Genomic DNA, 57,671 nt, shown 5'->3' with positions numbered 1-57,671 from the left:
ATGAAAAAAAAATAAGCTTTACTAGATCGATTTATACTTTTAATTCTGAAAGCGAGAATGATTCTATATTTTTTGAAATAAAGTGAAGTGCCAAGAATGGAACAGGAATATTTATTTCATAAATCGTTCTATCGTTAAAGAAACCGCTATCACCGTTAAAACAATTGTTAATAAAAATTACTTCTTGCAAATGTGGGAGTCAATCTCATAAGTCAAGAATTGACTATTACGAGATCGAACACTTATGAGTAGGTTAGTTGTTTTAAGCTTGGGTCAGGGAAACTTGCGTGATGGCTGTGCTACCGTCACCGCACAAGTTGGTGAAGCTAGCAACCCCTACCACATGAAAATAAGTGCTAGTTTACCAGCCGCACCAAAAATTTTAGAACTCTATCAAAATTGGCAAGCTCTTTATTATGCCTTCTATCAACGCCTGAGTTGTTGGCGAAATAGTGTCGAAACAGATGATTATCTTGAAATCTCAGAAGTAGGGCTCACTCATGTTTCTGAGGCTGATATTCTGAAGTTATCTCAAAAGCTGTCAAAAAGATTAAATACATGGTTGGACTCTAAAGAATTTCGTAAAATCGATAGGCAATTACGTACACAATTAAAACCATCTGATGAAATTCGCTTCATTATAGAGACTAACGATCCTTTATTGAGACGTCTACCCTGGCATTTGTGGGAGTTTTTTGAAGATTATCCCTATGGGGAAGTCGCTTTAAGTGCAACAGAGTATCAAAATACTAATAAATTACCTATTAATCATCGAAAGTATCAACTGAAAATTCTGGCAATTTTTGGAAATGCACAAGGGATTGATATCAGTCACGATAGAATGTTTTTGGAAAAATTATCCCATCGAGCAGAAATTAAATTTTTAGTTGAGCCAAATTTACGCGATTTGAATGACCATCTTTGGCAAGAAGGTTGGGATATTCTTTTTTTTGCAGGTCATAGTTCCAGTGAAGAAAAAGGGATTCTGCAAATCAATCCCACAGATACAATTTCCCTTGAGAAACTTAAGTATGCACTCAAGGAAGCAATGGGTCGTGGGTTAAAACTCGCAATTTTTAACTCCTGTGATGGTTTGGGATTGGCGCAACAACTCGAAGATGTGAACATACCTCAATCGATCGTAATGCGGGAGGCTGTTCCGGATGTGGTGGCTCAAGAATTTTTAAGATATTTCATAACTGAATTTTCTTCTGGCAAATCCTTATATGCGGCGCTACGTTCTGCACGGGAAAGATTGCAAGCATTGGAGAAAGAATATCCTTGTGCAACTTGGCTACCAGTTATTTTCCAAAACCCAGCCGAATCATCTATGGTTTGGTTGCAAGATGGTGTTCGGATTGAGTGGGAAGACGTGATAAGTTCGCCAAACTCAACTCCGAGTTTCAATCTTAGGGGAATGCAAACAGAAACGCGATCGCCCTTTACAACCCCAATGCTCTCCCCATCTATTAACATTCATCAAGACCTATTACCTCCGTATCCTAGTGGTTCTGTTCCCCTAGACTCTCCTTACTATATTGAAAACACTGCCGTTAGCGCACAAATTTACAGAGAAATTACTAAGCCGGGAGCTTTAATTCGGATTAAAGGTCCAATGGAAATTGGAAAAACTTCTCTGTTGTCAAGAATTTTGGAATATGCTAGCTGCATTGGCTACCGTACCATCGGGTTGAACTTTGAAGAGCAAATCGATCGCGACATTCTGAGCGATTTAAATCGATTCTTGCGTTGGCTGTGTGCTAATATTTCGCGTCAGCTTCAGATAGAACCAAGAATGGATGAATATTGGGATGAAGATATTGGGAGTAAAGTCAGTTGTTCGCTATACTTGCAAAACTACGTACTCGAATATATTGATTCTCCTGTGGTTTTGGCTTTAGATGAAGTGAACCAAATTTTTGAGTATCCACAGGTGGCGAAAGAATTTTTACCGTTATTGCGATCGTGGTATGAAGAAGCAAAAAGACGACCAATTTGGCAAAAGCTGCGTTTGATTGTGGTTCATTCCACAGAAGTCTACGTTCCCTTGCAACTTCATCAGTCACCATTCAATGTCGGGCTTCCAATTCAGTTACAAAGCTTTAGTTTTGAACAAGTACAGCAGTTAGCTTTACGTTATGGATTGGCTTGGAAAAATGGTTTAGAAGCAACCCTTTTGATGGATATGGTTGGAGGACATCCAGCACTGGTACATTTAGCGCTCTATCACCTCAGTCAGCAAGAGATAACTTTGACACAACTGCTACAAAATTCTGCCACTCCTACAGGCATATACTACCATCATTTACAGCGGCATTGGGTCACTTTGGAAGCACAGCCGGAATTAGCATCTGCTCTTCATAAAGTGATAAATACTACAGAAGCTGTGCAGTTAGAACCTGTTATTGCTTATAAACTTAGCAGTATGGGTTTTATTAAGCTAGATAACAATAAAGCAACTCCGAGTTGTCAATTATATCGTAAGTATTTTCAATCTAAGTTGTAACTGAACTTATTGCCTGCGAGGCTCCCACCAATTTTTCTTTCAAGCATCTTTAAAGCATAAAAATGCGAAAACACGTAGGTTGGGGAGCCACTCGCGTGCCCAGAGCAGCGCCGTGCGGTCTTGGGGAGACAGTGCGTTGCCCAGAGAAGTTGCGGCTTGGGGGTTTCCACCTCAGATGCTTCACTTGGGCAAAGCCCAAGACCGCACTGACTCCCCAAGCCGCAAACTTCGGGAGGTTTCCTCTGTTGTTCGCGCAGCGTCTCCGCAGGAGATAGCACCTGTCGTCTTTGCCCAAGAGGAGCAACTGGAGAGGGTTTCCCCCCAACCCCACTTCGTGGGGACCCCAAAGCCCCCCGTTGAGCGATGTGGCGTTTGAGGAACGAAACCCAACATTTACTGCCACGCTTTGCTGGACTCACCGCAAGGCAACGACTTAATTATCAAGGGGGTACAAGAGGCGGATTCAGTATCAAATACAAATATTTTATGTTTTTTAGATTAAATTTCTTATTAGAATTGCAGACAAAGTTTATCTCATAAAAACAAGTATTGTAAATAAACAAAATAACTATTATATATAAATTTTGCAATATTAAACTCATATAAAACTCATATTTAATAAAAATATAAAAAAATGTAAATTTTACAGAATACTATGTTCTTTAATATGCAATTTAAGGATATTCTGTAATTGGGTGTTAAATCATGGGTAAAAATAAGAGAAATCAAATACTTGAATCATCAAGTCTGCGATTTTAGTTCGACTAAAATGTCAGTCAAAATTTGCAAAAAATTAACCCATTTCTACAGAAAAATAGCTATTAATACACGAGCTTCCTTTGTAAAGATGTCCTTCAAAGTAGTTGCAGAAAAACTCAGTCTCTTCTAGAGACAAGCTATAGCGTGGCATAAATTACAATCAGTTGCAACACAATCGATATGAGAAATATTCAACGTCTCATTTTCATTTCAATTATTTCTATTTCAGTTGTGGTCTTAGGTTGTGTTTCTACAGGTCTAGCAGACACTCAAATTGACAAAGAACTTCAAAGCCAAAGCCGATTTCAACTTAAACCAGAAATCACTTCTGAAATTCCACACAATCCCAATTTAGCCAAACAACAGGCGCTATACCCTAATACGCCAAGAGTCGCTTTTATCGACAATTTTGCTTGGCAGGTTTTTCTGGCTTTAAATTGGCCTGCTGATTGTCAGCAAGGAGAACCCTTACGGAATGAGAAAATTGGTGAGGTTCCAAATGCTCCCCGTCTCTGGGAGTTCTATCGTACTCCAGAGACAATATTCCTTTCAGCAGGAAAAGAACCATCCATACAACCAACTAAACCTTTTACTTGTTTGAATGTCACCTCTACAAGAGGTTTACAGACAGAAAACTCTAGATTACAACTGACAGAGTCAGAGAAACTAGATAGCAACGGTACAAATGCAAACAAACCCCTTGTTGACCAGCAAGGCAACTACATTATTATGGAGGCATACATTAACCCACAAGAATTCAACCAAATTGTTGAAAACAAGTGGTATGACGCGGTCAACTTACAACAATTCAATAACGACGACAAGAAATTTGCGCTTGTATGTAGCGAAGATGCAAACGCCAACCCCCTCAATGTTCCTTGCAGCACATACGAGAAAGAAGGGGCGATTGAGATTAAAGCAGCTTGGCGAGTTTTCGATCCACAGACATCTCAGGAGGAGAAAGCTCGTTACTACACAACTAAGCGACAGAGGACGATTCCAGCACAGTCAACTGAATGTACGGAAGGTAAAGCACTTTGTAGCGATACCGATGAAGAATTTAGTCAGATAGTTGAGGTAGGTTTAATAGGCTTTCATATTAAGCATAAAACAAGCGAGCAGGGGTGGATTTGGTCTACTTTTGAGCAAGTAGATAATGTTCCAGATAGCACTTCAAACCGGGCTCGTTACACGTTGTACAACCCGGATTGTAGGGAAAACTGTCAAGAAAACAAGCCATATGTAGAGAAACCATACCTTTGGCGTCAAGAGGTTCCCCATGCTGTCAAAAAGGTAGGAGACAAAATTGAGAATCAAATTCCGTCACAGATAATTCGTCCACCAAACTCAGCGCTCAATGCTCAAAGATTGGAACAGAATAAGCAGTGGCAAGACGCACTGAAAGAAATCTCTCAATCATCGGTCTGGCAATACTACCAATTAATTGGTACTCAGTGGCTAACAAACCCCAGTCTGCCTTACAACACAAGTCTCAGGGACGTTACGCCAAAGTCCCCGTTAGCCAATGTTGCTATAGAACCATACATCCCACGTAGTAGTTGCATAGAATGCCATACCGGAGCAACACTGCAAGCTAATAGGCAACTTTTTACAGACTTTAGTTTCCCAATGGGTAGAGCTAATTCCAGCGCTCCTAGCGCGACAAACTAACTTAAGGAGTTTTAAAAATGGCAGAGCAGTCTAATACAACATACATGACATCATTACCTGAAGAGTTACAAACTCCTGAAAATATCGCAAAGATTCGGATTATTATTAAGCAATGGACTCAAATTATAGCTTGGACGTGGACTACTTTTTTAGCATTTGATGGAGATGAAGATAAGAAAAGGCAAGAGCAACAACTCAAGAATTATTTCAGTTCCATTCTTAAAAAACAAGCCCTAGCTCGTCTAGCAGCAATTGAGTATGGCGATCCCCCATCCGCTCAATTAGCAGAAGAAACAAGCAAAATTATCAAAGAAGTCATAATTGCCAATCAAACTGCACCAGATATTCAACTGACCTTATCTGATGTTTACCGAAAACTGACTGCAAACGACTACATTTTTACCGATCCTCTCATACAAGACTTTCGCTTTGAGGTAGTAGTAGATTCATTTACTGGGAGAATTCGCCAAGATGACAAAAATCAAGCAAAATATCTTGCTACTATTGCCTATCCACCACGTCCTGCATTGAGCGAATTTACCGTCACGGAGGAACAGTTGAATCAGTGGGTACAAGACAACAATAGCGGTGAATACCTCCCTCCATCTGTTTATATTCCTGTTTCTGGCTCCTAAAGTTTCAAAAATTTAATGGTTGCCCGGTAGCTCAACAAAAAAATATAACCTATTTGTAGTTGCGCTTAGTACAAAGACAACGCAACTACGCTCTTAAAAGTATGTTACATTTCCTTTGTTTGAGCTACTTACAACGGGGGTATCCCAATTTAGAACAAACATTGAGTAATTGAAATTGTGGATATACAAGCTAAGTCCACGGAGGTGGACTTTGTTTGTGTAGCTCCAAAATTCTATTCTGAAGGTATATTTGCTAAAACGGGATGCTACCCTTACAACGAGGTAAAAATTATCAGGCAAAATGTTTAGAAAACCGAAGTTTAAGACTTGCTTTCGTATCGAAATAGTTGAGACAGAAGGAGTCTTCCTCATATCTGAAAGAGACACAATTGTGCTTCAAGATAGCCTCTATCAATTGTTATGTCCCTTGCTTGATGGAAGTCGAACTGTTGATGAAATTGTTCAACAACTCCAAGATAAGCTCCCGGTGCCCTACATCTATTACGCACTGATGGAATTGGAGCAGAAGGGTTATCTCATGGAACATCAAGAGGTTTTACCTTCAAATATAGCCGTATTTTGCGAGCATTTAAAAGTCAAAACTGAAGATGTCAGCCGCAGATTACAAGCAACTACAGTGACTGTCAAAGCATTGGGAAATCTGTCCGTATCGGAATTAATTGCTACTCTCGAGTCACTGCAAATTCAAGTTGTCAAAGAAGGAGATTTTGAAGTTGTCTTAACCGACGACTACTTGCGACCGGAATTGGTCGAAATTAACCAAAAAAACTTGGCGCGATCGCGTCCTTGGATGTCGATTAAACCAATCGGAACTGTTATCTGGATTGGACCGATATTTCATCCTGAAAAAACAGGTTGTTGGGAATGCCTGTCCCAACGTTTGCAAGGTAACCGCCCAGTTGAAGGATTTATCCAAAGACGCGATCGTGTTTCATCACCTTTAACGCCACCACTGGCTGACTTACCCACAACACTAAAAACTGCCATAACAATGGCAGCAACTCAAATCCTTCAGTGGATCGTAAAAGCAGAAAACAAGCGCCTTGAAGGGATATTAGTGACCCACGATACTCTTACACTAGAAACACAGAGCCATTTTCTCATCAAACGTCCTCAGTGTCATAGCTGTGGCATTCTCAAACAGCAATATTTGAGCCCCTTACCTTTGATACTTGGAAACAGGAAAAAAACCTTTACGGCTGATGGCGGACATCGTTGCGTTTCGCCAGAAGCAACCTTGGAACGGTATCGATACCATATAAGCCCCATTACAGGAGTAGTGCGAGACCTGGGCAAACTCTCTTTCGATGCTAGGGGTTTAACTCATACCTATTTTGCCAAGCATCATTTTGCCTCAGTGTTTGATGACTTAAGTGTTTTAGAGAAGAATATTGGAGGTAGAAGTGCAGGAAAAGGGAGAACAGACGCTCAAGCAAGAGCAAGTGGTTTTTGCGAAGCTATTGAAAGGTACTCTGGCGTTTTTCAGGGGGAGGAAATCAGAGTTAAGAGCAGTTACCGAAAAATGAACAACAAGGCTATCCATCCCAATACTTGCATGAACTTCAGCCAAGCTCAATATGATGAACGCTCGGTGTGGAACGCTCATTGTGGCAGTTTTTTTCAGAGGGTTCCCGAACCGTTTGATGAAGAAAGAGAAATTGAATGGACACCTGTTTGGTCATTAACTTACCGAGACTTTAAGTATCTGCCAACCGCTTATTGTTATTTTGGCTATCCCATGTCTTCTCAGCCAGACTGTTGGGCAGACACTAATGGGTGTGCAGCAGGCAATACTTTAGAAGAAGCGATCGTACAAGGTTTCATGGAATTGGTAGAGCGAGATAGTGTTGCTTTGTGGTGGTACAATCGTACTCAAAGAGCGGCAGTAGATTTAGAGAGTTTTGAGGAGCCGTATTTTCAAGCCTTAAGAAGTTATTACCAATCCCTCGATCGCGAATTTTGGGTTCTTGATATAACCAGCGACTTAAATATTCCAGCCTTTGCCGCAATCAGTTATAAAAGTAAGTGCCAGGTTAAAGACATCATATTGGGTTTTGGTGCTCACTTCGATCCAAAACTCGCCGTTCAAAGAGCACTGACGGAAATGAACCAAATTCTTCCTGCTGTCTTAACTGCTGATGCCAATGGCATAACTCAATATGCTACCTCTGCTGAGCCACCCGTTCTCGATTGGTGGAAAACAGCGACGCTGGAAAATCAGCCTTATTTAATTCCAGATAAAAATGCTGCTGTCAAAAAGTCTTTTGACTACTCTTACATAGAAAACGATAACTTTCTTGATGATATTAAACTCTGTCAGCAAATTATAGAACAACGTGGCATGGAAATGCTAGTTCTCGACCAAACCCGTCCTGATATCGGGCTGAAAGTTGTTAAAGTTATAATTCCAGGAATGCGCCACTTCTGGAAGCGCTTGGCTCCGGGACGACTTTATGATGTTCCAGTAGAATTGGGTTGGTTGAAAGAACCGACACCAGAAGAGTGCCTGAATCCAATACCCATGTGGATGTAACTTTACTTATTAGTCAGCCCCGCCATGCTTGAAGGATATCGAATTATTGATGCAGATTCCCACGTCTATGAGCCGCACCACATGTGGCAAGATTACCTCGAACCCGCGTTTAAGAGCTTTGCGCTGTCTCCAGAACTAACGCTTGCAGGCGAAAAGATTGTCAACAAATACTCGAATCGGCTCCATCAAGAAGGTGCCAAACAAGTGACTCAAGCGTATCCCCTATCTTGGCTGAACAACTTTGATGCTGAGTCTCACGTGCGAGCTATGCAGCAGATGGGGGTTGATATATCGTTTATTTATCCGACTTACTTCTCATGGATCGTTGCTGTGGACACGATCGCACCACAACTAGCTGGTGCATTTGTCCGTGCTTACAATAATTGGCTTCGTGATTTCTGTAGCTACAATCCACGAATTCTTCGAGGTGTAGGTGTTGTCAATTTACACGCACCAGAAGAAATGGTGCTGGAATTGCAGAGAATAGCAGAGTTTGGCTGGAAATCAGTTTTTTTACGCCCCAATCCTGTCAAACGGAGAGTTCTGAGCGACTGCGCTTACGAACCGTTTTGGACAAAGTGCGAGGAATTAGGGATTGCTGTGAGCCTTCATGAGTCCACTCACAGTCGCTTACCTAGCGCAGGAGCAGATCGCTTCAACACTCGCTTTGCGCTACATGCTTGCTCTCATCCGATGGAACAAATGATGGCGTTGCTATCGCTGATTGAAGGGGGGGTATTAGAACGTCATCCCAAGCTTAGAGTTGGATTTCTTGAGTCTGGATGTGGCTGGCTTCCTTACTGGTTGTGGCGGCTCGATCGCGAGTACGAAGATCTTCGTTGGGAAGTTGCAGACAACGTAAAAATGAAGCCCTCGGAGTACTTTCGCCGTCAATGCTTTATCTCTATGGAGCCTTCAGAACCTTATCTGAGTCAGATTCTCGAATATCTTGGTTCAGATAACTTAATCTTTGGGTCAGACTACCCCCACATGGATCATCATCCAAAAGTGGTTGCAGAAGTCGTAGCACTTCAAAATCAACTTTCTAAAAAAGTTGTACAAAAGATTCTTTGGGATAATCCAGTTCGATTCTACAATTTAGACTAATACTCGACCCTATTGATTAACATACAGAGTCTTAATGTTTATTTTATGAATTAGCTCTTAGAAACCCATGCCTTCTTAAAACGGATGGGTATTTATCTTAATTATGATACGACTTAATTAGAAAGAGATCTTCACACTTCGCAGGAATTTAGCAGGTAGGGCAAATACATCTGAAGATGACTTGCTTCATGTAGTGTATGAGACTACAATTTGATATAATATATTATTAATTACTTCTTGAGAAATTAGGAAGATAAAATACGACAGACCCGTTACTTGAGTCGAGCATCAAAAGTGCATCCTTTGAAAAAATAATAAAAATGAGTGCTATTGCCGACTACCAAATTATCTCCAAAATTTACGAAAGTGCTAATTCATTAGTCTATCGATCTGTTTGTAACTCCATCACTCAACCCGTTATTCTCAAAATTCTCAAGGAAGATTATCCGACTCCCTCAGAACTCACTCGGTACAAGCAGGAGTACGAAATTACCCGTTCTCTAAAAATTGATGGGGTGATTAAAGCCTACAATTTACTGCCTTATAAAAACACGCTGGCAATGATTTTAGAGGATTTTGGGGGCAAATCGTTAGACCTTGTGATGCAATCCAAAAAGTTTACACTTCCAGGCTTTCTCGTCATTGCCATTCAGATTGCGGAGACACTCAGCCAAATTCATGCTGCTAATATCATTCACAAAGATATCAATCCTTCTAATATCATTCTTAACCTAGAAACCGGACAACTGAAGATTATAGACTTCGGGATATCCACAGTATTTACCCGTGAAAATCCAACAATAAAAAATCCGAACGTCTTGGAAGGAACATTAGCTTATCTGTCGCCCGAACAAACGGGTAGAATGAATCGGGTGCTCGATTACAGTACTGATTTTTACTCACTGGGTGCAACTTTTTACAAGATACTCACTCAAAGGCTGCCTTTTGAAACTAACGATCCTCTAGAGTTGATTCATTGTCATATCGCCAAGCAAGCTGCTCCTCCCCATGAAGTCGATTCAAAAATTCCCCGAACTCTTTCCAATATTGTCATGAAGTTACTAGCCAAAACTTCTGAGGAGAGGTATCAGAGTGCGTTGGGGCTTAAAGCAGATTTAGAAGAGTGTCTGATACAGTTACAGCAAACTGGGCAAATTTCAGAGTTCCCAATTGCTCGTTACGACATTTCAGACAGATTCAAAATTTCCCAAAAACTTTATGGTCGAGACACTGAAATAGCAACCTTACTCTCAAGATACAAGCATGTTGCCGAATCCAATTCACTTGAGGAACAGGCATTCCAAAGAACAGGTAGAAAGCAAAGTGAAATGGTGTTAGTTGGGGGTTATTCTGGAATTGGGAAATCAGTACTAGTCCAAGAACTCTACAAACCGATTACCGAGCAACGCGGCTACTTTATATCTGGGAAGTTCGACCAGTTTCAGCGCAATATCCCTTATTCCGCAGTTGTTTCAGCCTTCAAGTCTCTAGTGCGACAGTTATTAACTGAAAGTGAAGCTCAACTGGCTAGGTGGCGGGAAAAACTCCTCGCTGCTTTTGGCGTTAACGGTCAAGTGATTGTTGAAGTCATTTCTGAGGTAGAACAAATAGTTGGACCACAGCCTCCCGTACAACCATTGGAACCAACTGAGGCTCAAAACCGCTTCAATGCAGTCTTTCAGAATTTTATCCGGGTTTTTTGTCAGCGATCGCATCCATTAGTGATTTTCCTAGACGACTTACAATGGGCAGACTCTGCGAGTCTCAAGCTTATCGAGCTGATGATGACCGATAACTGTTTGGGATATTTGCTATTGCTTGGTGCTTATCGTGATAACGAAGTCAGTGCCAATCATCCGACAATGTTAGTTATTGAGCGATTGAAACAGCAAGGGGCAATTGTGAACACTATTATTCTGAACCCCTTAAAGCTAGAGGAAATCACTCAAATGATTGCCGACACGCTCCATAGCGATCGAGAAATAGTAAAACCGCTAGCAGAACTAGTCTATCGCAAGACTTCAGGAAATCCCTTCTTTATTAATGAGTTCCTCAAAACAATATATCAGGAAAGCCTTCTGACTTTCGAGCGACAGCAAAAGTGCTGGTATTGGAATATTTCTCAAATTGAATCTTTAGGCATTACAGAAAATGTGGTAGATTTAATGCTCGGCAAGCTGAGGAAACTCTCAAAATTAACCCAGAAAGCATTACGTTTAGCAGCTTGTGTTGGAAACAGTTTCGACCTCACAACACTCTCAATTATTTACGAAAAATCACCTGCCGAAACTTACAAATCTCTTCTGTCAGCAATCCAATTAGGTTTAATTCAGCCTATCTCAGAGCTAGAAACGACCTCAGACATACCAATTGAAGCGGAACTCGTTATTCAACATTATAAGTTTCTGCACGACAGGGTGCAGCAGGCGGCTTATGCGCTGATTGATGGCGATCTGAAGAAGGCAGTTCACCTTCAAATCGGTAAACTTTTGCTAGCTAACATGAGTGAAGCAGAGCGAGAAGGAAAAGTTTTTACTTTGGTCGATCATCTGAATAAAGGACGAGAATTGATAGAAAACTTGGCTGAAAAGGAATCTCTAGCAGAATTCAATTTACATGCAGGGAAAAAAGCTAAAGAGGCAACTGCTTATACTGCTTCTAGAGAATACTTACTTTTAGCGGCAAATGAATTTCCGGGCAATATTTGGAACGATCGCTATGAAATGGCACTAGATCTGTACAAGGAACTTGCAGAAGTTGAGTATCTCAATGGGAACTTTGAGAAATCTCAATCTTTGCTTGACACAGCTATTCAGCAAGCGAAAACACCTCTCGATCGCACGGAATATTACTTTCTTCGCATTATTCAGTGTACCCTATTAGGGGAATACAGTAAGGCAATAGAGACAGGACGAATTGCCTTAAAATCTTTGGGAATTGACCTACCAACACAGAATTTGCAAGCAGCTTTTGAGACGGAGCTTGTAGAATATCGAAAAAATTTAGGCGAGCGTGATATCTCTGTATTATTTAACAATCCGGAAATGGAGATCCCGGAAAAAAGATCTGCTTTAAAAATACTGACTCGCATCTTTCCTGCTGCTTGGATTTTAGATCCAATGCTGATGTATCTTGTTGCAGCGAAACTGGTTAATCTCAATATTAAATACGGACACATGGAAAAATCTTCCATGGGTTATAGCTTCTTTGGAGTAGTTAATACCCATGTTTTACACGATTATCACTCGGGTTATGAATACAGCTCTCTTGGGATGAAACTCTCTGATAAGTATAGGGATTGGTCTTGCAAGAGCGCAGTTACACAAGTTCATGGCAGTTTCACTATGCACTGGCTCAAGCACATCAAATTTTCTGAGAGAGTTAATAATGAAGGAGCTGAAGCAGGGTTGCAAGTTGGTGAGTTCCAATTGGTTGGATACACCATGACATACAACTTATACAATCTTATCTGTCAAGGTAAAAGTTTAAACTCCCTTCAGAAGGAAGCTTCGCGCAGTTTACAGTTTAGTCAAGAAACTCAGAATCAGTGGGCAATTAATTGTATATTGGGTGCCACAATATTTATGGAAAATTTGATGGGGCTTACCCAAGACAAATTTTGTTTTGATATAAAAGATACCAGTGAAAAATGTTTTTTAGAAGATGCTCAAAGAGAAACTCTTGCAGCCATCTGCTTTTATTATATTTTGAAGACTCAAATCCTTTATCTATATGGTAGACCAATTGATTTGACATATCTAGAACAAGCAGGAAAATTGGTTGATTATATTCCCGGAACTATCGCAATAGCCGAGCATAATTTTTACTACTCCTTAAACCTAGCTTTTCTGTATCCTCAGGCTTCTATAGGTGAACGGAATAAATACTGGCATCAACTGGAAATAAACCAGCAATATATGAAACAATGGGCTGATAATTGTCCGGAGAATTTCTTACATAAATATATTTTAGTGGCTGCGGAAATGTCTCGGCTCTCGGGTCAGTGGCACCAAGCAATGGATTTATACGACCAAGCGATTGAATCTGCAAGAAAAAACGAATTTACTCAAAATGAAGCTTTGTCGAATGAATTAGCTGCTAAGTTTTGGTTGGAACGAGGAAAAGCGGAATTTGCCCAACTCTATATGAGAAAAGCCTACCAAGGCTATCAGCTTTGGGGCGCAAAGCGTAAAGTAGAAGATTTAGAAGAAAAATACCCTCAATTGCTTGTTTCAACATCACTTGGCAGCAAAACCTCTCGGATAAATACTACTACAACTAGTACTTCAGCTTCTAGTGAGGTGCTAGATTTAGCCACTGTTTTGAAAGCATCGCAAACTATTTCGGGCGAAATCGTTCTGAGTAAATTGCTACAAAACTTGATGAAAACCGTTCTTGAAAATGCGGGTGCGGAAAAAGGGTTCTTAATTCTAGATAAAGAGGGTAATTGGTTGATTGAAGCTGAGGGGGTAGTTAATGATGATGAGGTGACTGTACTTAGATCTATTCCTGTAGACTCTGTAGACTCTAACAGCCAGATTCCCTTGTTATCATCTGCGATTATTAACTACGTTGCTCGCACTCAAGAAAACGTAATTTTAAATGATGCGTCAAACGGAGGACAATTTATTCGCGATCGCTACATGATTGCCACTCAACCCAAGTCTATTCTTTGTACTCCCCTACTTTATCAAGGCAAACTTAATGGTATTCTCTATCTGGAAAATAACCTGACAACAGGAGCCTTTACAAGCGATCGTGTCGAAATTCTCAAAATTCTTTCTGCCCAAGCAGCTATCTCGATTGAAAATTCTCGTTTGTACGAACAGTTAGAAGATTACAGTCGAACCTTGGAACAAAAAGTAGAAGTGAGGACTCATGAATTACAAGAAAAAAATCAGGAATTGGCAAGCATACTGGAAAAATTAAAAGCTACACAAGCGCAAATTATTGCTCAAGAGAAATTAGCATCTTTGGGAACTCTAACAGCAGGAATTGCTCATGAAATCAAAAATCCTTTAAACTTTGTTAATAACTTTGCCGAACTTTCTATAGAGTTAACACAAGAATTGCTAGCAGAAATTGAAAGGCAAAAAGACCAATTAGAGCCAGACAGTAAAGAATATATTGAAGAGATTTTAAGTGACCTCAGCCAAAATGCTCAAAAAATTAACGAGCATGGCAAAAGAGCGGATAATATCGTGCGTGGAATGTTGATGCACTCTCGCAGTCAAACTGGAGACGAGCGACAGATGGCTCATGCGAACACTTTGCTAGGAGAAGCAATTAACTTGGCGTATCACGGAATGCGTGCCAAAGATTCATCTTTTTACATGACTGTTGAGACTGATTATGATAATAATATCGATCGTTTAAACATAGTACCGCAGAACATCAGCCGTGCTTTGATAAATATAATTAATAACGCTGGTTACGCAGTGCATAAAAAAGCAATACGCTTTCAAACACGATCGAGGAGCGATCGAGAAACATTTTCCCCTACCCTTTCCGTCAAAACCCAAGACTTGGAAGACGTGATTGAAATCACTATTAAGGATAATGGAGATGGGATTCCCCGAGAAATGCAAGATCGAATCTTTCATCCCTTTTTCACCACCAAGCCACCTGGAGAAGGAACTGGACTCGGTTTATCTATCGCTCACGATATTATCGTTCAGCAGCATCAAGGGGTCATTAAAGTAGAATCCGAAGTTAATAATTTTACTAAATTTATTATTGTATTACCTAAAAGTTATTCTAAGAACCGATAAATTAAGTACGATGGATAAAGCCCTCCAAAAACCTTGTAGGATGACCGATACCCACACTACTTAAAATTTTTTACAAATAATTTAGCATTTTTATACATTTTCTATGAAGAGATTGGCACTAGCCCGATCTTTGCAGACCAGAATCTTTGTTTCCCCATAAAATAATGTAAGAGAGTTTAGGAAACTTAGTTTTTAATCTCTACATATTTTGCTCATTTAGTCAATGATTTAAGTCATAGATGAAAATAATGATTGTAGACGACGAACAAGATGTAAAACTGCTATTTCAGCAAAAATTTAGGAGGGAAAGCAGACAAAACCAAATTACCTTCTATTTTGCTTTCTCAGGAGAAGAAGCACTAGAGCAATTACAAAATAATCGTACTAAATGTCTATCTCTAGTTCTAGCAGATATTAATATGCCTGGAATGAATGGGTTAGAACTACTCAAAATTATAAAAGAAAGATTTCCCGATCTAAAAGTATTTATAATTACTGCTTATGATGATGACAAGAATTATCGAGCAGCAAAAAAATTGGGCGCAGATGATTACATTACAAAACCAATTGAATTTAACAAACTTAAGGAAAAAATCTTGAGTTTATAAAACATCCCAATTGGGAAAAAATTATGACAGCAAAAATATTAGTTGTGGATGACGAACCCGATTTAGAACTCCTACTTCGTCAGGTATTTAGAAAAAAAATTCGAGAAAAAAATTTTCAATTATTTTTTGCCCAAAATGGTTTGCAAGCACTAGAAAAACTGGAAGCAGAACAAGATATAGATATTGTCTTAACCGATATCTATATGCCAGAAATGGACGGTCTTGCTTTGCTGACTAAACTAAGCGAGTTGTACCCACTCGTCAAAGCAGTTATTATCTCCGCCTATGGGGATCTTGAAAAAATCAGAACCGCGATGAACCGAGGGGCTTTTGACTTCCTGACAAAGCCAATTAATTTTCAAGATTTAGAAATTACTACCAACAAAACTCTACAACACGTACAGAGGATGAAAGCAGCGCGAGAACAAGAAATGTTCGCACAAAAAGCCCAAGCAGAACTATTAACTCGCCTGCAAGCCGAAGTTGTAGAACGTCAGCGAGTAGAAGTTGCCTTGCGTGAAAGTGAGGGGAGGCTAGCTCAATTTTTAGAAGCTGTCGCGGTCGGTATATTTGTGATTGATGCCACCGGACAGCCTTACTACGCCAATCAAACTGCCCAAAGAATTTTGGGGAAAGGAGTTGAAGTTACAACCAAAACACCTCAACTACCTCAAATATACAACGCTTACCTTGCTGGAACCGAACAACTATACCCCACAGAACAACAGCCCATTATTCGAGCGCTCAACGGTGAAACCACAACTGTTGACGATCTTGAAATTCGTCAATTAGATAACATTATTCCTCTAGAAGTAGCCGCAACTCCAATTTATAACGAAAAAGGTGAAGTTGTTTATGCTATTGCTGCCTTCACTGACATCACCCAACGCCAACAAGCAGAAGCAGAACGATCTCGATTTACTCAAGAACTTGCGCTGAATAATATCGCTTTGCAAAAGGCTAAAGATGCCTTAGCAGAGTCTAATCGGACTTTAGAACAAAAAGTGGAAGAGCGCACAAGAGAACTTTCTCAAACATTGGAAATTTTGAAAGCTACTCAAGCTGAACTTGAATTTGAAAATGCTTTATTAAGAAGTACGGAGGATACCTCAGGTTTTGATTATCAAGTTGGCGGTAGTTTGCCAATGGATGCTCCCACTTATGTGGTACGTTCTTCAGATCGCTATCTTTATAAAGCGTTAAAACGTGGAGAGTTTTGTTACATACTGAACACCCGGCAAATGGGTAAGTCAAGCCTTATGGTACGCATGCTGAACCGCTTGCAAACTGAAGGTTTTGCTTGTGCGGCAATTGACATTACTCGACTTGGCGTAGAAGAAGTCACTCCAGTTCAATGGTACAAGGGATTGGCGGTGGAGTTGTGGCAAAATTTTGATTTGATGGGAAAAGTAAATTTAAAAGCTTGGTGGAAAGAGCAACAGGATTTGTCACCCTTTCAGTGCTTGAGTCGGTTTATAGAGGAGATCGTATTATCTCAAGTTCAAAGCAAGCATATTTTTATTTTTATAGATGAAATTGATACTGTTTTGGGTTTAAATTTTCCAGTCAATGACTTTTTTGCTCTAATTCGCTTTTGCTACAACCAACGCAGCATTAATGCCAAGTATAAAAGATTAACCTTTGCTTTATTTGGAGTTGCAACTCCCTCTGATTTGCTGAGCGATCCCCAACGAACCCCCTTTAATATTGGTCAAGCAATTCAACTCAATGGTTTTCAGGAGCATGAAGCCCAACCTTTATTACAAGGACTTGCGGAGAAAGTTAGCAATCCGCAAGTTCTTTTAAAAGAATTGCTAGCATGGACAAACGGTCAACCTTTCCTCACGCAAAAGATTTGTCATCTGATCCGTTCTTCTTGCTCTTGCGTTCCCACCAATCAAGAAGCGCAATGGATAGAAACTTTGGTGCGAACTCAGGTGATAGAGAATTGGGAATCTCAGGATGAACCAGAACATTTAAGAACAATTCGCGATCGCATTCTTAACAGCAAGCAAAACACTCTGCGCCTTCTAGCACTTTATCGACAAATTCTACACTCTGGAACGGTTGCTTCAGTGGACAGCCCGGAGGAAAAGGAATTAATCTTGTCAGGGCTAGCGATCAAGCAACGGGGTTGCTTAAAAGTTCACAATCGTATTTATGAATTAATTTTTAATGAAAGTTGGATTACCTTACACGGTGGGTGAGCTATCGGATCTTTTCCTTGCACTGCAAGTAGCTCTATTTTCTGACTTCCAGACTAAACTAAATAAGTTCGTGAAAAATTGTCGATCGGCTTGTGACCACTCAAACCTCAAATCAAATTGCCAAAGCCCCAAAATTTCGTCGTCCTTGGTTGGACTTCCTACAACCATTGATACTGCTTGCACCATCTGGACTTTGGTTGTTGCTTTTGTTAGTACTGCCAACACTTATTATTTTTGAGTTAAGTTTAGTACCAAATATCAGACCTGGAGAAATAGTCAACCCTCGAAATCTCTACAACTACATCCGAATACTCGATCCCCTGTACCTGCAAGTTATGGTGCGATCGCTTGATTTGGCTATAAAGTCCACAATTATTTGTTTGATCTTTGGTTTTCCTGTTGCGTATTGGATTGCTCAGATCGCACCGTCTCGCTGGCGCAACTTGCTGCTCATTGGTTTTGTTTTACCTTTATGGACTTCTTCCCTGCTTCGCTCTTATGCTTGGATTACAATTCTCCGTCCCACTGGATTACTCAACAGCATACTGAGTACTATAGGTTTACCCACTATAGATATACTTAACCGCAATCCTGCAGTGCTAATTGGTATGAGCTATAGCTTATTACCCTACATGGTTTTAATTTTATATGCAGCCCTAGAAAAATTAGATAAACGTTTATTAGAAGCAGCCGCCGATTTAGGAGCAAATCCCATACAAACCTTTTTGAAAATCACAGTTCCTCAAACTTTAACTGGAATTGCTGCGAGTTCTTTTCTCGTATTTATCACTGCATTCGGTGATTTCATCAATCCAGAATTACTGGGCGGAGCTTCTAGCATGACAGCAGCACGGCTAGTCTACAATCAGTTCCTCGGTCCCACTCAAAATTGGGGATTTGGTTCTGCTTTAAGTACGACAATTATTTTGGTTGTGAGTCTTGTTATTGCTCTTTTGATTAAATTTGGTGATGCTACACCAAGAAGATAAGGGTTAGTCGTTAGTCGTTAGTGAAACAACTAACGACTAACCACCAACCACTAACCACTAACCTTTTCCCGTTCGCAACCATCTCGAATGGTACACAGCTCGGTTTTCGATATACCTAAAATTCTAGAGAGCGGTGCTAATAAACTATCATCTACTGGTTCTCCAGCGTAAATACTATTCAGTTCTACAGGCGATAACTTAAAAGTATCGCAGAATTTAACAAACTCTTGATTGTTCAAATCAAGTTCTAGTTGTCTCTCGCCAAGTAAAGTTGCGATCGCTCTCGTTCCATGTTTGGGACGTTCGCTCATTTTTATGTATTTTTTCATTAAGTCTTTTACTTGGCTGAGTTCACCACCCGACTGTTTGATTAATTCAGCACAAGCTATTTTTAGAGCTTTTTTTAAAATTTCATCTTCATTTAAAACCTTTAACACTTCGTCAGCAAATTCTTGTTTTAAGAGTCCTGCAAGGGAGCCTTTATAGTGAAATGGTAGGTAAGTTTCGCTAGCATCTAATTGCCAATCCAATGGTTCTTTACGTAATGACATAGGTGCACCTTATACACAGATTTTGTTCTATCTTGAATCCACCAAGATGATGAGAACCATATGCTATTTAGCCCCAACACTCAAAAAATGAGAAAGGGGATAGCTACAGTCATCTTTTGATGACAGAAAAATAGTTTCATTCTGTTTTAACCCAAGTTTTGCTTTTATGTCATCAAAAGTGACAGCACTATTCGTTGAAAGTATTTATTACTTCTTACCCCGCTTTTGTCAATCCTGCAGAGGTTTAAATTGCTCAACTAGCCTTAGGTCAATCGCTTAAAGCCTCAGCCGCCGCAGCCAATCGCGCCGCCCCAGCTTGCACGATCTGAGCGACTTGGGTCAGAGGCATGTGATTAATTTGTCTGAGAATTAAGTTGACATCAGAAGTTTCTGTGACTGATTTCCCTTCCAAACAGCAAAGAAGTTCTTCTAGCGTATATCCTGCTCTCGCTGCAATTTGAGCTAAATTTTCTGTGTCTGGTACCTTAACGCCTTTTTCCCACATTTGAACAGCAGTAGCAGAAACACCCAAAAGCTTGCCAAACGCCCGTTGGCTCATTGAACCACGAGCCAGCTTGATAATTTCTACCAGTTTCTGTCTGCTTTCTGTGTTCACTGCTGCTTGGCTAACCAACTGTAACTACAAGTCTATTTGCATAATAACCAGTTTATTTGTCTGTTGACATCCTCATTATTTAGCAGTACACTTCTACCTGAGTTTTAAATATACAACTTAAGTTGTCAATCAAAGACTGGGTGCGATAAAACGACTTGGTCTACAGGTTTGTTTGTCTGTAGGATGAAAATACGTCATGCATCAGCGATCGCACAAGACTCACAAGAAATATCGCCGCAAAGGTCAAAGCTTAATCGCTTCTAATAAAATTAAACCAGAAGAATGGGAAATTTCCAATGCCGAAGCCAAACACGCTTTGAAGGCACAAGGCTGCAAAGTTAAAGAAATTAAAAAAATTCGTTGTTTAAAGCATCAAGTGTGTATATCTTATTGGGATGAAAAAGGTGGCGTTTGTAGTGGATTCTTCAGCTACCGGATTTTTACAAAGTGGCAAGTGGAAGTGGAAAAGTTAGTTAATGCTTGTCAAAGCTTAAAGGAATGGGTTTTGCTCGATCGCATCATGAAGTACGAATTCGCTTGCTATCCATATCTCAAGGATATGGAAGATGTACTTAGAAACGCATTAAAAAACTGCTTGTATATTTTGGAAACATCCGTGCTACTACAAGCAGTTTGATGAAGGGGCAAGGAGGCCCCTCAGATAATATCTCGTTTCCAGGCTGCCCCCACCGAATCGAGGTGATACCAAGTCTCTACTGCCTCTCAAAATCAACAGGCAGACCACTAATTAGTAGCAGAGGCTAATTCCGCTAAACGCTCTTGCTGATCTTGAGAGATACAAGCTTGAATAACGTATTCAATTTCCCCTTCTAGGAAGGTATTGAGCGAGTAGTTTTCACCCAATCTATGATCGGTAACACGGTTATCTTTATAGTTGTACGTGCGGATCTTTTCAGAACGCGAACCAGTTCCTACTTGGCTTCGCCGCATGGAAGTGACAGCTTCTTGCTGTTCGCGTAACTTCATTTCATACAGCTTTGCTCTGAGGATCTGCATGGCGCGTTCTTTGTTTTGTAACTGGCTGCGTTCTTCCGTACAGAAAATACGAATACCAGTAGGCTTGTGGAACAAATCAACAGCTGTTTCCACCTTGTTGACGTTTTGTCCGCCTGCACCGCCAGATCGAGCCGTTGTTAATTCAATCTCCTTGGGATCGATGTGGATTTCTACATCATCCACCTCTGGCATAACTGCCACAGTAGCGGTAGAAGTGTGAACTCGTCCTCCAGCCTCCGTGACTGGTACGCGCTGTACGCGATGTACCCCAGCTTCAAATTTAAGCTTGCTGTAGACGTTATCACCCTGAATCTCTAGAATAGCTTCTTTGAAACCGCCCATTTCAGCCAAGGACTCACTGACCATTTTTACGCGCCAACCTTGGCTGTCAGCATAGCGCGAGTACAATCGTACTAAATCTCCCGCCCAAATACTGGCTTCATCACCACCAGTACCGGCACGAATTTCCAGCATAATGTTTTTGTCATCATTTGGATCGCGGGGCAGTAGCAATATTTTTAGACGATTTTCTAATTCTTCTACTTTCTGCTCGAGTTCATCGACTTCCAAAGCTGCCATTTGTTGCATCTCTGGATCGCCTTGAGCTTCTTTTAACACCTGACGCGCCCCTATTAAGTCTTCCTGCGCTTTTTTCCAGATGTCATACGTTTCTACAACTTCTTCTAACGATGAGCGTGCCTTAGCGATCTTTTGATACTCATCAGGATTTTTAGCAGTATCGGGATCGGCAAGACGACGAGTCAATTCATTAAACGTTTGTTCAACTGACTTGAGTTTCTCCAGAAGATATATTTCAGCCATGACGGGTTCAGTCACTCCTTCAAAAATAGCAAATTGGCTTGAGCATTAGATACGACAAATCGACCCAGCCAGCGCAGGGTCGTCGTTAAAAGCTAAAGCCAGCCCGCTACTTTTTGCGTTTGCTGCTGGTAGTTTGACCTTCCATCATGCCGTACTTTCTCATGAAGCGCTCTACGCGACCTTCAGTGTCGATAATCTTCTGAGTTCCAGTGTAGAAAGGATGGTTTCCCGACCAAACATCTACGTGCAACTCTGGCTTAGCAGCGCCTACAGTCATAACAAGTTGACCGTTGCAGTAAACTTTGGCTTCAGGATACCACTGAGGATGAATTCCTTGTTTAGCCATTTTCTCTTCCGTGGTTGATATATATACATTATATTGCCAAAAAGCTAATTGCTATTTGCTAATTGCCAGCTACAACCCGAACCATTAGCTATTAGCCATTAGCCATTAGCCAATCTTCCATTATCGCTTCGAGTACTGAGGTGCTTTGCGAGCTTTGTGCAAACCGTACTTTTTGCGCTCTTTGGCTCTGGGGTCGCGAGTCAGATACCCTTCGCTTTTCAAAGGTGAACGGTTATCGGGATCGAGTTGGCACAAAGCACGAGCAACTCCCAAGCGAACAGCATCCGACTGTCCGGTTAAGCCACCGCCCTCAGCTTTCACGAGGATGTCGTATTCGTTTTCCAAACCTAGAGTTTCTAAGGGCGCTTTAGCAACTGCGAGGTAATTGGCGTTGAACTGGAAGTAAAGATCTCCAGGTTTGCCATTTACAATCAATTGTCCGGTACCGGGAACCAAACGAACTCTTGCGATTGCGGATTTCCGACGACCTGTACCCCAGTACATGGCACGCCCGCTGTTAGTGTCTGTTGCTTGCATGAATATTATTCTCCTGGAATTGTCTGAATCTTTAACTCTTTGGGTTGCTGTGCTGCATGGGGATGAGTGGGTCCAGCATACACTTTTAGCTTGGTAAACAGCTGGCGACCCAAACTATTCTTAGGTAACATACCTTTAATAGCATGCTCTACAATCCGTTCTGGCAAACGCTGTTGCAGCTTATCAAAGCTTTCTGTCTTCATACCACCCGGACGTCCGGAGTGACGTTTGTAAACTTTTTGAGTGCGTTTTTTACCTGTGACGGCTATTTTCTCAGCATTGATAACAATGACAAAGTCACCTGTATCCATATGAGGAGTATATTCGGGTTTATTTTTTCCTCTAAGAATCATGGCAACTTCGGTAGCAAGGCGACCAAGGCGTTGGTCAGCCGCATCTACTACATACCAATTGTGCTGAAGTGTTTTCTGGGGAGGAAGGAAAGTTTTGTTAGTCATTGGTGGTTAGTTGTTAGTTGTTAGTTGTTAGTTGTTAGTTGTTAGTTGTTAGTTGTTAGACTAACTACTATCTAATAACCACTAACTAAATACAAATTTTGGTTGAGTATCAAACCAAATTTCTGGAGGAAAGGGAAAATGTGGATAGCCCACTCGCAACAAACATAAACCTTGGGAAGGCGCAGCGTGTTTCACTTCTTCACGCCGTTCGTATTTCCATAGGTCAGTAAAGTTTTCTGGTGTTCGCTGTCCTGAACCTACTTGTACTAGCATCCCTACTAACAGCCGCACCATGCCATATAAAAATCCATTTGCTTGAATTTCTACGTGCAGAAACGGTCCATTGCGATAGCACTCCGCAGCTTGTATATCTACCCAGGAGTGCTTTCGTGCTGAATTTGCTCGATGAAAAGCAGCTAGGTGATGATGCCCAATGAGCGGTTTTAATGCCGCTTGCATCAATGATTCATCCAAGGGCTCAATATAATAATGCCAACTTACAGCGCTGGCAAACAAGTTCGGCAATCCTTCAGTATATAACGTATAACGATATCTTCGGTAGATGGCACTAAAGCGAGCGTGCCAACCATCATTAACCTCTGCTGAAGCCCGAATCAATATATCTTTGGGCAAATAACTGTTGAGGATAACTGCCCACTTACAAGCTGGAATTGGACTGGTGACATTGAAGTGGGCGACTTGAGCCGCAGCATGAACTCCAGCATCAGTTCGCCCAGCGCCATGAAGTGTTACCGGAGAACCCAGTACAGTCGCGATCGCTTTTTCTATCTCTTCTTGAACGGTTCTTTGTTGTGGTTGCCTTTGCCACCCATGAAAATGAGTACCCAGGTATTGAATGACCAGGGCGACTCGATAAGTTCTTGTTTTAAGCTGGTGGCTGTTTGGCATAACGATCGACTCAGGTAAGAAGGATGAAGTATAAAATTAATTTTTTATCTTTCATCCTTTATCCTTTATTAAACCAATTCAATGATTGCCATTTGAGCATTATCACCCCGACGAGGAACGGTGTGTAAAACTCTTGTGTAACCACCTTGACGATTTGCATACCGAGTGGGGGCTTGTTCAAACAGAGCGCGAACCAATTCTTTGTCATATATATAACCAAGGGCTTGGCGGCGTGCTGCTAGGGAACCATCTTTAGCTAGGGTAATCATTTTGTCCACCTCGGAACGCAATACCTTAGCTCGGATTAAGGTAGTAGTGATTCGTCCGTGACGGATCAGTTCGGTAGTGAGCGATCGCAACAAAGCGCGACGCTGGTCGGCTGGTTTGCTAAGTTGTTTTACTCGACAACGGTGGCGCATAATCTTTGTTAGTTGTTAGTTGGTTGGTGACTAATAGCTAATGGCTAGCGACTAATAGAGTAATTAGCTATTAGCTATTAGCCATTAGCAATTTTAAGGATGTTTGGAAGCTCTTTCAGTTGGTAAGGTAATTCCCAAGCGTCGCTGTAAGGCTTCAACTACCTCTTCAGCAGACTTTTGACCAAAGTTTTTGATTTCTAATAGGTCTTCTTGAGTGTAATCTAATAAGTCGGCAACAGAGTTAACCTGTGCTCGCTTGAGACAGTTATAAGCTCTGACTGAAAGTTGTAATTCTTCAATAGGAATTTGAGCGGTGGGATCGTCTGGAATGTCAGTAGCTGTGTCTGTTGGTTCCAGCGAAATATCTTTTAATGGATTGAATAGGTCTACCAAAATACCAGCAGCGCCTGAAAGGGCTTCTTGTGGAGTCAGGCTTCCGTTTGTACATACTTCTATCAACAAACGGTCTTTTGGTATCCCATTATCTCCACGAGTTTCTTCTACACTGTAATTAACCTTCCGCACTGGCATAAATACCGAATCAATTTGAAGAAAGTCCAAAGACGTAGCTTCTTCACGACCTCTTTCGACAGTGCGATATCCCTTACCTCTTTCAATCCGAAATTCCATTTCCAACTTCCCACCTTCAGCAACAGTAGCCACATATTGGGTGGGATCGATTGCTTCTACTTCACTGGGTAAATCGAAGTGTGATACTGTGACTGTTGCCGGACCTGTAACTAGCACTCGACCAATTTGGGGTTGAGAGGAGTAGCTTTTGAGGACAACTTCCTTCATTTTCATGAGGATTTCCAAAACATCTTCCCTAACGCCCGGAACGGTAGCAAACTCGTGTGAAACGCCTGCAATTCTGACTGCTGTTACTGCTGTCCCTTCTAAGTTAGAAAGTAAAACCCTTCTTAAGGCATTGCCGACTGTAGTTCCTTGACCCCGTTCTAGGGGTTCTAAGACAAATCTACTGGCTTGACCTCTATTTTCTTCAGTATTAGATTCTACACACTCTATTTGAAATTGTGCCACGGAGTAGCCTCCCTTATTGTCGAGTCCTGTAAGAGGGGCAATCAAATTGCCTCCACAAACACTTGGTTGTAGCGGAAATTTTCTTCACCAGTGTTTAAGGTTAGGCAGCCCCTTCTAAAGGTCTGCCTTCCCAAATTTATTTTTTGCCTTGAGCTACGGTGAAATTTTGAGGCTTCCAAATAGCTAACAGGCGCTAGTCATATGTCGTTTACTATATTGCTGGTTTGAATTTGCACTTCTTGAGTGCTAGCTCAAAGTTCACGACTCTCTTCACGATCGCAAGCGCAATCCCGAGTGGAAGTGGATAGTCCTCTTCAAAGGCTATCGCTCTTACACGCGGCGACGCTTGGGTGGACGGCAACCATTGTGAGGAATTGGCGTAATATCTCTAATGAGAGTAATCTCCAGCCCTGCTCCTTGAAGTGCTCGGATAGCTGTTTCTCTACCTGCTCCCGGACCACTAACCATCACCTCTATCTGGCGCATTCCCTGATCGATGGCTCGGCGTGCTGCACTTTCTGCCGCTGTTTGTGCGGCAAAGGGAGTTCCCTTTTTGGCTCCTTTGAAGCCACTAGATCCAGCACTTGCCCATGACACAACATCTCCGTTTGAGTCGGTAATGGTGACAATGCTATTGTTAAAGGTAGACTGGATGTAAGCAACCCCATTCGGGACATTACGTTTTTGCTTCTTACTACCTGATTTTTTGTTACTTTGTTGTCGCGCCATATCGCTGTGATTTTTTGTGAATTGCTGTAGATAAGCGTAAGTAAAGAATTACTTAGCAGGAGCCTTTTTCTTACCCGCAACTGTCTGCCTTCTCCCCCGCCGAGTTCTGGCATTAGTACGAGTTCTTTGCCCTCTGACTGGTAAACCCATGCGGTGGCGACGCCCCCGATAAGTCCCGATGTCAACCAGGCGCTTGATATTCATTGCTTCCCAGCGCCTTAAGTCACCCTCTACTTGATAGTTACTTTCTATCTCGCCCCTTAAGGCTGCTATATCAGCATCACTCAGTTCCTTAACACGGGTGTCGGGGTTAACACCTGTTGTTGCTAAAATCTCTTTGGAACGAGATAGTCCAATTCCGTAGATGTAGGTTAGACCTATCTCAACACGCTTGTCTCGTGGAAGGTCTACTCCGGCAATACGTGCCACAATTGTCTCCCTCTTTGTCAGTTATCTATTACTCAGTCATTTACTTAACAGCTAGCCAGTGTCAGTCTGTTATCTATCGTCACTGGTGAGTCTGGGGAAAGCAGGCGGGTCTCCTGCTGCGAAGATCGGAATAACCCTGAGGGTTACCGATCGCTGTTACCCTTGACGTTGCTTGTGCTTGGGGTTGGAACAAATCACCATGACACGACCACGACGTCTGATCACGGTACATTTTTCACAAATTTTCTTGACGGATGCTCTTACTTTCATGGTGTTAATTTTGACTCCAAATAGAAAATTATAACATATAATGGGAATTTATGCAGTGAGATACATCTAAAACCCAATTTTTCTGTTTGTGGTAATATTTTCTACAAGTGTTAGGTTATTCACTCAAGAGGAGATTTTCCTTTGGTAACTTGTGTCCCCACTCCACTTTGACACGAGCGATCGCTTTTAAAATTTTCAGAAAACTCAGGTAGCCTCTAACTAGGATATAGCCTAAAATATGGGAAGCATTTTTAGATTATCCCAAAAACTGTCACCTCAGTAGGGTAACCGTCGCAGTTGTGTAACAAAAATTGCATCTTAAGCGATAAAGTAACTGAAATTATCCAAGAGCAAAAATTGTTTGTTCGGTCTACTTCTTCCGAAGTCGATAAGTGATTCTACCCTTTGTCAAGTCGTAGGGTGTCAGTTCCACTTTGACGCGATCTCCAGGTAGAATTTTGATATAGTTACGACGGATCTTGCCAGAAATGTGGGCAAGAACGTTAAATCCATTATCAAGGTCTACACGGAACATGGCGTTGGGAAGGGACTCGGTAACCGTACCTTCCATTTCAATTAGATCTTGTTTAGACAAGTTTTTTCCTCAACTCAACAGTCTCCTCTTCAGTCTTTCAGACGCAACTAGGATGCCTCTAGTGTGCAGAAGAACATATTTTGGAGAATATATCAACAGTTCATTAATATATCTTATCCAAGATTTACACTCATTTGCTTGCGAGAAGATTGGGAATTGGGTATGGGGAATCGGGCATTGCTAAAAGTTATTCGGTATGCAATTGCCCATAGCCCATAGCCCCTAACTCCTAGCCGATTTACGAAACAACGATTTTTTTCAACTCAGCGGTGACTTCTTCTGGAGACTGATTGCCATTGACTGAAAGCAGGATATTGCGATCGCTGTAAAAATCAATTAGAGGAGACGTTTCGGAACGGTAAACATCCAAACGATGACGTATCACTTCTGCGGTGTCATCTTTTCTGCCCCGTTCTAGCAATCGAGAAATCACAATTTCATCTGGGACTTCGAGATTGATTGCTCTTTCTCCTCCTTGCTGGTGTTTTTGCAGCAATTGCTCCAAGAAAACAGCTTGATTAACAGTACGGGGAAAGCCATCAAGAATCCAACCTGACTGAGTATCAGGCTGAGCGAGACGTTCCTCAATCAAATCCTCAATAAGTTTATCGGGAACTAAATCCCCCTTATCGAGATAACTTTGAGCTTTTACACCCAAAGGAGTTTGGTCTTGAACTGCTTGACGTAATATATCACCCGTAGAAATATGGGGAAGATCGCACTCCTGAGCTAAAGTTTTCGCTTGAGTTCCTTTTCCTGCCCCTGGCGGTCCCAAGAAGATTAATCGCGTCACTATTGTTTCACCATTCCTTCATAGCGCTGAGAAATAACGTAGGTTTGGATTTGCTTAGACGTATCAATTGCTACACCTACTAGAATCAGTAAAGAGGTAGCACCCAAGCCTCTAAAAGTCGGGACACCCAAAGCACTTTCAACGGCAGTAGGGATAATTGCAACTAAGCCTAAGAAGATTGCTCCCAAAAAAGTTAGCCGATTGACCACTCGTTCGATGTACTCACTTGTTGCCTTACCCGGACGAATACCGGGGACGCTAGAACCCATTTTTTTCAAATTCTGTGCTACATCTACCGGATTAAGAATCAGCGAAGAATAGAAATAGCTAAAGAACACGATAGAAACGAGGTAAACAAGAGCGTAAACCCAAGATCCGGAAGCACCAGGAACAAGATAAGTGTTAACAATCCTTGAATATTGTGGATTATTAATGAAATTTTGAACCAACAGTGGCAAACTCAAAATAGCAGCAGCAAAAATGATTGGCATCACGCCCCCTTGATTGAGACGTAGGGGTAGATAGCTGCGCTGTTCTGCAAAAAGTTTCCGACCAACTTGACGGCGTGCGGAAATAATTGGGATGCGGCGGATTCCTTCTTGTACGAAGACAATACCAACAATTGTGGCTAGAAAAAGCAGCAGCAACACAATAACACGACCAGCGATTTCCCGACCGCCAGTTTGCACAAAATCGATAGTATCACCTAAAGCTTTTGGCAGTGTTGCCACAATGTTGACAAAAATCAACAAAGATGCGCCATTTCCCACGCCCCGTTCTGTTATCAGTTCTGACGCCCACATAACAAACATAGAACCTGCTGTGAGGGCGAGAGCTGTCTCAATAACAAAAATGGGTCCGTAGTTTTGGGCAAAAGGTTTGAGCCAGAAAGCCGCTAAAAAAGAACTTTGAATAATTGCCCAAACAAGAGACACGTATCGAGTCACTTGAGAAATCTTGCGCCGTCCTGCTTCACCTTCATTTTTCTGTAAGTTTTCTAAAGCAGGAATGGCAGCAGTGAGCAATTGGATAATAATCGAAGCATTGATGTATGGCAAAATACCTAAGGCAAAGACTCCCAAAGCTGAAAGTCCGCCTCCGGAAAAGATATCCAAAAAGCTTAATATCTGGTTATTACCTTGAAGGGCTTGGGCAAATTCTTGTCTGTTAATTCCTGGAATGGGCAAATGTATACCCAAGCGAATCAACAATAGAATACCCAGCGTGACAAGCAGCCGACCTCTCAGCCCTGCCGCTTGTGCCATCTGCATAAAAGTTTCTTGAGCCGTTGGGGCTTTTTCTCGACCGAGCATAGAAGGCTACCTTTGAAGTATGAAAAATGAAGTATGAAGTGTGAAGTTATGAAGTATGAAGTACGAACTTTGAAGTATAAAAAGTATAATTTTTTTCATTCTTTATCCTTCATTCTTCATCCTTCATCATTCAGATCACTTCGCAACTTCCACCTGCTGCCTCAATTTTGGTACGTGCTGTACCTGTAAACGCTGCTGCTTTGACTGTGAGTGGAATGCCCAACTCCCCATTTCCCAGAATTTTTAAGGAACCTTTAGAGGCAGTTAGAATACCTGCTTCTTTCAGAGATTCCAGTGTGACTTCTGAGTTTGGGGGTAGAACAGCAAGCTTTTCTACATTAATCGTAGTGTAAATTTTACGATTAACGAGGGGAAACCCCTTCAATTTCGGAATACGGCGGTATAATGGCTGCTGACCACCTTCAAAACCAGGTCGAGTGCTGCGTCCGGAACGTGCGTTTTGACCGCGCATACCTTTACCAGCGCTTGCGCCTTGACCTGCAGCAACACCTCTACCCAAACGGCGACCGCGTTTTTTAGATCCCTTTTGGGGACGAACATCATTTAGTCTCATAAGCCAAACTTCTTTAAAGTTTAAGTCGTCAGGTTTGCTAATAGCTCATAGCTAATGGCTAATAACAGCAAATCAATTAGCTAATAGCTAACTGCTATTAGCTATGAAATGTATAAATTTTCAACAGGGATGCCTCGGTCTTCAGCAACTTCTGCAAAAGTACGCAGGGTAGATAGAGCGTTGACAGCCGCTCTGGCGTTATTTAGAGGGTTGTTAGAACCAAGTTGTTTTGCTAGAACGTTACGAACGCCTGCCAATTCCAACACTGTCCGAACTGCACCACCTGCAATTACACCAGTACCTGGTGCTGCAGGACGCATGATCACTTGTGCGCCACCACCGGTTCCATTGATGGGGTGAGGGATGGAATTGGATTTGGTGATGGGGATATCAATCAGGTGTTTTTTGCCGTCAGCGACACCTTTTTTCACAGCACCAATAACGTCTGACGCTTTGCCGACTCCCACACCGACTTGACCGCGTTCGTTACCTACAACAACGATCGCTCGGAAGCTCAGTTTTTTACCTCCTTTAACGACCTTGCTCACGCGTCGGATCTGGATCACTCGCTCTTGCCAGTTAGTTTCTTCCTTCTTTGCCCGGTTGGTTTTACGACGATTTGTTGCCATTGTTTATACCTCTTATAAATTGTTAATTGCTAAAAAGCTAACTGTATTTTGCTATTAGCCATTAGCTATTAACCATTAGCAAATTTAAAAATCCAAACCAGCTTCACGGGCTGCTTCAGCAAGAGCTTTAACGCGTCCGTGATAAAGGTTTCCTCCACGGTCAAAGACAACTTTGGTTATTCCTTTGGACAAAGAACGAGATGCAATTAACTTCCCTACTTCTGTGGAAGCGTTGCAGTTTCCACCCGAAGACAATTTAGATTTCAATTCTGGTTCTACAGTTGATGCTGCTACCAAAGTATGATGTTGTGTGTCGTCAATCACCTGAACATAAATATGTTGGTGAGAGCGAAATATAGCTAACCTCGGACGTTCGGGAGTTCCATTGACTTTACCGCGAATGCGTCTTTGGCGACGTTCTCTTGATTCTCTGCGAGTACTCTTCATATTTACTTCTTACCCTTACCAGTCTTACCAGCTTTACGTCTGACGGCTTCGCCGGCATAACGAATACCCTTACCTTTATAAGGTTCTGGTGGACGAACATCGCGAATTTTAGCTGCAATGTTGCCTACCACTTCTTTGTCATAACCACTGACAATAACGTTGGTGTTGTTCTCAACAGCAAACTGTATTCCTTCTGGGGGAGCAATTTGTACCTGATGGCTGTAGCCCATGTTCAAAACTAAGGTACGACCTTGAACGGCTGCTCGATAACCAACCCCTTGAATTTCCAAACGGCGTTGAAAACCTTGAGAAACTCCCTCAACCATGTTGGAAACCAAAGTACGGGATAAACCGTGCATTTGGCGAGATACGCGGGAATCATCCCGACGATTCACCTGCAGTACTTCTCCCTCTTGGGAAAGGGACACTTGGGTAGGTAATTCGCGAGAAAGTTCCCCTTTTGGTCCTTTAACAACTACCTTTGTGCCATTAACAGTCACTTCTACTTTTGCAGGAATTTTAATTGGTCGTTTACCAATTCGAGACATAACTTTTTATCCTTTGTTTGATTGCTAATTGCTAATTGTTCTTGTTAAGTGCTATTAGCCATTAGCTATTAGCTATTAGCTATTAGCTATTAGCTATTAGCCATTAGCCATTAGCCATTAGCAAATAACTACCATACATAGCAAAGTACTTCTCCACCTAAGTTTTGACGCCGTGCTTCCCGGTCCGTCATAATACCGCTAGATGTGGAAATAATAGCAATGCCAATACCGCCGAGTACTCTTGGTAGCTCTTTTTTATTGGAGTAAACTCGCAAACCTGGTTTGCTCACCCGCTTTAAGGAAGTAATTAGGGGTTGGCGATTTTTACCCTTGTATTTTAAGGAGATTGTGAGTTCGCGCTTAACGCCTTCTCCCACTTCTTCAAAATCAGAAATAAAACCTTCTTCACGCAGCACTTTTGCAATGCTGCGAGTCATCTTTGTGGATGGCACGTGAGTTGTTTGATGCCGCGCCATGTTGGCATTGCGAATGCGCGTCAGCATATCTGCAATTGTGTCGTTTACCGCCATCTTTTCCTCTTTAAATCAACTTATTGCTCGCGAAAAGGCATTCCCATTTCTTTTAGTAAAGCTCGACCTTCTTCATCATTTTTTGCTGTGGTAATGATGGAAATGTCCATACCACGAATTTGATCGATGCTGTCGTACTCCACTTCCGGAAATATCAATTGCTCTCTAACACCTAAAGTGTAATTACCCCGACCATCAAAGCTTTTAGGGCTAATACCGCGAAAGTCACGAATTCTTGGTAGTGTCAGGTTGATCAAACGGTCAAGGAAGGCGTACATCCGTTCGCCTCTAAGGGTGACCATAATGCCTACAGGCATACCTTGACGAATTTTGAAGCCTGCGATCGCTTTTTTAGCTCGGGTCACTACAGGTTTTTGTCCGGTAATGAGTGCAATTTCGCTTAACGACGCTTCTAATGCTTTAGCATTTTGAGATGCTTCCCCTAAACCTCGGTTGACAGTCACTTTAATCAACTTTGGTACTTGATGAATGTTTGTGTATTCAAACTGCTTCATCAGTTTGGGGACTATAGTCTCTTGGTATACAGTTTTCAGTCTTGGTACTGCCATAGTCTTTTGTCCTTAATCTCCCTGGGCTTGGTCAGGGAATACTTGAATGGTGAATGATGAATGCTGAATGCTGAATTATGAATTCAATGAAATCTTTAATAATTCATAATTCATAATTCATAATTCATAATTTATTGATCGATGATTTCACCAGTTTTCTTTAGCATTCTAACTTTCTTGCCTTCAGCAGTGAAAGTGTAGCAAACACGACTGGCGACGTTTTGCTTGGTGGAATAAAGCATGACGTTAGAACTGTGGATGGGGTATTCCTGGTTGACAATGCGACCGGATTCGCCTTCCTGCTGTGGTTTAACGTGCTTTGTCTTAATGTTGACACCTTTGACGATGACTTTGCTTTCTTGGGGGAGTGCTTTGATAATTTCACCCACTTTGCCCTTGTCTTTTCCGGCTATCACCTGTACGGTGTCTCCGGTTTTGACATGCATTTTATAGAATTTGGGCTTTTCCTTCTTTTTGGTTGCCATTACAGCACCTCCGGAGCCAAAGAAACGATTTTGGTAAAGTTTTTGTCACGAAGTTCCCGCGCTACGGGACCAAAGACGCGAGTTCCTTTGGGGTTACCGTCTTTGTTAATAATAACTGCGGCGTTGTCGTCAAAGCGAATGCTCATCCCACTGTCTCTACGTATGCTGTGGCGAGTGCGAACAATCACTGCTTCTACAACGTCAGACTTTTTGACAGCCATGTTGGGAATTGCGTCTTTAACAACAGCAATAATTTTATCGCCCACAAAGCCATAACGGCAGTTACCCGCACCTAAAACGCGGATGCACATCAATTTGCGAGCACCGCTGTTGTCTGCGACATTGAGGTAAGTCTGGGTTTGAATCACTGTTTATCTCCCTTTTTGTGCTGTTAGCTATCTAACAACTATTTAGTTAACTCAGCGTTCTTGGTGGTTAGGATTTCAGTGACTGTCCAGCGCTTAGTTTTACTGAGGGGTCTAGTTTCCTGAATCCGAACGCGATCGCCTATTTTGCACTTATTTTCTTCGTCGTGTGCTTTGTACCGTCTGGTTTTAACGACAATTTTGCCGTATTTGGGGTGGGGAGAGCGGTTTTCTACGGCGACGACAACCGTTTTTTGCATTTTGTCGCTCACAACCAAGCCCACTCGTTCTTTTACTGCCATACTTTCCTACTCTGCTTCACTCTTTGCTTGACTGACAGAAGCCCGCTTGCGCTCGTGTTCTACTGTAAGTAATTGAGCTAGGCGGTGTCGGGCGTGTCTGAATTGGTGGGGTTTTTCCAACTGTCTGGTAGCTTTTTGCAAGCGCAGTTGAAACAGTTGTTTTTTAACTGCGATAATTTCTTGAACCAATTGTTCGTCAGTTAATTCTCTTGCTTCTGATATTTTAGGAAGAGCCATAACTTACACCTGCTGCTGTTGCTCTTCTTCAGAGCGTTTGATGAATTTAGTTTTAATGGGCAACTTATAAGCCGCCAGTCTCATTGCTTCACGAGCAATTTCTTCTGATACACCAGCAATTTCAAATAAAATTCTGCCTGGTTTTACGACAGCTACCCAAAACTCTGGAGAACCTTTACCGGAACCCATACGTGTTTCTGCCGGACGCATGGTAACGGGTTTATCGGGGAAAATCCGAATCCAAATTTTACCGCCCCTACGGATGTAACGAGTCATTGCTCGACGAGAAGCTTCGATTTGCCGGGAGGTAATCCAAGCGGGTTCTAAAGCTTGGAGCGCAAAATCACCGAAGTTAAGGCTACTTCCGCGAGTTGCTTGTCCGGTCATCCGCCCGCGTTGTTGTTTGCGGAATTTAGTTCTTCTTGGACTTAACATGAGGAAGAAATTATGAATTATGAATTATGAATTATGAATTATGAATTGTGAATTGTGAAGCAAGATCGTGTCTGATTCATCATTCAGCATTCATCCTTCATCCTTCATTAGAACGGTCTTCAAATTGTTGGCGACGGCGATTTTGACGTCTAGAAGGGGGACGATCCCGATCGCGGTCGCGATCGCCTCGGTCGCGGTCGCGAGTTCCTTGTGGTGGTGGAGTTTCTTCCTGTCCGGGAATAATTTCTCCTTTAAACACCCAAACTTTAATGCCAAGAATACCGTAAATGGTTTTAGCAGTGCAGTAAGAGTAGTCGATATCAGCCCGTAAGGTATGGAGGGGAACGCGACCTTCACGAGTCCACTCTGTCCGAGCAATTTCTGCACCGTTGAGGCGACCGCTCACTTGAACTTTGATACCTTGTATCCCAGCACGTTGAGCGCGTTGGATCGCTTGGCGAACGACTCTCCGGAAAGATACCCGACGTTCCAACTGTTGAGCAATGTACTCCGCAATTAGGTAAGCATCAGCATCAACTCGCTGTACTTCAACGACGTTAATACGAATCTGACGATTGCTACCTAACAGTTGTTGAAGCCCGGTTCGCAAAGCTTCGATTCCTTGTCCGCCCCGACCTACGACTACGCCCGGTCGAGCAGTGCGAACTTCTAGATCGATTTGATCGGCTTTACGCTCAATGCGAACTTCAGAAATTCCGGCGTTGTTTTGAGCAGATCTACCCAGTTTTTCTTCTATATATTTACGCAGTTTGCGATCTTCTTGAAGAAGTTCTGGATAGCGGTTGGGGTCTGCAAACCAACGGGATTGGTGCTCTTGGGTGATTCCCAAACGAAAACCGACTGGATGTATCTTCTGTCCCACAAATGCTTCCTCTTAAATTTCTTAATCTTGTGCTGCGTTGGGGTCAGCAGCTACAGCTACAGTAATGTGACACGTTGGTTTGCGAATTTGGTAAGCCCGACCTTGCGCCCTTGGTTGAAATCTTTTCAGCACCGGACCTTGATCTGCGTATGCTTGAGTAATTACCAAATCAGCTCTATTTAAGCCAGCGTTATGTTCTGCGTTAGCTGCAGCACTTCTCAGTACTTTCAGAACTGGATCGCAGGCTCGATAAGGCATGAATTCTAAAACAATAAGTGCTTCTCTATACGAGCGTCCCCGGATCTGGTCTAGTACGCGCCGCACTTTCAGGGGAGACATACGTATATAGCGGGCGATCGCTTTAACTTCAGTAGTATCAGTTGCCATAATTTTCTCCGTGAGCTAATCGCTAATTGCTAATCGCTAATTGCTAATAGCCCTATCTCCTTACAGAGACGCTAAGCGAACGGTTTCACCAGTGCTGTGGGCGCGGGAGACCCGCCTACAGCACTGGACTCACCATTAACCATTAGCCATTAGCCATTAGCTATCTACCTGATTTCTTATCACTCTTAGAGTGACCTCTAAAAGTGCGCGTGGGTGCAAATTCGCCCAATTTGTGTCCCACCATTTGGTCGCTGATAAAGATGGGAACGTGCTGGCGTCCGTTGTGAACGGCAATGGTATGACCGACCATGAGGGGTAAGATTGTTGAAGCCCGCGACCAAGTTTTAATAACTTCTTTTTTGTTGGCTTCGTTAAGTCTTTCAATTTTTTCTAGAAGGTGATCCGCAACAAAGGGACCTTTTTTTAGAGAACGACCCATAGTTCAACACTTGCTAATTGCTAATTGCTAGTTGCTAAAAAGCTAATTGCTAAAAAGCTAATTGCCATTGACTATTAGCCATTAGCCATTAGCCATTAGCTCTTTATGATTCACGTCCGCCACGTCCGCGCTTGGATGACTTACGACGGCGACGTACAATCAACTTACTGCTGGCTTTCTTTGGTTTGCGAGTCTTGAGACCCAAAGCAGGTTTACCCCAAGGAGTGACAGGACCCGATCTACCAATAGGCGCTCTACCTTCACCACCACCGTGGGGGTGATCGACTGGGTTCATCACGCTACCTCTGACTTGAGGACGGCGACCTTTCCAGCGAACTCTACCAGCTTTACCCGCACTGAGGTTTCTGGCGTCGAGGTTACCAACTTGTCCGATAGTGGCATAGCATTCCTTGCGTACCATGCGGACTTCAGTGGAAGGTAACTTGAGTGTGACGTAATTCCCTTCTTTTGCAACGACTTGAGCTGTAGCACCTGCAGCGCGAACAATTTGACCGCCTTTCCCTGGCTTTAACTCTACGTTGTGGACGCTAGTACCCAACGGAATGTTAGATAGGGGTAAAGCATTACCATCTTCAATAGGCGCAGTCGATCCGGCAATAATTGTTCTACCTACACCAACTCCATTGGGCTGTAGAATATAACGCTTTTCGCCATCTTCATATTGCAATAGTGCAATCCGCGCATTGCGGTTGGGGTCGTATTCAATAGCAATCACTTTAGCTGGAATATCACGCTTATCCCGCTTAAAATCAATAATGCGGTAAAGACGTTTGTGTCCGCCACCTCGATGACGGGTGGTGATACGTCCTTGATTGTTCCGACCTTTTGCACGATGGATCGATCTAGTTAAAGATTTTTCTGGTTCGCTTTTTGTAATTTCTGAAAAATCAGAAATTGTAACTTGGCGAGTGCTGGGGGTATAAGGGCGAAAAGAACGAGTACCCATCTTCTTAAACCTCTGGGAATAAAACTTGTCTGATCTTCTCTACATCCCCAGCTGCGACAGTAACAATGGCTCGCTTGTATTGGGGTTTGAAACCTATAAATTTACCAACACGCTTTTTCTTCCGTGGTGGTAATGCGGTATTGACTGCTTCAACTTTGACGTCAAATAAGTTTTCAATAGCCGCTTTAATTTCTGGTTTGGTTGCTTTTGGAGTCACTTCAAAAGTGTATTTATTTTGCTCCATTAAGATAGTCGCCTTTTCAGTCAAAATTGGGCGACGTATAAGATCTGGAAGCTTACGGATGTCAAACTCCTGAGGTATTTTACCCACCGTAGACCTCCTGAATCTTTCCTAAAGCTTGCGCTGTCACAACAATTTTGTCAGCATGAAGCAAATCGTAAACGTTGAGTTGATCTGCACTAATGAGTTTGAGATTTTCTACGTTACGGGCTGACAAGTATACGTTTTCTACTTGTTCCGATAAGACTAACAGAGTCTTGCTTTCTGGAGCAGCACCCCAACGGGCGATCGCACTTACCAACTCTTTTGTTTTGGGACGTTGGATTTGATCGCTAAATTCTTCTACCACAATCAAATCATCGATCCGGCTAGCAAATGCTGTTCTCAGTGCCAATTGCCGTTCTTTGCGGTTCATTTTGATTTCAAAATCTCTGGGTTTCGGTCCAAAGATGACACCACCACCGCGCCATAATGGCGAACGGATAGATCCAGCACGAGCCCGACCGGTTCCTTTTTGCCGCCAAGGTTTGCGACCGCCTCCTCGAACTTCCGAACGAGTTTTTGTACTAGCTGTTCCTTGGCGAGCATTAGTCATTTGTCTCACCAAAGCTCTATGCACGATGTGAGACGCCGTTTTTTCCTTGGCTACTTTCAAATCGAACGTTGTTTGTCCGACTTGGTCTCCTTGCCAATTTTTGACTGCACACTCAAACATTTTTTGTCCTTATATCCTTTGTCTTTTGTCCTTCGTCCTTTGTTCTTCGTCCGCGCATCGTGACTTATAACTCATGACTGATGACTAACGACCAATGACTTATGATTTTTTACCAACTATGGTTGCCGGAAGAATATTTACAATAGCTCCGGGCTTACCAGGAACAGCTCCCTTGATCAGCAATAAGTTACGCTCTGAGTCTACTCGTACTACAGTAAGCTTGCGAATTGTGACTCGATCGCCACCCAACCGTCCTGCCATCCGTTTTCCAGGATAGACACGACCGGGAGTCGTACCAGCACCAATCGAACCAGGTTGTCTGTGGTTTTTAGAACCGTGAGACATTGGTCCTCGACCAAAGTTGTTGCGTTTTTGGTTGCCAGCAAAACCGCGACCTATACTTGTACCAACTACATCTACTATTTGACCTGCACTAAAAATATCTGCTTTAAGTTCTTGACCTAAAGAATACTCACTCGAGTTATCTATGCGATACTCATGCAAATGACGCAACGCTGGGGCAGATGACTTGGCAAGGTGTCCCAACTGCGGTTTATTCAGTGCTTTTGGCTTTACTTCGCCATAACCCACTTGGATGGCGGAGTAACCGTCGGTCTGCTTTGTTTTGACTTGGGTAACGGTGCATGGTCCCGCTTTGATAACAGTGACAGGAATAGCTACTCCATCACCATCAAATATTTGGGTCATGCCCAGTTTGGTGCCGAGAATACCTACAGACACAGTTACTGGCTCTCCTTTCTTAACTTTTTTCCGTTAACATCGGATTTTAGACATCTGTACATAAGCCCAAGTCAGCATTGATAGCTTTTCTTGGGCTGACCTCTGAAGTCGAATCTGCTAGGTGTCACAGTTACAACTTCCTTGGGTCTCCACAACTGTCCCTACTGTTGGGTGAATCCGATTCTGTTTGTTTTCACCACACAGCCAGAATTGTCTTCCTTAGCGGAAGAACTCATTTCTGGATTGAATGCAAGGCACGAGAGCTTTGCGTTTCGTGCAGCAACGCTTTGTATTGAAGCAGTTGATTCGGCACTCTTTCATTGCAGCAGTAGGACTTAGATAGCAGTCTACCCAGTATCCACAAACTGAGACTCATGCAATGCCACAAACAAACACTACCGCTCAGTTTTTTTCACTGCTCACCTCAAACACTTGTTCAAGGTTGTTGCGGTCTTTTCCCACGCTAAGAACTTAGCTTACTATGTACCTGGGATACTTTTGGTTTTTCAACCAATAATCCACTAACATAGTTTACCTAGTTTACCAGCTGTTTGACCAATCTTTACCAGTTTATCCTATTTGGAAATTTGTCACCATGTTTGATGACCAAACCATATGGAAGTGCCAGTAGAAGAGTAACCTGAGTCTACTAAATGTCACGATCCAATAATATAGCGTACAGATTTATATTTGTCTACAAATTTATGAAAAGAGGGATTGGGGAGTAGAGGGACAAGGCGGACAGGGGGACAGGATGAGAATCACCAATCCTCAATCGTCAATTGCTAATGACAAATGACAGATAATAGAGATGTCAAAGTGGGATAGGATAAAGAATAATCTATGGCATTAATTACCACTGGCAGCGGTTTAATCCGCGATTTAGAGAAGCATGGCGCTCTCGGTGTGTACGTACCTCTCGAAGGAGGTTTTGAAGGTCGGTACAGACGGCGACTGCGTGCTGCAGGCTATGTTGCCCTCAATTTGTCTGCAAAGGGATTAGGAGATGTAGCTGCCTATCTCACGAGAGTTCACGGTGTTCGACCTCCACATCTTGGGAAAAAAAGTACGGGTAGTGGTGCAGCAGTAGGTTATGTATACTACGTGCCACCCATTGTTAACTCTCACTTAGAACAACTTCCACCAAAATCTAAAGGTTTGGTGTTATGGATCATTGAAGGAAATATTCTTTCAGATCAAGAAGTTGAGTTCTTGGCAACTTTACCTAGCATAGAACCAAGAGTTAAAGTCATCATCGAAAGAGGAGGCGATCGCGCTTTTCGCTGGACGCCTTTACAAAAAACTCTGTTAGCTAGCTAGCGAAGGTTAAGGGGACACCGGGACAAGGGGAAATCATAAAACTATCTCTCCTTCCCTTCTCCCCTTACAACTTTATGGATCGGCTTATCCTCTCCTTCATATGAAACTGGAATCTCTGTTAAAACTTAACCGTACTATTCGTGCAATCGGTTTTGACGATAGTCCTTTTGTACGTGGAACAGGAGGTAAAGTCCACATAGGAGGGGTTGTTTGTGCGGGAACTCGTTTTGAGGGAATGGTGTGGGGAGAACTACAGCAAGATGGCTTAGACGCAACAGAGACTATCTGTAAACTCTTGGTTGGTAGTAAGTTTTTACCGCAGTTGCATATTGTATTACTTGATGGAATTGGATTTGGTGGATTTAACCTGGTTAACCTTCCAGAATTAGCTCAGAGATTGCAACTTCCTTGTGTTGCTGTTATGCGCCGCGTACCCGATCTCACTGCTGTTGAAGACGCCATGAGCCGCTTGCCAAATTTTCAGCAACGGCAAGAACTACTGAGACTTGCAGGTACTATCTACGAATATCCACCGTTTTTCTTTCAAGTTTGCGGTGAGGAACCAGAGGTCATTGCTACAGCACTGCATCGCTTAACCGATTGTGGCAAAGTTCCAGAAGCGTTGCGATTAGCACACCTGATTGCATCAGCCATTATTAAAGGAGAAAGTAGTAGTTCCGCTTAATCGATTGCGTTTACAACATTGATACAAAAAATACGCACATATTAACAATACATATTCGTCCATCAGTGTCTATTTGCAGTTCAAAATCTTGCCAATCTTGCTTGGGAGAAAACAAACTAGACTGCGAATAAGTTACAATTTTTTATACTATTCACTAAATTCGGTAAGAAAACACATTCGTATTGCAAAAGCTTTGCTGATTGTGTCTTTACAGGGAACAATATATATCTAGACGGGCATATACCGTCACAACTTGCCATACTAAAAGAGGGAGCAAACTGGCAACCTCTCCCCACTGTCTAAAACATAAAGTTAATTAAGTTACTATGAGACGTAAATCTTCTGGTAGAACAGCGACTCCTCCGAGACCTACAACCCCCAAATCTTCTATTTTTCAATCTCCCTTATTTAATGTCACCACCATAGCAATTTTGGCAGGGGTGTTTGTTTTGGGCATTGGGATTGGTATTGCTTTTAGCTCAACAGCCACATTTACCCCAAACAACGTAGCTAGTAGGGAATTTATTGATACCAAAGCACCCAATCCCGAACTTTGCGTTCAGTATGGAGCTAGCGCTATGGTGATGGATACCCGGCTATTTGTAACTCTCAACCCCTTTAAAGTCTATGTTGGTCAGCCCAGTATGCGCCCTGGGTGCGTGCTGCGTTCCAGTAATTGGGCTATTTTAGAGCAAAGAAAGCTTGTGACAGGGGATCAGGTGAGAGAGTGTAAGAATCGCCTAAACCATTTCGCGTATGCAGGTGACTTAAACAGTGATAAACCTGATATTAGCTGTACCTACGAGAATGATGATGCGAAAAACTTTTTCCTCAATCAACCAGGCGCTACAGCACCTACTCTAGAAACAGAAAGATTTTAATTGGCTAATAGCTATTAGCTAACGGCTAATGGAATAAAAATGCTTGTAGGGTGGGCAATGCGAATCATTTAACTTTAATGCATTTGATTCCATACCAGGAAATTTTTCCCCCCACCCACTCAATCGACAATTAGCGATTAGCAATTAGCAATTAGCCATTAACCATTAATTCCGACTTTTGGGAAACGGTTGACCAAAATCAATGACTTCAGGAGCATCAGCACCGTAAGAATTATTAGGTATGCTGGGAACTGGAAAATTTGGTGTTCTTGAAGGTGGAGTGTTTTTGTAATTATTAGGTTGATTGGGAAAAAACCCTGGCAAAAGCTCGGAATTTGGTGCTAGATAAGGATTGTTAGGTGCTAAAGGTGGAACTTGGACAAACGGTGTTTGGGGAGAGTAGTTGGTTGTTGCTGGTAAGTTTGTATATCCCGCACTCGAAGATGATGGCGCACCGTAGAAATTGGGTGGAAAATCGTTGGTTGGTTGTGGAGAATAATTACCCTGTTGTGAATAACCAGATGGTCGTGGAGGGTAAATACCGGACGGTAAGTAACCAGATGGTTGTGGAGGATAAATACCGGGCGGTAGGTCTTCTGAGAATGGTGGGTTAATAGCTGTTGGTGGAAAATTGTCAGATGAAGGAGCTAAGTAAGTATTATTACTAGAAATTGCAGGGCGTAAAACCCAACGATTGGCTTCTCGAGAAATAGGTTGTAATTGCACTCTTGCTGGATCTAGCTGAGTTCCTGGAGCTAAATCTAGGACAATACGAGTTACATCTGCATTTAATTGGGAAATACGGATGCTCTGGATTGCGCCAGAATAATTTCGTCGAGTGGAAACATTACCGAGTTTGGTATCTGGCAAATCAACAACGATGCGAGGCGGTTGGGCAAGGTAGAATTGATGTGGCTGAGACGGAGCTGAGAGAGCTATTTCCAGTTGTAATGCTTCTGGATTAAAACGCCAATCCTCCAACCGCACGATTTGCTGAGCATAACTACTACCAGTATGAGGAGCGATCGCAACATAAGAGCCAAGCAAACCAATTGCAAATAGATGCTTGCAATCGTGGAAGAATCGTCTGTGCTTACCCATACGCTCAATGCTCCTCATGTTCACTTAGTCGTAGTAAATCAATCTAAATATGGCATCAATTTGTACTTAATGGGTATTTAAATGGTCAGATTTTTCACTGATTTTTTCAGGTACCGCTGTTAAGTTAATACCCTCTGAAGTGCCATCTATATTAAGGGTTCCTGCTAAATCCTGTTTGGGAGTCAGTTGAGCTTGAATTTTGACTAAACTTACTGAAGGGCTTTGTGCTGTGACAGCGCTAGCAGTATGGCAAAGAATAGCCCTAGGAACTTTTCCTGATAGGCTTAGTTGTTGGCGATCCAATTTGCCTGTTAGAGAAGAGGTGATTTTATTAGCCGCAGACATTTTAGTGTTAAAGTTTGCTGATTCCATAGAACCATTCAAGTAAATACCTGACTGTTGAATATTTAATACTATGGGCTCTGACTGTTTGCAGACTTGTAAATTATCGTTAAGTACTAAACGGTAGCGACTGTTTAATGTTGGAGGAGCCTTAAGATTGCTTTCGCCATAGGCTGTCACAACTTTAAACAAAAGCACTACGGAACTTATTGCCGTGCCATAGAAGACTAAGGATTTTAAGTTGAAATGGTGCATGGAGGATTTTGGATTGAGGAATAACGAGAATGACCTGACGATCGCTCACAAATTAGCAGTCATTTCTGTTACTAGTATGGGAGCGAGGTGAGAGGTGACTTGATTGTAACGACGGGTGATAAGTAGCGATGAGCGACACTCAATGGCTAATTGATCTGTATATCTTCCTAAAGTTTGACGTTCGATTCCCCAAGCACGGCTTGTTCCTGCAATGGTGAGGTCAACACTTTCTGATGCAGCTACCACAGCTTGAATTGGCTCTACAGCTTCAATCACTTTGATGTCAATGCGATCGCGCACGCTATGAGGCAGTTGTTCCATCATTTGACATAGTTCATTGCTTAGTTCGTTTTTGATTTGCTGGTTGTCTAAAACTTGTAAAATCTGTAAGTGTCGCGTATCGCTATTAACTAACAACCTTAATGCAAGTACTAGTGCTAAATCATCATGAATATTTGCTGAGTAAGGTACTAACAAACGTTCGAGGCGTTCTTCTCCACGATCGACAAATACAGCTACATCAACGGGTGCAGTTAAAAGAATTTGACCGACTCGTCCACCCAAACGATTCTTACTAAAAGCTGGGCGATGCCATCCTACTAAAATGAGATTGGCTTGTTCGAGTAAAGCAATTTGCGCTGTTTCTCTAGCTACATTATTTGATACGCGGACAATGGGATGTACGCAAGAACGTGAAGTTGAAGGTTCTAAACGTTCAACCAATTCTTCTATTTGATGACGACGCTGTGCAATTAACTTTTCTGCTTCTACAGGAGTGCTTTCAAAAGCATAGTCTTCTTGCAGTTGAATCAAACTCAGGGGATGAACAACAGCAGATTGCTGGGAATTCATTGCGATAGCCACAGCTAATTGTACCAAACCCCTTTGGGTGCTTGGATTTGCAACGGGTACCAAAATTCGGTAAGAGATCGGGTGAATGTCTTCAATTGCGGTGTCGCGATCGCTTGTTGCTTCCTCTGGTTCTGGCTCGAGCAGGTCTAACATTATTAATTTCTTAGGATATGTCATCTCAAGCAGTGGCGATGTCATGAACGTTGTCACCAATGCCATAATGACGAGCATGGTAAACAGTAGAGGAGAAATAACCCCGAGACTAAGACCAATGTTAAGTACTATCAGTTCGGTTAAGCCCCGAGTGTTCATTAACCAACCGAGTGCAGAAGCTTCCCGATTTTCGATCCCACAAACACGAGCAGCTACGTAAGTCCCAATGTATTTACCTGCGATCGCAACTCCGAGCACTGTCAAACTCAGCAACCATAATTCTGGACTGTTAAGCAACCCAATTTCTGTTCGCAAACCGCTGTAAGCAAAAAACACTGGTAGCAAGAAAATTAAAACAAAATCTTCTGTTTTGATTGCTAATTCTTTGACAAGCTCGGCATTTTTGGGCATGATGGCTCCTAACAAAAATGCTCCAAATATCAAGTGAATACCAATGAGTTCTGTAATAAGAGCAGACGCAACGACTCCCATGTAGATTAAAGCAAGAACCAATTGACTGAGACGCCCGGTGCGGCGGTAGTAAACGGCGAAACGGTCTAGGAAAGACCGCCCCAAGGTTACCATGAAGCCAATGTAGACGAGTGAATATAGAATTGTGGGGATAGCTTTGCTAAAGCTACCAGTATTTGCTACCGCGATTGCAACTGCCAACACGCACCAAGCGGTAACATCATCAACGGCTGCACAAGTTAGTGCCAAAGTTCCCAAACGCGTTCCCTGTAGATTATTCTCAGTGATGATTCGGGCGAGTACGGGGAATGCAGTAATTGACATGGCTGCGCCCAAAAATAGGGCAAAAGCAGTAAACGAAACACTACCATTAGAAACTAAAGGATAGAGAAGTACTGCAAGCACCGTTCCTAGAGAAAACGGGACTAAGATACTGACATGAGATGTCAAGATTGCAACTTCTAAATTACCACTTAAGTATTTGGGATTCAGTTCTAATCCAATCAGAAACATGAAAAAGATTAGCCCCACCTGAGACAGTACGTTTAGAAAAGGAACTGTTTCTGGCGGAAATAAGGTAGCTGCTAACCCAGGAGCAATCCAACCGAAAAAAGATGGACCGAGAAGAATCCCGGCAACAATTTCACCGATAACAAGAGGTTGGTTAATCATCCGAAAGGCAAGCCCCACCAGTCTAGACAGCCCAATAACAATCAGTACCTCAAAGAGAACGAGAACAACTGTATGCATGGTTTCCTCCCTGACTAGCGACAACCTGATGTCCCTAAGATAATTCTTTATATCACTGCAAGATGTCAACTTTATTCAGCAATCTTGCAGTTAGTTGCCATAGTCTTGAATATTAATTCTTCTTGAGACACAGTTACCACCGTTAAAACTAGGGGGTTCTAAATTTTATTTTTTTAGAGAAATATACTGATAGATCGTAATGGGCAAAAAGAAAGCCGATACGTAAAAGATAACGGCTTTCTCAAGCTCAGTATTTGTTTGCAGTTCTAACAGAATTGCTATATGATTTGGGAGCGTTCGTAACTTGTTCCGTGCAACAAAAAGTTAACTAATGGTGATGTCATAAGTGTAGTAACAATTGCCATAATCACCATAATTGTGAATAAAGTTGGAGTAATTATACCTTGCTCTAACCCAATGTTAAGGATAATTAATTCCATCAAACCTCTTGCATTCATTAAAGCACCAATTGTGGCTGATTCGCGCCAATTTTCTCCTGATAATTTTGCAGCAAGCATACAAGCAATGCCTTTACCAAAAATTGCAATTGTCACAATCAATGCTGTTATTGCCCAAAGAATTGGTGTGTTAACCAATCCGATTTGAGTGTTAAGCCCAGAAAATACAAAAAATATGGGCAATAACAGAGAGGTGGTCAAAAATTCCGTGCGATCGCGAAGCTGTTCTGCAAACTCACCTCTTGGCATTGCTGTTCCGATAATAAATGCTCCAAAAACTGCATAAATACCTACTGCATCGGTGGCCCAAGAACACAACATCAAGAGTGTAAACACTAAAGTTAGAGTTTGAACGGTTAATTCGCCATCTCGTTTGACCATCCTATCAAAGATTGCAAGCGCGGGTCTTGCCACAAAAGTTATCAAGAGTACGTAAGCAATACCACCACCAATGGCAAACGCTGCAATACTTGTATTGGTATGAATACTTGCCAATACAATAGCTAACAAACACCATGCTGTGGCATCATCAATGGAACCAGCAGCGAGTGCCAAAGTTCCAAAATGAGTTTTCGCAATACCGCGTTCGTACAGCATTCGAGCTAGCATGGGAAATGCTGTGATTGACATCGAAGCACCTAAGTATAATGCTGCAGCCCAAGGACTGACACCTTGTTTAAATAAATCACCCCTATTAACTAGGAAGAAAGCTGCTATACTTCCCAAACAAAATGGCACAAGTATCCCTGCTATAGAAACAAAAGTAGCGCCCTTAAGCCTTTGCTTAATAATTCCAGTATTAAATTCCAAACCAATTAAAAACATATAAACAACCAACCCAATCTGACTGATAGCAAAGAGAATTGACATGGATGGGTTGGGGATCTTTTCTCCAGTGGCAAGTATTATGGGAACTTTGGGAAACAGCCATTGCTGTACGCTGGGTGCGATCGCACCAAAAAGCGACGGTCCCAACATCACACCTGCGATCATCTCGCAGACAACATCTGTTTGCCCAAGGTAGCGCCGCCCAATAATCGTAACAATGCGACAAGCGGCTAAAATTACAGTTAACTGCAGTAATAGCCTTAAAACTAACTCAAAATTTGACATCGTGTTCCCTGCTTGGAGAGTTCGTGTTATTTATCTACAAGTGAGCTTTGAACGACTCCAGAGATTCACAAACACGCTACTCCAGTTGTTTAAATTGATATAAATTTAGTTTTAAACTTAACGACAGCGTAATGTACAGTAGCTGAGGCTCATTTTTAACATATAACTGTGTTTGTCCCGTAAACAAGCTTTACCAACAACAAGAAATACTGAGTTCACGGTAATTAAAGGCGGAAGCCCACGAGTATGTGGGTGACTGAGGAACCCACATACATCCTTTAGGCGTGGGAGGAAGCCCTCCCTTGTTCGCGAGTTCCCTAGGTCGGGCTAACCCTCCTATGGCGCATTCGCGCCACGCACACGGTTCAGGACTGGACTCACCGCAGGCACTTTTAAGTGCCGTCCCCATCTTTCAACTAATTCGCTGACACTAATCCCTTCAGATTCAGATACTTGTTTTAAAGTGTCCCAAGTAGAAGGAGTTAACCAAATTGCTTTTCTAACCTTTGCTTCATCATAAAACAAAGGCTCGTTCCTCATTGCTTTTTTCTGAGGCCTTGGTGTTGACATATTTTAGCTAGGTATACCAAGCTAATAATAGGTTGAAAAAGGATAAGGCTCGAGATGCAGGTTAGTTATCAGTACAAGTTACGTCCTAATCAAAGTCAATCAAAAGTTATGGATTCGTGGTTAGATATGCAGCGTAGTTTGTATAACTGGTTTTTGGCTGACCGCATTGATGGATACTATCAAACCTTTGTGATGGGTGAATATTGCGATATTAGAACAAAAACTGAACGATATCCACTGAGTTGTTCGTTAAGCAAAAATTCTCACCTACATAATCCGTGGAAAAATCCAGATAAGGATGGACTCATCAAAAAACGTTCTGCAAGTTTGATGCAAGATGCATATCTGACAGAATTAAAGCAAGCTAGACCGTGGTACAAAACAATTCATTCAAATGTGTTGCAAATGTTGATTAAACGTCTTGATGCAGCAATGGCAGGATTTTTTCAACACGGTCGTGGCTTTCCATCATTTAAAAACAAATCTAATTTTCGTTCATTTCAATACAAGCCAGGTGATGTCAAATTAAATAAAAATAAAATTTACTTACCATCAATAGGTTGGATGAGATTTTTTAATTCTCGAACTATACCTACAGGATTTGAAATTCGTACAGTCACTATGCGAAAAAAGGCAGATGGATGGTACGGAAGTATTTTAATCGAGAATAAGGAAATCCCTAATTTTCCCAATCCTAGAGAGATAAATACTCTGATATCTCTAGATATGGGGATAACAAAGCTTGTTCATTGCTCGGATGGAACGGATTTTGTCAATCCTCGCCCCAGTACTTCTAAAAAAAGTAAACGGACTTTAAAAATCAGGCAGCGACGTTTATCTAGGAAAAAGAAGGGTAGTGCTAATCGAAAGAAAGAAGCACAAAAAGTAGGTAGGCTCCACAAAAAGCACGCTGACAAACGTAATGCTTATCAGTGGTTTGTAGCTAACAAAATAGTCAGAAAAGCGGACGCTGTTAGTGTAGAAGATTTAAACATCAAAGGGATGAAGGCAAAGTGCAAGCCTCAACCCGATGATGTTAAGCAAGGTCGCTTTCTCAAGAATGGTCAAAGTCAAAAACGTGGCTTGAATCGTTCCATCTCCGATGCTTCATGGGGTACTTTGATAGAAAAAATCCAGTACACGGCTGCAAAGTCGGGAAAAAGTTTTTTCAAAGTAGATCCAAAAAACACTTCTCGTACTTGTTCTAAATGCGGTGTCATAGATGCTTTGTCTCGTTTTGGAGAAAAGTTTACGTGCGTTGCGTGTGGATACGAAACCCATGCAGACAAACAGGCAGCTGTTAATATCAAAAATCGCACAATACAACAAAACGGATTAAATATTAAAAAATTAAAAAAGGTACGCAGGGACTCTGCGGAACCCAAACAGTTAAAACTGTTTGAAACGCCCACCGTTGAATCAACAATGGTTAAAAGGAAACAATATCGTGCCAGTGATGGCAAACGCGGTGTGCCTGGGAACTCGCCAACTCAATTGAGTTTATGGGATATTGGGGACTTGGCTTAGTCTTCAAGAATCCCACACCTTCTAGGTGTGGGAGTGTCAAAACCACTGTCCACCTCGGAAGCGCCAACGAACAAAAATAATCCGCATCAAACTTTGGGAGACAATAAAAACTGATAGCCATACAATACTGTAATGCTGTAGAAACACAGCTAACGGAGGATAGCTGGGTATAGGCAAGATACGAAAGATACCCACTGCAAACCAGATAAATATCATTTCCCAGATACCAGCCAAGAGTTGATAAGCTGCAGGCCAATCTCGATCCCAACGGTATTTTTGAATTTGGTCGTAAACCAAATCCCATCCCAAACCAAAGACAGCAACATAAGCTAGTATCCAAAAATAAGCCGTACTGGGATAAGAACCTATCCACCCAATCCCAAAAGGTATAGATACCACTACACCTACAGTAGCAAGTAATAACAATCGAGTTTGCCAGCGACCAAATAAAGTAGGAGTCATAATATACGATCGAGTTTTGGGGAAGAAGGACTTTACAACAATCTTATTTAATTTGTGACAATCTACTGTGTCCAAATCCTTGGCTATTTGAAGAAGTCGGAGGGCTAACTTTTCACCGATAATTTAAGACTGCTATAGCAGTTATACTGCTTTGGTAGCGTTGATAGCAAAGTTATAGTAGCAGCGGTTATCAAATCGGACAAATCAATCTATATTTTGTTATAAATTATACAGTACAGCCTCTCTATGTATTTAGATACACCAAGAGATATTATGAGGTAGAAAAATGGCATATAGTGATTTTAATCTTCCTAACGTTAAAGAAAGTTTTGGCTTAACACTTGATGAAACGGGGAATTTGTTTGGTAATGTAAAACCAGTTCCACCCTCCGAAACACTGAGAACTATCTTGAGCGATTACATCCCTTTGGCTACTTCAATAGCAACAGAAAAAGCACGCTCGGAGTTTTTGATTGCACCAATTTTAGCGGAAACAAGAAAGTTATTAAAAAATCAAATATCGCTATTTTCTGGAAATGAATTTAATGTTGATGCTACCAAAGGTTTGCAAGGATTTTGCGATTATATTATCAGTTATTCACAAGAACAATTATTTATTTCTGCTCCTGTCACGGTTATTTTTGAAGCAAAGAAAGAAGATATTAACGGTGGTTTTGGTCAGTGCATTGCAGCAATGGTGGGAGCACAATTATTTAATCAAAGTCAGGAAAATGACGTTGAACGTATCTATGGATCTGTGACTACCGGGACTAATTGGAGATTTTTATTTATAGAAAAAACAACTGTTTATATAGATTCAGTTGAATATTATATTAAAGAAGCTGATAAAATTTTGGGTATTTTATTGCAACCTTTTCAACCTATTTTAAATACTCTTGCAACGAGAGAATAATATAGATGCGTGAGAATTATTCTTTCGTATTTCTTGCATAAGTACATTACCTCTTCTAAGGGCTGCTATTAATGGTTGATTGTTTTGACTTATGCAAGAAGTTTATTAAACACTCGAATTTAGATAACGCAATAGAAAGTTGTTGGGAGAGAAGCCAAACTCCTTGCCCTATCTTAAAAAGTATTAAATAATACTTTTATCAACGAGCAAGTTCGTAGTCAGAAGTAGAATTGTACTGACTCATTGCTTCCCAACCCATCACATCTTCTAACAAGGTTTTGTATCCTAAAGTATTGGGATGAAGACCATCCGCACTCACGCGCTTCAGCCTCCAAGCTTCACCTTGTTCCATCCATTGCTTGAAAATATCGAGATAGGGAATACCCCGTTCCAGACAAGCAACTTTTGTAGCTTCTTTGTAACGGTGTTGATCGGCATGATTGAAGTAGAAGCAGTCAAGAAAAGGCATCTTAGCTTCATCAACTGGCATCATTCCAACAAATAAAACCGGGCATAGTTGCTGTGCTCGGTCAAGTAAAGCGGAAATTTCCGACTCAAAAACGGCAAAGTCTGTAAAATTCCGTCCGTTAGGACGGCTTAACCGCGCTGAATCATTAACTCCTACGGATAAAATAATCAAGTCCGGAACTTGATTTCGCAGTTCACCGCGATGGCGAAACTCAGCTTCCAATCTGTGAGCTACTTGCTGGATGCGATCGCCTCGCACTCCCAAATTATAAAGAACGTGACCCGGACTATCGGGTGACATCCAACTCCGCCGCAGTCGCTCAACCCAGCCTCCTCCTTCTGGATCGCCAAATCCATAAACTAAACTATCTCCTAACGCCACTATCTTCAAGGGCTGACAGAGTTTCGGTACAACTGACAGATGCATTGGGAAACGTGCTTGAATTATCTGCATCTTAAAATTTTATATTTTATATCTCTATAAAATTCTATACAGTTCTACACCATTAACGGCTTTAATGGCAATTTTTCCGTTTTTTCCATAACAACTTCATAAAAATGATAGTTGTTTCACACAAAATTTACATTATTTTAAATTTTTTGTGATATCATAGCATCGAATAAAATTAAATTCGCTTCAATGCATTAACTCCTTCTTAGAAAAACTTCCCAACGGTTGAAGATAAAAGGTAGTGTTTGCATTGAGATGATTTCGCCACGGAGCTTTTCCGAACATACGAGCCGTCCTTTTAGTTTGGCTCTATTTTCTGAAATACCGAGTAAATATCTTTAAAAAATGCATCAAGGTGACTGATTAAATACCCACTTCAGCCAATTGCCAAAAGAACTTAAGGTATTTAAGCGCTTAACCCCAGGCGCACGAGCCGCAGCAAGACCATCAACCGCACACAAGCAAGCGTATTGCAATCCCAGGAAACTATCAACAGCTGCATAAGGACCGCCTAAGGTAATTGCTCCAGCTGCATAAATTTGACCTTTTCCGTTACGCATTTCAACAACTTCAAAGTTATTTGCTACCGATAATCTTCCCAGATAGTTTAATGGCAAGTTGTAACGATCTACCAAGTCTGCCAAAAGGGGGTTGACCTGTACTTTGGCATCTAACCCAGTCGCATCAACGATAAAGTCTGCTTCCAATGTAATTTGCCCAAAACCTTTTTCTTGAATATAGGTAACCGGACGGTTCTGAACATCACGTTCTACTTTTTCCACTTCACCAAATTCAATTTTATACCAACCTTCTCTCAATCCTTCTTCCGTAATACGTTGCCAGTCATGACGGTCGGCTGTGGTAGTTCCACCCCAATCCGCTAACAAGCGCTTGCGTTCGTCGGGGCTGGCTTTTTCCAGCAAGGCGCGGAGTTCACCACCCCAACAGGCTTTGGGCCAATTAAACGGTTGGTATTCGTAATGGTTTTTGACCACACGCTGTGCTTTTTCATACTTATTGCCTGTTGGTTTGGGCGATCGCATCAAGTGTAAAACTGTAATATTGCGATTGCGTCGGCGTGCTTCATAAATCCGCTGCACAATTCTGGAAGCCACAATTCCCCGCCCCCTCAGCAAAACTTTTCCACCTTGCTTTTCCAGTTGCTCGTAAATGTGGTTGTGTTCTTCGTAAGCATTGACAACAGACTTAAAATCTTGGTATTTCTCACGATAAGCTTGCAAGTCTGGGAGAAACTGAATTGCTGGATAACCAGTTGCCAAGTGCAAATAACGAGCAACATGAAAAGCGTGGCTTCCCGGTCCTTGGGAGTAAGCTACACAATATCGACCATCATCCGTTTTACGAATTGCTCGTATTCGCCCGTAGCGATAAATCTTCTCCCATCCTATGCGTTTCGCTTCCCTGTCTATAGAATCAAAGACATTTCTCGCACGGGGTGTATAAGTTTCAGCAAAAGTTGGCTCATTAAAAACTTGCCACAAGTACCGAAAAGATTGGTCTAATTTCCCTTGAGAAAAATCATGCCATGCTTCTCGTAACGCATAACTCGGCCAACCCCAAATGTTATCCGGGCAAGAATCAGAATTTGAACGCAAGCGTTCGTGCAAGGGAATTTGAGAATTCAAGCAAAGACGTTTGTATCGAGCATACGGTTCTTTTTCCAAGCCTAAAGCGGCAATATTCTCACTCCGAACGCCAGACATTCTCAGTAAATCTGCCCAGAGATAGCTACCCAACCCAGCTCCAACTGCAAGATAATCTGTCTCACTTACTGGTAACCCCGTTGCGTGTAGCGCTTGCACCGGAACGAGTTCTTCCTGAAATACAGAGGGTGGAAAATGACTGCCCAATGGTGTTGCGGGTTGGGAAGCAGGGAGCCTTGGATCTGGGAGATTGGTATTGGGGTTGAACTGGATAGCAGAGTGAACGGTAGGAGTAGGTGCAGGTGTGCCAGCAACAGCAAGAGTTACAGTAATTATATATGGACCGATTTGTACAATATCACCACTAGCAAGAACACTGCGTGTCTGACGTTGACCGTTAACAACAGTACCGTTGGTACTGTTTTGGTCAGTCACCACCAACTGACTTTGTTCCCAATCAATCAGGACATGAAAACGAGAAACTTGACTGCTATTCAGCAGCATGCGAGCAACACGTTTCCCGTTGAGTTCAGCTGGTAAGGCTGCAAAATCACGACCAAGAGCGATCGGAGCATTTAAACGAGGTTCTCGTCGTTCTCCCGTTGTCGGATCGTCCCAATTTAATTGAATTAGTAAATTATTAGACATTATGTAATAATGAATAGCAAATAATTATTTAGTTATAAACTATACCGTTAAAATTCTCTTTGTCCCCCTTGTCTCCCTTATCTCTCTTGCCCCCTAAACACCGGGTGGAACTAAAACACTCATGGCGGCAGCTAAAGACGTACCGCACCAAGGACAACCAACTTGTAAATGTTCTAAGGACGAAACTTTATGACATTTGGGGCACTCCAAACCGTACACTCCCTGCTGTACGGGTGGCGTTGGTGAATGATAGTGGTGTCCTTGTACAACTGGTTGTTGCCTGACAGGAGGCGTAGGTTGGTGGGGGGGATATGGTTGAACTGGGCGTTGTTGCCTGACAGGAGGCGTAGGTTGGTGGGGGGGATATTGCCCTTGTCCTGCGGATGGTGTAAGAGGTTGGGCATTTGCTGTCGGTGGTTTTGGTGGGGCTAAAAGTGTTTCTGGAACGCTGCTAGTCGAGGAAATAGAAACAGCAGTTACGTGAAGTTGTTGCTGCCCCAAATAAATAGTGCTGCCTTGATTGAGTCTTAATGTACCTTGAACGAGTTGCCGTCCATCGACAAGTGGGGGGTTCTGTTCTCGCAAATTTCTAATTACAAAACATTGCTGTTGTGAATGAAAGTAAATTTCAATATGCAACCCCGATACAGTAGGATGATTCAGTACAATATCACATCGAACTGGATCGCGACCAATACGAACAGTACCTTGGTTTTTACTTGGCTGCTGTTCATATATTTTCTGAGTGTTGTCTTTTCCTGCATCCTGCCACTGTAAAGTGAGTGAGTTCATACTTTGCGACACCGTAATGTTAATGAATAACTTCAATTCCTAGCTGTATGATTCCTAACACGATTAATAGAAGCCAGCAACTGGTTCTAAAAGCGTAAGTCTAGAATTTAAGATAAGTGTCAATGCTTTGTAAAGCGTCAACCTTTTCTATAGCAGTAAGTCATTATATATCTTGAGTTTTCAAGTAATCCTTATCAAAAATCAGGTTAAAATCTTTAGTTCATATCTTAAATTCTGCTGTGTAAATCTGAGTTGTAACTGATTTTTACAGTGCTGTTTGCCCAAGAGTGGCGTTAGGCATAGCACAACTACAAACCAATTAGAACTCATGACACGGACTGCTAGTGTTTAGAAAGTTTATCAGCAAGGCGAGTTGTTTCTGGTAAGCGATACTTTGTAGTACAACGCAATACACAATCAATAGCCGTAGGTAAACTCACTCTATGACCGCTAGAAACGTACACGGGTTTAACTCCTGTACGCGTCCGTAAAACGGCTCCCACCGTTTCTCCTTTATGCATTAACGGTTGCCAGCTACCTCGTGTTTCTGGCAAGTCCTCATGCTTACCAATAAGTAACGATTTTGCAACACCAATAGTAGGCATATCCATAATTAAGCCTAAATGACAAGCTATACCAAACCTACGAGGATGGGCGATTCCTTGTCCATCACACAGGATAATATCTGGTGAGATCGTAATTTTTTCCAAAGCGTCTAAAACTGCAGGTATTTCGCGAAATGACAGAAAGCCAGGAATGTAGGGGAACGTTGTAGGACGACGTGCAATGCTTGTTTCCTGTAACTGTAGATCGGGAAAGCTCAGTACCGCCACAGCAGCACGGCTAATCGCACCATCTTCTTCAAAAGCCATATCAACACCTGCAACATATTGCAAGGGTTGTTTAAAATTATCTTCAACAATCACTTCAGACTGGAGTTCTTCTTGTATTTTTATGGCTTCATCTACCGTAGTAGGCCAGGGGTGGCGTTGATAAATCTTCATAGTTCAAAACTTTAGTTGATCGATTTTATTTCATAAATTCTTCTGTTTGAGATGTATCTATATTAAAGAGTTTTTCTCGTTGAGTAAACTCAAATCACAAAACTACCTTTAGGGTTGGTTGTATCTACCCTATGAGTGCTTAATTTATTAAAATCTCTTAACAGTATGCAGAACATTAGCAGACAAATCTCCAGATCCAATAATTTTAGATTAGGTTTTCCCTTAGCAGGAGGTGTATGTGTCTTACTTCTAGCGATCGTGTTCCGTCCCTTTACAATTGTAAATGCAGGTGAGAGGGGTGTTGTCATGCATTTTGGAAAAGTCCAAGAGCAAGTGTTAGATGAGGGTATTCATCCTATAATGCCGATTGTTACAACAGTCAAAAGGCTGAGTGTGAGGGTTCGGCAAAATACTTTTAATGCTGATGCTGCTTCCAAAGACCTTCAGAAAGTCACGACAGAACTTGCAGTGAATTGGCATATCGAACCAACACGGGTTAATAAAGTCTATCAACAAGTAGGTGATGAAGAACAAATTATTACTGGAATAATTACTCCATCTGTGTCTGAAGTGTTGAAAGCAGCAACAGCAAAGAAGACAGCAGAAGAAATTATTACTATCAGAACGCAACTGAAAGCAGAAATTGACACTCATCTAAAACAACGTCTTTCTGCTTACGGTTTGATAGTTGATGATGTGTCTTTAGTAAATTTTTCATTTTCTCCTGAGTTTAGTAAAGCTATTGAAGCAAAGCAAATAGCCGAACAAGAAGCTAAACAAGCAGAGTTTATTGCTAAGAAAGCAACTCAAGAAGCCCAAGCAGATGTGAATCGTGCTAGGGGTCAAGCAGAAGCACAAAGATTACAAAGACAAACTTTGACACCAGAATTGTTGCAAAAGCAGGCGATCGAAAAGTGGGATGGACGTTTTCCAACGGTGATAAGCGGTAATGGTACTTTACCTCTAATCAATATTAGTCCTGAAAGTTTGGCAGGTAAGAAAGAGTAGCATTTTGTTTCTGACGCTCAGGAGAGCATCCCAATTTGGATAAACACGCTTGTGACGGAAACATCGCGACTATACAAACAGAACATACCTACGCGGACTTATGAAAAATTTCAACCCACGCTGGTAAGTTTTGTCTGTGTAGCTGCGAATTCTATTCGCCAGAGTGATAAGAAATGAGAGTGTTCAAAAATCCTTTAATACTAAATTTAGTAAGTTCTCTACTGTAGCATCAGATAAATCTGATATTTTTAAAATTTTCTCTACTTTTTTAAAGTTCCATTGCATAGATTTATAGTAAGTTGGATCGTAGTGGCAATTTAACATATCCTCTACAAATAACTCCCACTGTTGGGTATCAATCAACCGATCCCATTCACGCAGCTTTTCTTTGCTGTAGCGAGATTTTAGCTTTTCTAGTTTTACTTTTAAAAAATCTGGATGTGTTGTGAGGTGTGGATATTCTTGCAGGAGATAGCTAACTCTTGTGGAGAGTGGAACTTGAATTTCTACACAACTCGCCTGTTTCATCTTGTCCCATAAGGACAGGGGTAAATAAACTTGTCCAATTTTGTTACTTTCTGATTCTAACCAAATAGTTTCTGCAGGATTGAAACTTTGCAGTTGTTGCAGTAGCAAA

Annotated in this window: 60 protein-coding genes (1 of these 60 only partly in view); 16 read left to right on the top strand and 44 right to left on the bottom strand. The window is 41.9% G+C overall.

Features of this window, described 5'->3' with window-relative positions; genetic code table 11:
• Positions 1-244: 244 nt before the first annotated feature.
• The 9 genes from AB0756_RS13570 to AB0756_RS13530 all read left to right on the top strand — a co-directional run bounded on the left by AB0756_RS13570 (position 245) and on the right by AB0756_RS13530 (position 18,807).
• Complete coding sequence (locus tag AB0756_RS13570) at positions 245-2,506, top strand: AAA-like domain-containing protein (RefSeq protein WP_038080737.1); 2,262 nt, start codon at positions 245-247, stop codon at positions 2,504-2,506.
• Positions 2,507-3,445: 939 nt separating this feature from the next.
• A complete protein-coding gene (locus tag AB0756_RS13565) occupies positions 3,446-4,936 on the top strand; it encodes a hypothetical protein (protein WP_038080733.1) in 1,491 nt (496 codons plus the stop codon).
• A gap of 17 nt (positions 4,937-4,953) precedes the next feature.
• Positions 4,954-5,571 (top strand): hypothetical protein, encoded by a 618-nt coding sequence (locus AB0756_RS13560; protein ID WP_038080731.1) that lies wholly within the window; start codon positions 4,954-4,956, stop codon positions 5,569-5,571.
• A gap of 301 nt (positions 5,572-5,872) precedes the next feature.
• Positions 5,873-8,125, top strand: coding sequence for a TOMM precursor leader peptide-binding protein (locus AB0756_RS13555; RefSeq protein ID WP_038080729.1), 2,253 nt, complete (start codon positions 5,873-5,875; stop codon positions 8,123-8,125).
• Between the two features lie 24 nt (positions 8,126-8,149).
• Positions 8,150-9,232, top strand: coding sequence for an amidohydrolase family protein (locus AB0756_RS13550; RefSeq protein WP_050046245.1), 1,083 nt, complete (start codon positions 8,150-8,152; stop codon positions 9,230-9,232).
• 320 nt (positions 9,233-9,552) lie between these two features.
• Positions 9,553-15,003 (top strand): trifunctional serine/threonine-protein kinase/ATP-binding protein/sensor histidine kinase, encoded by a 5,451-nt coding sequence (locus AB0756_RS13545; RefSeq protein WP_038080727.1) that lies wholly within the window; start codon positions 9,553-9,555, stop codon positions 15,001-15,003.
• A 239-nt stretch (positions 15,004-15,242) separates the two neighbouring features.
• On the top strand, positions 15,243-15,611 hold the full coding sequence (locus AB0756_RS13540; protein WP_038080725.1) for a response regulator: 369 nt from the start codon (positions 15,243-15,245) through the stop codon (positions 15,609-15,611).
• A gap of 23 nt (positions 15,612-15,634) precedes the next feature.
• On the top strand, positions 15,635-17,818 hold the full coding sequence (locus AB0756_RS13535) for an AAA-like domain-containing protein (RefSeq protein ID WP_038080723.1): 2,184 nt from the start codon (positions 15,635-15,637) through the stop codon (positions 17,816-17,818).
• Positions 17,819-17,934: 116 nt separating this feature from the next.
• Entirely contained in the window at positions 17,935-18,807 is an 873-nt protein-coding gene (locus AB0756_RS13530; RefSeq protein WP_408019871.1) for an ABC transporter permease, read from the top strand.
• 50 nt (positions 18,808-18,857) lie between these two features.
• On the opposite strand, the gene AB0756_RS13525 is transcribed toward AB0756_RS13530, so the two are convergent.
• Positions 18,858-19,358 carry a hypothetical protein gene (locus AB0756_RS13525; RefSeq protein ID WP_038080720.1) on the bottom strand — a complete coding sequence of 167 codons (501 nt, stop codon included), beginning with the start codon at positions 19,356-19,358 and terminating at the stop codon, positions 18,858-18,860.
• Between the two features lie 268 nt (positions 19,359-19,626).
• Positions 19,627-19,974, bottom strand: a complete 348-nt coding sequence (locus AB0756_RS13520) for a helix-turn-helix domain-containing protein (RefSeq protein ID WP_038080873.1) — start codon at positions 19,972-19,974, stop codon at positions 19,627-19,629.
• Positions 19,975-20,170: 196 nt separating this feature from the next.
• Here AB0756_RS13520 and AB0756_RS13515 point away from each other — a divergent pair, with 196 nt between their 5' ends.
• A complete protein-coding gene (locus AB0756_RS13515; protein ID WP_038080719.1) occupies positions 20,171-20,611 on the top strand; it encodes a hypothetical protein in 441 nt (146 codons plus the stop codon).
• Between the two features lie 107 nt (positions 20,612-20,718).
• Here the strand turns inward: AB0756_RS13515 and prfA are convergent, their stop codons facing one another.
• The 31 genes from prfA to rplC form a co-directional block, all read right to left on the bottom strand.
• On the bottom strand, positions 20,719-21,813 hold the full coding sequence (gene prfA / locus AB0756_RS13510; protein WP_038080718.1) for a peptide chain release factor 1: 1,095 nt from the start codon (positions 21,811-21,813) through the stop codon (positions 20,719-20,721).
• Positions 21,814-21,919: 106 nt separating this feature from the next.
• Positions 21,920-22,159 carry a 50S ribosomal protein L31 gene (rpmE, locus tag AB0756_RS13505; RefSeq protein ID WP_038080717.1) on the bottom strand — a complete coding sequence of 80 codons (240 nt, stop codon included), beginning with the start codon at positions 22,157-22,159 and terminating at the stop codon, positions 21,920-21,922.
• A gap of 120 nt (positions 22,160-22,279) precedes the next feature.
• Positions 22,280-22,696 (bottom strand): 30S ribosomal protein S9, encoded by a 417-nt coding sequence (gene rpsI / locus AB0756_RS13500; protein WP_038080715.1) that lies wholly within the window; start codon positions 22,694-22,696, stop codon positions 22,280-22,282.
• 5 nt (positions 22,697-22,701) lie between these two features.
• Positions 22,702-23,154 (bottom strand): 50S ribosomal protein L13, encoded by a 453-nt coding sequence (gene rplM, locus AB0756_RS13495; protein WP_038080713.1) that lies wholly within the window; start codon positions 23,152-23,154, stop codon positions 22,702-22,704.
• Positions 23,155-23,235: 81 nt separating this feature from the next.
• Positions 23,236-24,063 carry a tRNA pseudouridine(38-40) synthase TruA gene (gene truA / locus AB0756_RS13490; protein WP_038080712.1) on the bottom strand — a complete coding sequence of 276 codons (828 nt, stop codon included), beginning with the start codon at positions 24,061-24,063 and terminating at the stop codon, positions 23,236-23,238.
• Between the two features lie 68 nt (positions 24,064-24,131).
• Positions 24,132-24,482: a 50S ribosomal protein L17 gene (rplQ, locus tag AB0756_RS13485; protein WP_038080710.1), complete on the bottom strand. Its 351-nt coding sequence runs from the start codon at positions 24,480-24,482 to the stop codon at positions 24,132-24,134.
• 93 nt (positions 24,483-24,575) lie between these two features.
• Positions 24,576-25,523, bottom strand: a complete 948-nt coding sequence (locus tag AB0756_RS13480) for a DNA-directed RNA polymerase subunit alpha (protein WP_038080871.1) — start codon at positions 25,521-25,523, stop codon at positions 24,576-24,578.
• A gap of 330 nt (positions 25,524-25,853) precedes the next feature.
• On the bottom strand, positions 25,854-26,252 hold the full coding sequence (gene rpsK / locus AB0756_RS13475; RefSeq protein WP_017748890.1) for a 30S ribosomal protein S11: 399 nt from the start codon (positions 26,250-26,252) through the stop codon (positions 25,854-25,856).
• 48 nt (positions 26,253-26,300) lie between these two features.
• Entirely contained in the window at positions 26,301-26,681 is a 381-nt protein-coding gene (gene rpsM, locus AB0756_RS13470; RefSeq protein WP_017748889.1) for a 30S ribosomal protein S13, read from the bottom strand.
• Positions 26,682-26,837: 156 nt separating this feature from the next.
• Positions 26,838-26,951, bottom strand: coding sequence for a 50S ribosomal protein L36 (gene rpmJ, locus AB0756_RS13465; RefSeq protein WP_072040794.1), 114 nt, complete (start codon positions 26,949-26,951; stop codon positions 26,838-26,840).
• Positions 26,952-27,321: 370 nt separating this feature from the next.
• Positions 27,322-27,546 carry a translation initiation factor IF-1 gene (infA, locus tag AB0756_RS13460; RefSeq protein ID WP_006276978.1) on the bottom strand — a complete coding sequence of 75 codons (225 nt, stop codon included), beginning with the start codon at positions 27,544-27,546 and terminating at the stop codon, positions 27,322-27,324.
• Positions 27,547-27,784: 238 nt separating this feature from the next.
• Entirely contained in the window at positions 27,785-28,339 is a 555-nt protein-coding gene (locus AB0756_RS13455) for an adenylate kinase (RefSeq protein WP_038080707.1), read from the bottom strand.
• Entirely contained in the window at positions 28,339-29,652 is a 1,314-nt protein-coding gene (gene secY, locus AB0756_RS13450) for a preprotein translocase subunit SecY (protein ID WP_038080706.1), read from the bottom strand. The genes AB0756_RS13455 and secY overlap by 1 nt, the downstream gene beginning before the upstream one ends.
• A gap of 130 nt (positions 29,653-29,782) precedes the next feature.
• Positions 29,783-30,226: a 50S ribosomal protein L15 gene (gene rplO / locus AB0756_RS13445; RefSeq protein WP_038080705.1), complete on the bottom strand. Its 444-nt coding sequence runs from the start codon at positions 30,224-30,226 to the stop codon at positions 29,783-29,785.
• 101 nt (positions 30,227-30,327) lie between these two features.
• The gene (gene rpsE / locus AB0756_RS13440; protein ID WP_038080704.1) at positions 30,328-30,855 is read right to left on the bottom strand and encodes a 30S ribosomal protein S5; all 528 of its coding nucleotides are present in this window, start codon (positions 30,853-30,855) and stop codon (positions 30,328-30,330) included.
• A gap of 84 nt (positions 30,856-30,939) precedes the next feature.
• Entirely contained in the window at positions 30,940-31,302 is a 363-nt protein-coding gene (gene rplR / locus AB0756_RS13435) for a 50S ribosomal protein L18 (protein WP_038080703.1), read from the bottom strand.
• 2 nt (positions 31,303-31,304) lie between these two features.
• On the bottom strand, positions 31,305-31,850 hold the full coding sequence (gene rplF / locus AB0756_RS13430) for a 50S ribosomal protein L6 (protein WP_038080702.1): 546 nt from the start codon (positions 31,848-31,850) through the stop codon (positions 31,305-31,307).
• 128 nt (positions 31,851-31,978) lie between these two features.
• A complete protein-coding gene (gene rpsH, locus AB0756_RS13425) occupies positions 31,979-32,380 on the bottom strand; it encodes a 30S ribosomal protein S8 (RefSeq protein ID WP_038080309.1) in 402 nt (133 codons plus the stop codon).
• A 20-nt stretch (positions 32,381-32,400) separates the two neighbouring features.
• A complete protein-coding gene (gene rplE / locus AB0756_RS13420; RefSeq protein WP_038080306.1) occupies positions 32,401-32,949 on the bottom strand; it encodes a 50S ribosomal protein L5 in 549 nt (182 codons plus the stop codon).
• Between the two features lie 131 nt (positions 32,950-33,080).
• On the bottom strand, positions 33,081-33,434 hold the full coding sequence (rplX, locus tag AB0756_RS13415; RefSeq protein WP_038080303.1) for a 50S ribosomal protein L24: 354 nt from the start codon (positions 33,432-33,434) through the stop codon (positions 33,081-33,083).
• Positions 33,434-33,802, bottom strand: a complete 369-nt coding sequence (gene rplN / locus AB0756_RS13410; RefSeq protein ID WP_038080300.1) for a 50S ribosomal protein L14 — start codon at positions 33,800-33,802, stop codon at positions 33,434-33,436. The genes rplX and rplN overlap by 1 nt, the downstream gene beginning before the upstream one ends.
• Before the next feature lie 38 nt (positions 33,803-33,840).
• Positions 33,841-34,101, bottom strand: a complete 261-nt coding sequence (gene rpsQ / locus AB0756_RS13405) for a 30S ribosomal protein S17 (protein ID WP_038080296.1) — start codon at positions 34,099-34,101, stop codon at positions 33,841-33,843.
• A 6-nt stretch (positions 34,102-34,107) separates the two neighbouring features.
• The gene (rpmC, locus tag AB0756_RS13400) at positions 34,108-34,338 is read right to left on the bottom strand and encodes a 50S ribosomal protein L29 (protein WP_038080293.1); all 231 of its coding nucleotides are present in this window, start codon (positions 34,336-34,338) and stop codon (positions 34,108-34,110) included.
• Positions 34,339-34,341: 3 nt separating this feature from the next.
• Complete coding sequence (gene rplP / locus AB0756_RS13395; protein ID WP_038080290.1) at positions 34,342-34,773, bottom strand: 50S ribosomal protein L16; 432 nt, start codon at positions 34,771-34,773, stop codon at positions 34,342-34,344.
• A 97-nt stretch (positions 34,774-34,870) separates the two neighbouring features.
• Positions 34,871-35,656 carry a 30S ribosomal protein S3 gene (gene rpsC / locus AB0756_RS13390; protein ID WP_038080287.1) on the bottom strand — a complete coding sequence of 262 codons (786 nt, stop codon included), beginning with the start codon at positions 35,654-35,656 and terminating at the stop codon, positions 34,871-34,873.
• Positions 35,657-35,677: 21 nt separating this feature from the next.
• The gene (gene rplV / locus AB0756_RS13385; protein WP_038080286.1) at positions 35,678-36,043 is read right to left on the bottom strand and encodes a 50S ribosomal protein L22; all 366 of its coding nucleotides are present in this window, start codon (positions 36,041-36,043) and stop codon (positions 35,678-35,680) included.
• 160 nt (positions 36,044-36,203) lie between these two features.
• The gene (gene rpsS, locus AB0756_RS13380; protein ID WP_038080283.1) at positions 36,204-36,482 is read right to left on the bottom strand and encodes a 30S ribosomal protein S19; all 279 of its coding nucleotides are present in this window, start codon (positions 36,480-36,482) and stop codon (positions 36,204-36,206) included.
• Between the two features lie 103 nt (positions 36,483-36,585).
• Positions 36,586-37,449, bottom strand: a complete 864-nt coding sequence (rplB, locus tag AB0756_RS13375; protein ID WP_038080280.1) for a 50S ribosomal protein L2 — start codon at positions 37,447-37,449, stop codon at positions 36,586-36,588.
• Positions 37,450-37,453: 4 nt separating this feature from the next.
• Positions 37,454-37,780, bottom strand: a complete 327-nt coding sequence (locus tag AB0756_RS13370; protein ID WP_202048600.1) for a 50S ribosomal protein L23 — start codon at positions 37,778-37,780, stop codon at positions 37,454-37,456.
• The gene (gene rplD / locus AB0756_RS13365) at positions 37,773-38,405 is read right to left on the bottom strand and encodes a 50S ribosomal protein L4 (RefSeq protein WP_038080277.1); all 633 of its coding nucleotides are present in this window, start codon (positions 38,403-38,405) and stop codon (positions 37,773-37,775) included. Before rplD ends, AB0756_RS13370 begins: the two co-directional genes overlap by 8 nt.
• Positions 38,406-38,504: 99 nt before the next feature.
• On the bottom strand, positions 38,505-39,146 hold the full coding sequence (gene rplC / locus AB0756_RS13360) for a 50S ribosomal protein L3 (protein WP_038080275.1): 642 nt from the start codon (positions 39,144-39,146) through the stop codon (positions 38,505-38,507).
• Positions 39,147-39,989: 843 nt separating this feature from the next.
• On the opposite strand from rplC, the gene ndhN reads away from it, so the two are divergent.
• The 3 genes from ndhN (at position 39,990) to AB0756_RS13345 (ending at position 42,032) form a co-directional block, all read left to right on the top strand.
• Positions 39,990-40,466: an NAD(P)H-quinone oxidoreductase subunit N gene (ndhN, locus tag AB0756_RS13355; RefSeq protein WP_038080263.1), complete on the top strand. Its 477-nt coding sequence runs from the start codon at positions 39,990-39,992 to the stop codon at positions 40,464-40,466.
• A 100-nt stretch (positions 40,467-40,566) separates the two neighbouring features.
• Positions 40,567-41,151 (top strand): endonuclease dU, encoded by a 585-nt coding sequence (locus tag AB0756_RS13350; protein WP_038080261.1) that lies wholly within the window; start codon positions 40,567-40,569, stop codon positions 41,149-41,151.
• Positions 41,152-41,477: 326 nt separating this feature from the next.
• Complete coding sequence (locus AB0756_RS13345) at positions 41,478-42,032, top strand: DUF3172 domain-containing protein (RefSeq protein WP_038080259.1); 555 nt, start codon at positions 41,478-41,480, stop codon at positions 42,030-42,032.
• Positions 42,033-42,197: 165 nt separating this feature from the next.
• Here the strand turns inward: AB0756_RS13345 and AB0756_RS13340 are convergent, their stop codons facing one another.
• The 5 genes from AB0756_RS13340 to AB0756_RS13320 all read right to left on the bottom strand — a co-directional run bounded on the left by AB0756_RS13340 (position 42,198) and on the right by AB0756_RS13320 (position 48,097).
• Complete coding sequence (locus tag AB0756_RS13340; RefSeq protein ID WP_082051789.1) at positions 42,198-43,133, bottom strand: AMIN domain-containing protein; 936 nt, start codon at positions 43,131-43,133, stop codon at positions 42,198-42,200.
• Between the two features lie 66 nt (positions 43,134-43,199).
• A complete protein-coding gene (locus AB0756_RS13335; RefSeq protein WP_038080256.1) occupies positions 43,200-43,730 on the bottom strand; it encodes a hypothetical protein in 531 nt (176 codons plus the stop codon).
• Positions 43,731-43,775: 45 nt separating this feature from the next.
• On the bottom strand, positions 43,776-45,956 hold the full coding sequence (locus tag AB0756_RS13330; RefSeq protein ID WP_038080250.1) for a cation:proton antiporter: 2,181 nt from the start codon (positions 45,954-45,956) through the stop codon (positions 43,776-43,778).
• A 278-nt stretch (positions 45,957-46,234) separates the two neighbouring features.
• Positions 46,235-47,527, bottom strand: a complete 1,293-nt coding sequence (locus AB0756_RS13325; RefSeq protein ID WP_038080247.1) for a cation:proton antiporter domain-containing protein — start codon at positions 47,525-47,527, stop codon at positions 46,235-46,237.
• A gap of 336 nt (positions 47,528-47,863) precedes the next feature.
• Positions 47,864-48,097, bottom strand: a complete 234-nt coding sequence (locus AB0756_RS13320) for a helix-turn-helix domain-containing protein (RefSeq protein ID WP_038080243.1) — start codon at positions 48,095-48,097, stop codon at positions 47,864-47,866.
• Between the two features lie 54 nt (positions 48,098-48,151).
• Between AB0756_RS13320 and AB0756_RS13315 the strand changes: the two genes are divergently transcribed.
• Entirely contained in the window at positions 48,152-49,624 is a 1,473-nt protein-coding gene (locus AB0756_RS13315) for an RNA-guided endonuclease InsQ/TnpB family protein (protein WP_038080240.1), read from the top strand.
• 36 nt (positions 49,625-49,660) lie between these two features.
• Here the strand turns inward: AB0756_RS13315 and AB0756_RS13310 are convergent, their stop codons facing one another.
• Positions 49,661-50,086, bottom strand: a complete 426-nt coding sequence (locus tag AB0756_RS13310; protein WP_038080237.1) for a hypothetical protein — start codon at positions 50,084-50,086, stop codon at positions 49,661-49,663.
• Positions 50,087-50,372: 286 nt separating this feature from the next.
• Between AB0756_RS13310 and AB0756_RS13305 the strand changes: the two genes are divergently transcribed.
• The gene (locus tag AB0756_RS13305; protein ID WP_038080233.1) at positions 50,373-50,999 is read left to right on the top strand and encodes a hypothetical protein; all 627 of its coding nucleotides are present in this window, start codon (positions 50,373-50,375) and stop codon (positions 50,997-50,999) included.
• Positions 51,000-51,198: 199 nt separating this feature from the next.
• Here the strand turns inward: AB0756_RS13305 and AB0756_RS13300 are convergent, their stop codons facing one another.
• The 4 genes from AB0756_RS13300 to nfi all read right to left on the bottom strand — a co-directional run bounded on the left by AB0756_RS13300 (position 51,199) and on the right by nfi (position 56,026).
• The gene (locus AB0756_RS13300; RefSeq protein WP_237265858.1) at positions 51,199-51,921 is read right to left on the bottom strand and encodes a GDSL-type esterase/lipase family protein; all 723 of its coding nucleotides are present in this window, start codon (positions 51,919-51,921) and stop codon (positions 51,199-51,201) included.
• Positions 51,922-52,268: 347 nt separating this feature from the next.
• A complete protein-coding gene (locus tag AB0756_RS13295; protein ID WP_038080231.1) occupies positions 52,269-54,230 on the bottom strand; it encodes an FHA domain-containing protein in 1,962 nt (653 codons plus the stop codon).
• A 93-nt stretch (positions 54,231-54,323) separates the two neighbouring features.
• Positions 54,324-55,022, bottom strand: a complete 699-nt coding sequence (locus tag AB0756_RS13290; protein WP_050046444.1) for an FHA domain-containing protein — start codon at positions 55,020-55,022, stop codon at positions 54,324-54,326.
• 341 nt (positions 55,023-55,363) lie between these two features.
• Positions 55,364-56,026, bottom strand: coding sequence for a deoxyribonuclease V (gene nfi, locus AB0756_RS13285; RefSeq protein WP_038080229.1), 663 nt, complete (start codon positions 56,024-56,026; stop codon positions 55,364-55,366).
• Positions 56,027-56,191: 165 nt separating this feature from the next.
• On the opposite strand from nfi, the gene AB0756_RS13280 reads away from it, so the two are divergent.
• Positions 56,192-57,034 (top strand): prohibitin family protein, encoded by an 843-nt coding sequence (locus AB0756_RS13280; protein WP_038080226.1) that lies wholly within the window; start codon positions 56,192-56,194, stop codon positions 57,032-57,034.
• A gap of 183 nt (positions 57,035-57,217) precedes the next feature.
• On the opposite strand, the gene mnmH is transcribed toward AB0756_RS13280, so the two are convergent.
• Positions 57,218-57,671 carry the end of a tRNA 2-selenouridine(34) synthase MnmH gene (gene mnmH, locus AB0756_RS13275; protein WP_038080223.1) on the bottom strand. The gene runs 602 nt beyond the window's last position, so 454 of the gene's 1,056 nt are visible here — the last part of the coding sequence; the start codon falls outside the window, past its right edge — the gene reads right to left on this strand; its stop codon occupies positions 57,218-57,220.

This window comes from Tolypothrix campylonemoides VB511288_2 (genome assembly GCF_045999855.1).
Taxonomy (GTDB): Bacteria; Cyanobacteriota; Cyanobacteriia; order Cyanobacteriales; family Nostocaceae; genus Scytonema; species Scytonema bouteillei_A.
The sequence above is the reverse complement of the archived record's forward strand: the minus strand, read 5'-3'. Positions and strand labels throughout refer to the sequence as shown.

What these genes read in the sequence shown, in the direction of transcription:
- rpsQ (WP_038080296.1), bottom strand. Translation starts at nt 34,101, where the DNA reads ATGGCAGTAAAAGAACGAGTGGGCTTGGTTGTGAGCGACAAAATGCAA.
- AB0756_RS13550 (WP_050046245.1), top strand. Translation starts at nt 8,150, where the DNA reads ATGCTTGAAGGATATCGAATTATTGATGCAGATTCCCACGTCTATGAG.
- secY (WP_038080706.1), bottom strand. Translation starts at nt 29,652, where the DNA reads ATGCTCGGTCGAGAAAAAGCCCCAACGGCTCAAGAAACTTTTATGCAG.
- rplR (WP_038080703.1), bottom strand. Translation starts at nt 31,302, where the DNA reads ATGAAGAGTACTCGCAGAGAATCAAGAGAACGTCGCCAAAGACGCATT.
- rplE (WP_038080306.1), bottom strand. Translation starts at nt 32,949, where the DNA reads ATGGCAGTACCAAGACTGAAAACTGTATACCAAGAGACTATAGTCCCC.
- AB0756_RS13280 (WP_038080226.1), top strand. Translation starts at nt 56,192, where the DNA reads ATGCAGAACATTAGCAGACAAATCTCCAGATCCAATAATTTTAGATTA.
- rpmE (WP_038080717.1), bottom strand. Translation starts at nt 22,159, where the DNA reads ATGGCTAAACAAGGAATTCATCCTCAGTGGTATCCTGAAGCCAAAGTT.
- AB0756_RS13345 (WP_038080259.1), top strand. Translation starts at nt 41,478, where the DNA reads ATGAGACGTAAATCTTCTGGTAGAACAGCGACTCCTCCGAGACCTACA.
- rpsE (WP_038080704.1), bottom strand. Translation starts at nt 30,855, where the DNA reads ATGGCAACAAATCGTCGTAAAACCAACCGGGCAAAGAAGGAAGAAACT.
- AB0756_RS13350 (WP_038080261.1), top strand. Translation starts at nt 40,567, where the DNA reads ATGAAACTGGAATCTCTGTTAAAACTTAACCGTACTATTCGTGCAATC.
- rpsH (WP_038080309.1), bottom strand. Translation starts at nt 32,380, where the DNA reads ATGGCGGTAAACGACACAATTGCAGATATGCTGACGCGCATTCGCAAT.
- nfi (WP_038080229.1), bottom strand. Translation starts at nt 56,026, where the DNA reads ATGAAGATTTATCAACGCCACCCCTGGCCTACTACGGTAGATGAAGCC.
- AB0756_RS13560 (WP_038080731.1), top strand. Translation starts at nt 4,954, where the DNA reads ATGGCAGAGCAGTCTAATACAACATACATGACATCATTACCTGAAGAG.
- AB0756_RS13320 (WP_038080243.1), bottom strand. Translation starts at nt 48,097, where the DNA reads ATGTCAACACCAAGGCCTCAGAAAAAAGCAATGAGGAACGAGCCTTTG.
- AB0756_RS13325 (WP_038080247.1), bottom strand. Translation starts at nt 47,527, where the DNA reads ATGTCAAATTTTGAGTTAGTTTTAAGGCTATTACTGCAGTTAACTGTA.
- AB0756_RS13305 (WP_038080233.1), top strand. Translation starts at nt 50,373, where the DNA reads ATGGCATATAGTGATTTTAATCTTCCTAACGTTAAAGAAAGTTTTGGC.
- AB0756_RS13310 (WP_038080237.1), bottom strand. Translation starts at nt 50,086, where the DNA reads ATGACTCCTACTTTATTTGGTCGCTGGCAAACTCGATTGTTATTACTT.
- AB0756_RS13570 (WP_038080737.1), top strand. Translation starts at nt 245, where the DNA reads ATGAGTAGGTTAGTTGTTTTAAGCTTGGGTCAGGGAAACTTGCGTGAT.
- AB0756_RS13565 (WP_038080733.1), top strand. Translation starts at nt 3,446, where the DNA reads ATGAGAAATATTCAACGTCTCATTTTCATTTCAATTATTTCTATTTCA.
- AB0756_RS13525 (WP_038080720.1), bottom strand. Translation starts at nt 19,358, where the DNA reads ATGTCATTACGTAAAGAACCATTGGATTGGCAATTAGATGCTAGCGAA.
- truA (WP_038080712.1), bottom strand. Translation starts at nt 24,063, where the DNA reads ATGCCAAACAGCCACCAGCTTAAAACAAGAACTTATCGAGTCGCCCTG.
- AB0756_RS13540 (WP_038080725.1), top strand. Translation starts at nt 15,243, where the DNA reads ATGAAAATAATGATTGTAGACGACGAACAAGATGTAAAACTGCTATTT.
- prfA (WP_038080718.1), bottom strand. Translation starts at nt 21,813, where the DNA reads ATGGCTGAAATATATCTTCTGGAGAAACTCAAGTCAGTTGAACAAACG.
- ndhN (WP_038080263.1), top strand. Translation starts at nt 39,990, where the DNA reads ATGGCATTAATTACCACTGGCAGCGGTTTAATCCGCGATTTAGAGAAG.
- rpsI (WP_038080715.1), bottom strand. Translation starts at nt 22,696, where the DNA reads ATGCAAGCAACAGACACTAACAGCGGGCGTGCCATGTACTGGGGTACA.
- AB0756_RS13545 (WP_038080727.1), top strand. Translation starts at nt 9,553, where the DNA reads ATGAGTGCTATTGCCGACTACCAAATTATCTCCAAAATTTACGAAAGT.
- rplV (WP_038080286.1), bottom strand. Translation starts at nt 36,043, where the DNA reads ATGGCAACTGATACTACTGAAGTTAAAGCGATCGCCCGCTATATACGT.
- AB0756_RS13335 (WP_038080256.1), bottom strand. Translation starts at nt 43,730, where the DNA reads ATGCACCATTTCAACTTAAAATCCTTAGTCTTCTATGGCACGGCAATA.
- rplD (WP_038080277.1), bottom strand. Translation starts at nt 38,405, where the DNA reads ATGTTTGAGTGTGCAGTCAAAAATTGGCAAGGAGACCAAGTCGGACAA.
- rpsK (WP_017748890.1), bottom strand. Translation starts at nt 26,252, where the DNA reads ATGGCGCGACAACAAAGTAACAAAAAATCAGGTAGTAAGAAGCAAAAA.
- rplO (WP_038080705.1), bottom strand. Translation starts at nt 30,226, where the DNA reads ATGAGACTAAATGATGTTCGTCCCCAAAAGGGATCTAAAAAACGCGGT.
- rplF (WP_038080702.1), bottom strand. Translation starts at nt 31,850, where the DNA reads ATGTCTCGAATTGGTAAACGACCAATTAAAATTCCTGCAAAAGTAGAA.
- rpmC (WP_038080293.1), bottom strand. Translation starts at nt 34,338, where the DNA reads ATGGCTCTTCCTAAAATATCAGAAGCAAGAGAATTAACTGACGAACAA.
- AB0756_RS13515 (WP_038080719.1), top strand. Translation starts at nt 20,171, where the DNA reads ATGCATCAGCGATCGCACAAGACTCACAAGAAATATCGCCGCAAAGGT.
- rpmJ (WP_072040794.1), bottom strand. Translation starts at nt 26,951, where the DNA reads ATGAAAGTAAGAGCATCCGTCAAGAAAATTTGTGAAAAATGTACCGTG.
- AB0756_RS13340 (WP_082051789.1), bottom strand. Translation starts at nt 43,133, where the DNA reads ATGGGTAAGCACAGACGATTCTTCCACGATTGCAAGCATCTATTTGCA.
- rplB (WP_038080280.1), bottom strand. Translation starts at nt 37,449, where the DNA reads ATGGGTACTCGTTCTTTTCGCCCTTATACCCCCAGCACTCGCCAAGTT.
- rplX (WP_038080303.1), bottom strand. Translation starts at nt 33,434, where the DNA reads ATGGCAACCAAAAAGAAGGAAAAGCCCAAATTCTATAAAATGCATGTC.
- AB0756_RS13295 (WP_038080231.1), bottom strand. Translation starts at nt 54,230, where the DNA reads ATGTCTAATAATTTACTAATTCAATTAAATTGGGACGATCCGACAACG.
- rpsS (WP_038080283.1), bottom strand. Translation starts at nt 36,482, where the DNA reads ATGGGTCGTTCTCTAAAAAAAGGTCCCTTTGTTGCGGATCACCTTCTA.
- AB0756_RS13555 (WP_038080729.1), top strand. Translation starts at nt 5,873, where the DNA reads ATGTTTAGAAAACCGAAGTTTAAGACTTGCTTTCGTATCGAAATAGTT.
- AB0756_RS13535 (WP_038080723.1), top strand. Translation starts at nt 15,635, where the DNA reads ATGACAGCAAAAATATTAGTTGTGGATGACGAACCCGATTTAGAACTC.
- AB0756_RS13315 (WP_038080240.1), top strand. Translation starts at nt 48,152, where the DNA reads ATGCAGGTTAGTTATCAGTACAAGTTACGTCCTAATCAAAGTCAATCA.
- AB0756_RS13330 (WP_038080250.1), bottom strand. Translation starts at nt 45,956, where the DNA reads ATGCATACAGTTGTTCTCGTTCTCTTTGAGGTACTGATTGTTATTGGG.
- rplQ (WP_038080710.1), bottom strand. Translation starts at nt 24,482, where the DNA reads ATGCGCCACCGTTGTCGAGTAAAACAACTTAGCAAACCAGCCGACCAG.
- rplP (WP_038080290.1), bottom strand. Translation starts at nt 34,773, where the DNA reads ATGTTAAGTCCAAGAAGAACTAAATTCCGCAAACAACAACGCGGGCGG.
- rplM (WP_038080713.1), bottom strand. Translation starts at nt 23,154, where the DNA reads ATGACTAACAAAACTTTCCTTCCTCCCCAGAAAACACTTCAGCACAAT.
- AB0756_RS13290 (WP_050046444.1), bottom strand. Translation starts at nt 55,022, where the DNA reads ATGAACTCACTCACTTTACAGTGGCAGGATGCAGGAAAAGACAACACT.
- AB0756_RS13300 (WP_237265858.1), bottom strand. Translation starts at nt 51,921, where the DNA reads ATGCAGATAATTCAAGCACGTTTCCCAATGCATCTGTCAGTTGTACCG.